The 55,246-nt window shown below is 64.5% G+C and carries 54 protein-coding genes (2 of these 54 cut by a window edge); 23 read left to right on the top strand and 31 right to left on the bottom strand.

Annotated elements, in window-relative coordinates; all coding sequences use genetic code 11:
* Positions 1–962, top strand: the 3' portion of a protein-coding gene (locus IAE34_RS09050; RefSeq protein WP_200138537.1) for a molecular chaperone HscC. Its footprint begins 745 nt before the window's first position; 962 of the gene's 1,707 nt are visible here — the last part of the coding sequence; its start codon lies beyond the left edge, outside the window; the stop codon is at positions 960–962.
* Here the strand turns inward: IAE34_RS09050 and IAE34_RS09055 are convergent.
* From IAE34_RS09055 to IAE34_RS09080, 6 genes are all read right to left on the bottom strand, one after another.
* On the bottom strand, positions 956–3,613 hold the full coding sequence (locus tag IAE34_RS09055) for a DUF805 domain-containing protein (RefSeq protein ID WP_200138538.1): 2,658 nt from the start codon (positions 3,611–3,613) through the stop codon (positions 956–958). The two genes, IAE34_RS09050 and IAE34_RS09055, sit on opposite strands and share 7 nt — an antisense overlap.
* Positions 3,610–4,302, bottom strand: a complete 693-nt coding sequence (locus IAE34_RS09060) for a DUF1266 domain-containing protein (protein WP_200138539.1) — start codon at positions 4,300–4,302, stop codon at positions 3,610–3,612. The genes IAE34_RS09055 and IAE34_RS09060 overlap by 4 nt, the downstream gene beginning before the upstream one ends.
* 73 nt (positions 4,303–4,375) lie before the next feature.
* The gene (gene map / locus IAE34_RS09065; RefSeq protein ID WP_200138540.1) at positions 4,376–5,152 is read right to left on the bottom strand and encodes a type I methionyl aminopeptidase; all 777 of its coding nucleotides are present in this window, start codon (positions 5,150–5,152) and stop codon (positions 4,376–4,378) included.
* Positions 5,149–5,352 carry a TA system antitoxin ParD family protein gene (locus IAE34_RS09070; RefSeq protein ID WP_200138541.1) on the bottom strand — a complete coding sequence of 68 codons (204 nt, stop codon included), beginning with the start codon at positions 5,350–5,352 and terminating at the stop codon, positions 5,149–5,151. The genes map and IAE34_RS09070 overlap by 4 nt, the downstream gene beginning before the upstream one ends.
* Before the next feature lie 151 nt (positions 5,353–5,503).
* Positions 5,504–5,947, bottom strand: coding sequence for a hypothetical protein (locus tag IAE34_RS09075; RefSeq protein WP_200138542.1), 444 nt, complete (start codon positions 5,945–5,947; stop codon positions 5,504–5,506).
* 131 nt (positions 5,948–6,078) lie between these two features.
* Entirely contained in the window at positions 6,079–6,513 is a 435-nt protein-coding gene (locus IAE34_RS09080) for a hypothetical protein (RefSeq protein ID WP_200138543.1), read from the bottom strand.
* A gap of 141 nt (positions 6,514–6,654) precedes the next feature.
* Between IAE34_RS09080 and pcaQ the strand changes: the two genes are divergently transcribed.
* The 5 genes from pcaQ (at position 6,655) to IAE34_RS09105 (ending at position 10,032) form a co-directional block, all read left to right on the top strand.
* On the top strand, positions 6,655–7,587 hold the full coding sequence (gene pcaQ / locus IAE34_RS09085; protein ID WP_200138544.1) for a pca operon transcription factor PcaQ: 933 nt from the start codon (positions 6,655–6,657) through the stop codon (positions 7,585–7,587).
* Between the two features lie 174 nt (positions 7,588–7,761).
* Positions 7,762–8,505, top strand: coding sequence for an FKBP-type peptidyl-prolyl cis-trans isomerase (locus IAE34_RS09090; RefSeq protein ID WP_200138545.1), 744 nt, complete (start codon positions 7,762–7,764; stop codon positions 8,503–8,505).
* A gap of 263 nt (positions 8,506–8,768) precedes the next feature.
* The gene (locus IAE34_RS09095) at positions 8,769–9,209 is read left to right on the top strand and encodes a YkvA family protein (protein ID WP_200138546.1); all 441 of its coding nucleotides are present in this window, start codon (positions 8,769–8,771) and stop codon (positions 9,207–9,209) included.
* Between the two features lie 95 nt (positions 9,210–9,304).
* Positions 9,305–9,652: a helix-turn-helix domain-containing protein gene (locus tag IAE34_RS09100; protein ID WP_200138547.1), complete on the top strand. Its 348-nt coding sequence runs from the start codon at positions 9,305–9,307 to the stop codon at positions 9,650–9,652.
* The gene (locus IAE34_RS09105; protein ID WP_200138548.1) at positions 9,649–10,032 is read left to right on the top strand and encodes a hypothetical protein; all 384 of its coding nucleotides are present in this window, start codon (positions 9,649–9,651) and stop codon (positions 10,030–10,032) included. Before IAE34_RS09100 ends, IAE34_RS09105 begins: the two co-directional genes overlap by 4 nt.
* On the opposite strand, the gene IAE34_RS09110 is transcribed toward IAE34_RS09105, so the two are convergent.
* A complete protein-coding gene (locus IAE34_RS09110) occupies positions 9,999–11,789 on the bottom strand; it encodes a bifunctional diguanylate cyclase/phosphodiesterase (protein WP_200138549.1) in 1,791 nt (596 codons plus the stop codon). The genes IAE34_RS09105 and IAE34_RS09110 overlap by 34 nt on opposite strands.
* 119 nt (positions 11,790–11,908) lie before the next feature.
* A complete protein-coding gene (locus IAE34_RS09115; RefSeq protein WP_200138550.1) occupies positions 11,909–13,990 on the bottom strand; it encodes a carboxy terminal-processing peptidase in 2,082 nt (693 codons plus the stop codon).
* Between the two features lie 141 nt (positions 13,991–14,131).
* Between IAE34_RS09115 and IAE34_RS09120 the strand changes: the two genes are divergently transcribed.
* The gene (locus tag IAE34_RS09120; protein WP_200138551.1) at positions 14,132–15,100 is read left to right on the top strand and encodes an NAD(P)H-quinone oxidoreductase; all 969 of its coding nucleotides are present in this window, start codon (positions 14,132–14,134) and stop codon (positions 15,098–15,100) included.
* A 32-nt stretch (positions 15,101–15,132) separates the two neighbouring features.
* Here IAE34_RS09120 and IAE34_RS09125 read toward each other — a convergent pair whose 3' ends face one another.
* From IAE34_RS09125 to IAE34_RS09150, 6 genes are all read right to left on the bottom strand, one after another.
* Positions 15,133–15,786, bottom strand: a complete 654-nt coding sequence (locus tag IAE34_RS09125; RefSeq protein WP_200138552.1) for an HAD family hydrolase — start codon at positions 15,784–15,786, stop codon at positions 15,133–15,135.
* A gap of 13 nt (positions 15,787–15,799) precedes the next feature.
* Positions 15,800–16,789, bottom strand: a complete 990-nt coding sequence (locus IAE34_RS09130; RefSeq protein ID WP_200138553.1) for an ABC transporter ATP-binding protein — start codon at positions 16,787–16,789, stop codon at positions 15,800–15,802.
* Positions 16,786–17,583: an ABC transporter permease gene (locus tag IAE34_RS09135; RefSeq protein ID WP_200138554.1), complete on the bottom strand. Its 798-nt coding sequence runs from the start codon at positions 17,581–17,583 to the stop codon at positions 16,786–16,788. Before IAE34_RS09135 ends, IAE34_RS09130 begins: the two co-directional genes overlap by 4 nt.
* Positions 17,573–18,412, bottom strand: coding sequence for an ABC transporter permease (locus IAE34_RS09140; RefSeq protein ID WP_200138555.1), 840 nt, complete (start codon positions 18,410–18,412; stop codon positions 17,573–17,575). Before IAE34_RS09140 ends, IAE34_RS09135 begins: the two co-directional genes overlap by 11 nt.
* The gene (locus tag IAE34_RS09145; RefSeq protein ID WP_200138556.1) at positions 18,409–19,215 is read right to left on the bottom strand and encodes an alkaline phosphatase family protein; all 807 of its coding nucleotides are present in this window, start codon (positions 19,213–19,215) and stop codon (positions 18,409–18,411) included. The genes IAE34_RS09140 and IAE34_RS09145 overlap by 4 nt, the downstream gene beginning before the upstream one ends.
* Positions 19,216–19,414: 199 nt before the next feature.
* On the bottom strand, positions 19,415–20,479 hold the full coding sequence (locus tag IAE34_RS09150) for an ABC transporter substrate-binding protein (protein ID WP_200138557.1): 1,065 nt from the start codon (positions 20,477–20,479) through the stop codon (positions 19,415–19,417).
* 354 nt (positions 20,480–20,833) lie between these two features.
* Here IAE34_RS09150 and IAE34_RS09155 point away from each other — a divergent pair, with 354 nt between their 5' ends.
* The gene (locus IAE34_RS09155; RefSeq protein WP_200138558.1) at positions 20,834–21,547 is read left to right on the top strand and encodes a UTRA domain-containing protein; all 714 of its coding nucleotides are present in this window, start codon (positions 20,834–20,836) and stop codon (positions 21,545–21,547) included.
* An 18-nt stretch (positions 21,548–21,565) separates the two neighbouring features.
* Here IAE34_RS09155 and IAE34_RS09160 read toward each other — a convergent pair whose 3' ends face one another.
* The 7 genes from IAE34_RS09160 to minC all read right to left on the bottom strand — a co-directional run bounded on the left by IAE34_RS09160 (position 21,566) and on the right by minC (position 28,114).
* On the bottom strand, positions 21,566–23,719 hold the full coding sequence (locus IAE34_RS09160; RefSeq protein WP_200138559.1) for a mechanosensitive ion channel family protein: 2,154 nt from the start codon (positions 23,717–23,719) through the stop codon (positions 21,566–21,568).
* A 44-nt stretch (positions 23,720–23,763) separates the two neighbouring features.
* Positions 23,764–23,931 carry a hypothetical protein gene (locus IAE34_RS09165; protein WP_200138560.1) on the bottom strand — a complete coding sequence of 56 codons (168 nt, stop codon included), beginning with the start codon at positions 23,929–23,931 and terminating at the stop codon, positions 23,764–23,766.
* A 117-nt stretch (positions 23,932–24,048) separates the two neighbouring features.
* On the bottom strand, positions 24,049–25,338 hold the full coding sequence (locus tag IAE34_RS09170; protein WP_200138561.1) for a M18 family aminopeptidase: 1,290 nt from the start codon (positions 25,336–25,338) through the stop codon (positions 24,049–24,051).
* A 103-nt stretch (positions 25,339–25,441) separates the two neighbouring features.
* Entirely contained in the window at positions 25,442–26,077 is a 636-nt protein-coding gene (locus IAE34_RS09175) for an RluA family pseudouridine synthase (RefSeq protein ID WP_200138562.1), read from the bottom strand.
* Between the two features lie 112 nt (positions 26,078–26,189).
* The gene (minE, locus tag IAE34_RS09180) at positions 26,190–26,444 is read right to left on the bottom strand and encodes a cell division topological specificity factor MinE (protein ID WP_200138563.1); all 255 of its coding nucleotides are present in this window, start codon (positions 26,442–26,444) and stop codon (positions 26,190–26,192) included.
* Positions 26,445–26,447: 3 nt separating this feature from the next.
* Complete coding sequence (gene minD, locus IAE34_RS09185) at positions 26,448–27,260, bottom strand: septum site-determining protein MinD (protein ID WP_200138564.1); 813 nt, start codon at positions 27,258–27,260, stop codon at positions 26,448–26,450.
* A 95-nt stretch (positions 27,261–27,355) separates the two neighbouring features.
* On the bottom strand, positions 27,356–28,114 hold the full coding sequence (gene minC, locus IAE34_RS09190) for a septum site-determining protein MinC (RefSeq protein WP_200138565.1): 759 nt from the start codon (positions 28,112–28,114) through the stop codon (positions 27,356–27,358).
* Between the two features lie 111 nt (positions 28,115–28,225).
* On the opposite strand from minC, the gene IAE34_RS09195 reads away from it, so the two are divergent.
* Entirely contained in the window at positions 28,226–29,158 is a 933-nt protein-coding gene (locus IAE34_RS09195; RefSeq protein WP_200138566.1) for a lipid A biosynthesis lauroyl acyltransferase, read from the top strand.
* A 185-nt stretch (positions 29,159–29,343) separates the two neighbouring features.
* Here the strand turns inward: IAE34_RS09195 and IAE34_RS09200 are convergent, their stop codons facing one another.
* Both IAE34_RS09200 and IAE34_RS09205 read right to left on the bottom strand, forming a co-directional pair.
* Positions 29,344–30,099, bottom strand: coding sequence for an MlaA family lipoprotein (locus IAE34_RS09200; RefSeq protein WP_233631051.1), 756 nt, complete (start codon positions 30,097–30,099; stop codon positions 29,344–29,346).
* A gap of 22 nt (positions 30,100–30,121) precedes the next feature.
* Positions 30,122–31,420 carry a serine/threonine protein kinase gene (locus IAE34_RS09205; RefSeq protein WP_200138568.1) on the bottom strand — a complete coding sequence of 433 codons (1,299 nt, stop codon included), beginning with the start codon at positions 31,418–31,420 and terminating at the stop codon, positions 30,122–30,124.
* A gap of 225 nt (positions 31,421–31,645) precedes the next feature.
* Here IAE34_RS09205 and IAE34_RS09210 point away from each other — a divergent pair, with 225 nt between their 5' ends.
* Complete coding sequence (locus IAE34_RS09210) at positions 31,646–32,026, top strand: hypothetical protein (protein ID WP_200138569.1); 381 nt, start codon at positions 31,646–31,648, stop codon at positions 32,024–32,026.
* Between the two features lie 12 nt (positions 32,027–32,038).
* On the opposite strand, the gene IAE34_RS09215 is transcribed toward IAE34_RS09210, so the two are convergent.
* Entirely contained in the window at positions 32,039–33,595 is a 1,557-nt protein-coding gene (locus IAE34_RS09215) for a glycoside hydrolase family 17 protein (protein ID WP_200138570.1), read from the bottom strand.
* Positions 33,596–33,804: 209 nt separating this feature from the next.
* Here IAE34_RS09215 and IAE34_RS09220 point away from each other — a divergent pair, with 209 nt between their 5' ends.
* The 3 genes from IAE34_RS09220 (at position 33,805) to IAE34_RS09230 (ending at position 36,848) form a co-directional block, all read left to right on the top strand.
* The gene (locus IAE34_RS09220; protein ID WP_200138571.1) at positions 33,805–34,668 is read left to right on the top strand and encodes a glycine betaine ABC transporter substrate-binding protein; all 864 of its coding nucleotides are present in this window, start codon (positions 33,805–33,807) and stop codon (positions 34,666–34,668) included.
* Positions 34,669–34,875: 207 nt separating this feature from the next.
* Complete coding sequence (locus tag IAE34_RS09225; RefSeq protein WP_200138572.1) at positions 34,876–35,187, top strand: DUF485 domain-containing protein; 312 nt, start codon at positions 34,876–34,878, stop codon at positions 35,185–35,187.
* Positions 35,184–36,848: a cation acetate symporter gene (locus IAE34_RS09230; protein WP_200138573.1), complete on the top strand. Its 1,665-nt coding sequence runs from the start codon at positions 35,184–35,186 to the stop codon at positions 36,846–36,848. The genes IAE34_RS09225 and IAE34_RS09230 overlap by 4 nt, the downstream gene beginning before the upstream one ends.
* 76 nt (positions 36,849–36,924) lie before the next feature.
* Here IAE34_RS09230 and IAE34_RS09235 read toward each other — a convergent pair whose 3' ends face one another.
* A complete protein-coding gene (locus tag IAE34_RS09235) occupies positions 36,925–37,077 on the bottom strand; it encodes a DUF3309 family protein (RefSeq protein WP_110736482.1) in 153 nt (50 codons plus the stop codon).
* A gap of 224 nt (positions 37,078–37,301) precedes the next feature.
* Here IAE34_RS09235 and IAE34_RS09240 point away from each other — a divergent pair, with 224 nt between their 5' ends.
* Complete coding sequence (locus IAE34_RS09240; RefSeq protein WP_200138574.1) at positions 37,302–38,114, top strand: SDR family oxidoreductase; 813 nt, start codon at positions 37,302–37,304, stop codon at positions 38,112–38,114.
* 132 nt (positions 38,115–38,246) lie between these two features.
* On the top strand, positions 38,247–38,447 hold the full coding sequence (gene csrA, locus IAE34_RS09245; protein WP_200138575.1) for a carbon storage regulator CsrA: 201 nt from the start codon (positions 38,247–38,249) through the stop codon (positions 38,445–38,447).
* On the opposite strand, the gene IAE34_RS09250 is transcribed toward csrA, so the two are convergent.
* From IAE34_RS09250 to mnmC, 5 genes are all read right to left on the bottom strand, one after another.
* Complete coding sequence (locus IAE34_RS09250) at positions 38,435–38,671, bottom strand: YheU family protein (protein ID WP_200138576.1); 237 nt, start codon at positions 38,669–38,671, stop codon at positions 38,435–38,437. The two genes, csrA and IAE34_RS09250, sit on opposite strands and share 13 nt — an antisense overlap.
* A gap of 121 nt (positions 38,672–38,792) precedes the next feature.
* Positions 38,793–39,977 (bottom strand): osmoprotectant NAGGN system M42 family peptidase, encoded by a 1,185-nt coding sequence (locus tag IAE34_RS09255; protein ID WP_200138577.1) that lies wholly within the window; start codon positions 39,975–39,977, stop codon positions 38,793–38,795.
* A 75-nt stretch (positions 39,978–40,052) separates the two neighbouring features.
* Complete coding sequence (ngg, locus tag IAE34_RS09260; RefSeq protein ID WP_200138578.1) at positions 40,053–41,795, bottom strand: N-acetylglutaminylglutamine synthetase; 1,743 nt, start codon at positions 41,793–41,795, stop codon at positions 40,053–40,055.
* A gap of 4 nt (positions 41,796–41,799) precedes the next feature.
* On the bottom strand, positions 41,800–43,587 hold the full coding sequence (locus IAE34_RS09265; protein WP_200138579.1) for an N-acetylglutaminylglutamine amidotransferase: 1,788 nt from the start codon (positions 43,585–43,587) through the stop codon (positions 41,800–41,802).
* A gap of 224 nt (positions 43,588–43,811) precedes the next feature.
* Entirely contained in the window at positions 43,812–45,797 is a 1,986-nt protein-coding gene (mnmC, locus tag IAE34_RS09270; protein WP_200138580.1) for a bifunctional tRNA (5-methylaminomethyl-2-thiouridine)(34)-methyltransferase MnmD/FAD-dependent 5-carboxymethylaminomethyl-2-thiouridine(34) oxidoreductase MnmC, read from the bottom strand.
* A 126-nt stretch (positions 45,798–45,923) separates the two neighbouring features.
* Between mnmC and pap the strand changes: the two genes are divergently transcribed.
* Together pap and IAE34_RS09280 are read left to right on the top strand one after the other, a co-directional pair.
* Positions 45,924–47,414 (top strand): polyphosphate:AMP phosphotransferase, encoded by a 1,491-nt coding sequence (gene pap / locus IAE34_RS09275; protein WP_200138581.1) that lies wholly within the window; start codon positions 45,924–45,926, stop codon positions 47,412–47,414.
* Between the two features lie 58 nt (positions 47,415–47,472).
* Positions 47,473–48,456 (top strand): DMT family transporter, encoded by a 984-nt coding sequence (locus tag IAE34_RS09280; RefSeq protein WP_200138582.1) that lies wholly within the window; start codon positions 47,473–47,475, stop codon positions 48,454–48,456.
* A gap of 18 nt (positions 48,457–48,474) precedes the next feature.
* Here IAE34_RS09280 and IAE34_RS09285 read toward each other — a convergent pair whose 3' ends face one another.
* Positions 48,475–49,869 (bottom strand): class II fumarate hydratase, encoded by a 1,395-nt coding sequence (locus IAE34_RS09285; RefSeq protein WP_200138583.1) that lies wholly within the window; start codon positions 49,867–49,869, stop codon positions 48,475–48,477.
* A 155-nt stretch (positions 49,870–50,024) separates the two neighbouring features.
* Here IAE34_RS09285 and IAE34_RS09290 point away from each other — a divergent pair, with 155 nt between their 5' ends.
* The 6 genes from IAE34_RS09290 to IAE34_RS09315 form a co-directional block, all read left to right on the top strand.
* The gene (locus tag IAE34_RS09290) at positions 50,025–50,549 is read left to right on the top strand and encodes a DUF2059 domain-containing protein (RefSeq protein ID WP_200138584.1); all 525 of its coding nucleotides are present in this window, start codon (positions 50,025–50,027) and stop codon (positions 50,547–50,549) included.
* A gap of 10 nt (positions 50,550–50,559) precedes the next feature.
* A complete protein-coding gene (locus IAE34_RS09295; protein WP_200138585.1) occupies positions 50,560–50,856 on the top strand; it encodes a BolA family protein in 297 nt (98 codons plus the stop codon).
* Between the two features lie 117 nt (positions 50,857–50,973).
* Complete coding sequence (gene trhO / locus IAE34_RS09300) at positions 50,974–51,906, top strand: oxygen-dependent tRNA uridine(34) hydroxylase TrhO (protein ID WP_200138586.1); 933 nt, start codon at positions 50,974–50,976, stop codon at positions 51,904–51,906.
* Between the two features lie 3 nt (positions 51,907–51,909).
* Positions 51,910–52,542, top strand: a complete 633-nt coding sequence (locus IAE34_RS09305) for a DsbA family protein (RefSeq protein ID WP_200138589.1) — start codon at positions 51,910–51,912, stop codon at positions 52,540–52,542.
* A complete protein-coding gene (locus tag IAE34_RS09310; protein WP_200138591.1) occupies positions 52,535–54,367 on the top strand; it encodes an ABC transporter ATP-binding protein in 1,833 nt (610 codons plus the stop codon). The genes IAE34_RS09305 and IAE34_RS09310 overlap by 8 nt, the downstream gene beginning before the upstream one ends.
* Before the next feature lie 129 nt (positions 54,368–54,496).
* Positions 54,497–55,246: the 5' end (the start) of an EAL domain-containing protein gene (locus tag IAE34_RS09315; protein ID WP_200138593.1), read on the top strand. It continues 1,707 nt past the right edge of the window; only the first 750 of its 2,457 coding nucleotides appear in the window; it begins with the start codon at positions 54,497–54,499; its stop codon lies off the right edge, out of view.

The raw sequence follows: 55,246 nt of genomic DNA on the forward strand, positions 1-55,246 counted from the left end.
TCAAGCGCGACATCGGCGAAGGCACGCGGACCTTGACCTGGAGCGGCGACGGCACGCCCCGTGAATGGGTGCTCGACCAGGCGCGCCTGCAAGCGATCTGGGCGCCGCTGCTGGCGCGGGTGCGGACCCCGATCGAGCAGGCCCTGCGCGATGCCCGGCTGAGTCCGCGAGAGCTGGACAGCCTGGTGCTGGTCGGTGGCGCGACGCGCATGCCACAGATCCAGCAACTGGTGGCCAAGCTGTTCGGTCGCCTGCCGTACCGCCATCTCGACCCCGATACCATCGTCGCCCTCGGCGCTGCCAGCCAGGCAGCGTGCAAGGCCCGCGATGCCGCGATCGACGAGCTGATCCTCACCGATGTCTGCCCCTACACGCTGGGGGTGGCCTCATCCCGTGGCGAGGAGGTCTCCGGGGCGTTCACCCCGATCATCGAACGCAACACGGTGATCCCTACCTCTCGCGTGCAGCGTTTCTACAGCACCCATCCCGACCAGAAAGTGGTGCGCATCGCGGTGTATCAGGGAGAGCGGCCGTGGGTGCGCGACAACATTCTGGTCGACAGCTTCGAGATTCCGCTGCAGTCCACCGGCGAGGTGCAGTCGCTGGACGTGCGCTTCAGCTATGACATCAATGGCCTGCTCGAAGTCGACGTGACCTTCCTGGAAACCGGCCACAAGCACAGTCACAGCATCGATCGCAGCCCCACGGGGCTCGACGGCGAAGCGCGCCAGGCCAGTCACGAGCGCCTGGCGCGGCTGAAGATCCACCCGCGCGATGCATTGCCCAATCGCACCCTGCTAGCCCGTCTGGAGCGGGCCTGGATGCAGAGCCTGGGCGATGAGCGCGACCTGATCGGCAGTTGGCTGGATGCGTTCAACGCGGTGCTCGCCGGCCAGCAGGCCAGTGAAATCAGCCGCCAGCGCCAGCAGTTGAGCCAGGCGCTGGACGAGCTGCGCTACTGAGCGTTGAGTCGGCGCAAGGCCACTTGCAGGCCCTGGGCCAGTTGCTCGGGGTCGTCGGGTGGCGGGCCATAACGGTTGGCCAGCTTGTCACCAGGGATGACCATCAGGGCCGCAAGCGAGAACAGCGCGAACAGGCTGATGGCCAGGGCGCCGAACAAGGCCAGCAGCCCCAAGCCGACATCGCGCAGGCGGCGCAGTGCCGAGCTCAACAGCGGCAGCACCATGAGCCCCTGCAGCGCCGGCACTTTGGTAACGCTGGCCAGCATGGCCGTGCCCATCAGCAGGACGAAGACATGGGCGACGAAATCGCCGCGGCTGATGCGACTGTCCAGTCGCCAGAACGCCCAGGACGGGGCCGCCGGTTTGCGCGCAGCGCGCTGCAGGTGGTACTCCGAGCGTGCCAGCAGCGCCATGGCGGCGCAGCGCAGGCCGGTATCCTGGTCGGCGTCGTCCTTGGCCTTCTGCAGCGCCTGCAGGTCGACGGTTCGCGGCGGCTTGTCCGATTTGACCAGCGTATTGAACGCATCCACGCATTTCTTCAGCAGTGCCCGGTCGAGCTGGTCCTCGCGATCGATCGCGCGGTAAGCAAGACTCGGCACGCGGCCGGCGAGCAAGCCGCTGCATAGCCTGGCCAACCAGGGCCTGCCGACCTGCAATGCGTCCATGCGTGCGCGCAGCCGCACCCGTTGCGTGCCGTCCAGTGCGGGGTCGTGGTAGAGCGTCGCGCACAACAGCACCTCACCCACCGGATGCTCTTCGAGCACATCGGTGCTGGCCTCGTAGCACTCGAACAGATGCACGGGGTCGGGTAACCGGGTGCTGGCGAAGACATAGGCCAGGTAGTGCAAGGGACCTGTCATCGTCGCCTGGACCGGATCCCGAGTGTCCAGATGACGCAGCAGGGCATTGTTTTCCTGGAACAGCGCAGGGGTGTTCAACAGCAACTGGTGAGTGCGGTGGAACGGGTGCTGGGTGGGGTAATGCAGTTGTGCTGGCAGTTGTGGCGTGATCAAGTCCAGCCAGCGCTGGGGCTGGGCAATGGTCGCCAGCATGAACAGGTGCTGACGGTGCCAGTCCCACAGGGCGTCGCCGTCGGGCAAGGCTGGCAGCTCGATACCCACCTGCGCCAGCTCGTTCATCAACCGCAGGCCAAAGGGCACGGTGAACATGCGGCGCATGTCGAACTGCTCGTTGAGTCGCTCCAGGGCGGCTGGCGAATACACGCGCATGCGCCGCAGCCATTCGCGGCAGACCGGGTGCAGCGTGCCCTCCTTGAGCGGCTCGGGCAACGGGGTGGCATGGGCACAGTGCTCCACCAGCGCCCGCACCACGGGGGAGTGCTGCAGCCAGTGCAATTGCTGCTGGGCCTGGCGTTGGAAACCTTCGAGGATCAGGCTGTCCAGGGGGTCGTGGCTGGGGGGGGAGGCCAGGATGCTGCGCAACAGGCCCGCTTCGCCGCGCTGCAAAGCCCAGGCTTGCCAGTAGCGGTGGCGCAGTTGCATGTCGGGCTGTTCGCCGAGCAACGCGGCCAGCAGCGGCAGCTCGTCGTCGCCGTCCAGTCGCCAGTCGACGAAGGTGGCCGCGAGGCCTTCCAAGCCCAGGCGAGAGGCTTCGTACCAGCGAGTCAGGGTCTGCGGGGATTGCGCCGGGCAGCCACACGCCTGGGCCGGATCGTCGAGGGCGTCTGGCCAGGCCTGCGGCACCGTCTGCTGATCCAGCGCCTGGATCAGCAGCGGCAGGCGATGAGGTTGGTACTGGGCGCACAGGTCGATCAGCCAGCGCTCGGCCTGGGGATGGCGATGCTCGCGCCACAGGCGCAGCCAGCAGTTGAGGGCCTGTTCTTCAGCGCCCAGAGCGCTGGACTGGCACGCGAGCAGGTACAGCGTGTCGACATCGTTCGGCGCCTGCTCATGCTGCTGTTGCAGGCGTGCATGCACGGTGCGGCTGCCCAGACCGGCCTGGCTGAACTGTACGACCAGGCGCTGCACCAGCTCTTCGTCGTCCGGAAAGCCTACGCAGGTGTGGGCCGTGGCGAACGGCACGTACTCGAACAGCGGTCGATCCCGATGGTAGTAGCTCAGGCTGCGGAAGTACCAGAGGGACTCCAGCTGCGCTGCGGCCGACCAGTCGCGCATCAGGCGGGTGTCGAAGGGGTCGGGCTGCTCGATGCGTTGCAGGAACCCGGCGATGTCCTGGGCCTCTTCCGGCGGCAGGCGCAACAGTTGCTCGGCCCAACCCAGGCGCACGGCCAGCAGGCGCACGCACTGGTGCGCGATAGGCCCGCACAGGCGCAACTGCTGCAACAGTTGCCAGCTCAGATCATCGAGTTGTTCGAGCGGCAGCTCGTCGAGCTGGCCGATGTAGTCCAGCCAGGCCTGGGGTTCGTAGCGGCGGGTGGAGTCCTCGAGCAGCGCCTGGAAAGCCTCCAGGCCTGGGTGGGCGACGGATGCCTGCTCCTCGGGCACCGAAGCCGGGGCCAGTTCGGCGTGCTCCCGGGCCAGGCGCTGAGCTTCCTCGTAGGCGGCACGCAGCGCCTGGAAACCTTCCGGATCGGTCTCCGGGTGGTGCGTCGGCAGGCGGCTGCGGTAGGCCAGGCGAATGGTGTCCAGGTCCTGGGTGGGCTCGATGCCCAGGCGTATCCAGCAACTCATGACCAGCAGTCCTCTTCCAGCGTCGAGGGGCGTTCCGGCTCGGGCAGCGGCAGCTCCCAGGGCAGCTCGGCGAGCAGTGCGTTGGCACCGGCGCGCAGGTTCAAGGCGATGCAACGGTTCCAGTGTTCGCTGCCCTGGCGCGCAAGGTCGGCGGCGAACGTGGCATCGCTGCTGTCGGAGGCGTTCCACAGCGCCTTGCCGATCAGGTAACCGGCGATGTAGGTGTCCCATCGGTTGTAGTAGTGACGCGCGCGCAAGGCCAGGCGATGGTGCAGGTAAAGGCTTTCCTCGCGGCTGATATGGCCTTTCTTCACCCCGGCGCGCAGCAGAAAACTCATGCGGCCGATATCCCAGGCGCGAGTACCGCCCGCGCCGCAGTCGGCGAAGGCGCGCGCGGCGTATTCGTACTTGACCCGATCACGGGCAGGCAGCGTTTCGAGCAGCGCCTGCCACTGGCTGGGCAGGCAGCGCTGGAACTGCCAGAAGGCATCGCTCAGCTCGCAGGCGTGGCCGTTGTCGGCCATGCCCAGCACGTCCAGCAATTGCGCCCGGGTGTGGATACCCCAGCCGCTTTCCAGGTCGGTCTGGTCATCGCCCTCGAAGTAGTCGGGGGCGGTGAAGCTGGCACCGTTGAGCGCTGCCATCGGCGCCGAAAGGGCATGCAGCCAGTGCTGTGCGGATTCGTCCATGAGCGGGTCCGAAGGGAAAAATGTAACGGCAATTGTAGGGAGAACCCGCAGGTCGCGGCAATCGCCAAGTCCTTCAGCGCGGGGTTTCTTCACCGCGCAGGGTCAGCACTTCGTAGCCGCTCTGCGTCACCGCCACGGTATGCTCCCACTGCGCCGACAGCGCGCCATCGCGGGTGATCACCGTCCAGCCGTCCTTGAGCGTGCGCGTGCCGCGCGCGCCCTGGTTGATCATCGGCTCGATGGTGAAGACCATGCCCGGTTGCAGCCGCATGCCCATTCCCCGCTGGCCGTAGTGCAGCACTTGCGGCGCCTCGTGCATTTGCTGGCCGATGCCGTGACCGCAGTATTCGCGCACCACGCTGTAGCCCGCAGCCTCGGCGAACTGCTGGATGGCGTGACCGACATCGCCCAGGGTAGCGCCAGGCCGCACCTGCTCGATGCCTTTCCACATGGCCTCGTACGTGGTGTCGACCAGGCGCCGTGCCTCTTCGCTCACGCTTGCGATGCAGTACATCTTCGAGGAATCCGCAATGTAGCCGCCCTGTTCCAGAGTGATGTCGACGTTGATGATCGAGCCTTCCTGCAGCACCTCGTCCTTAGCGGGCATGCCATGGCAGACGACGTGGTCCACCGAGGTGTTGAGCGCGTAGGGAAAGCCGTACTGGCCTTTGCTGGCCGGCCGCGCCTTGAGCGTCTCGACGATGAACGCCTCGGCATGGTCGTTGATCTGCAGAGTGGTCACGCCTGCGCGGATGAACCCGTCGAGCTCGGCGAACACCTGGGCCAGCAACTGCCCGGCGCGGCGCATCAGCGCCAGTTGCTCGGGATTCTTGAGGATGGGTTTGCTCATTGCAGCAATTCCTTGAGGGTGACCTGCTCCTGAGACAGCAGCGGGCGCATCAGTTCCGGGTGCATCGCTTCGGGGTGCAGCTCGGCCAGCCTGCCGACGCGGATCCAGCGCTGGGCCTGGGCATCGATCGACCGCGACATCGCGGCGCTGGCGATGCGCAGGTAAGGGAGGAGGGCGTCGCAGGTTTTGACGAGGCCCATGGAGCTCGATATGAAACATGTACGCGGCATCATATTTTACACGGCAGCGCTGTGTCACTTTGCTCGCTATGCAGGCACTTCAAGTGGCGGTCTCCTGCGGATTGAAGGAGAAAGTGACCTCTGCGCTCCTGCCTGATGCGGATTCTCCCGATCATCGGTCTTGATAGGCGTAAGTATAGGATCCTGCCAGCAACTCAACGTAACTGTCGTATCCTGCGATCAGGTAATGTTTCAGCTTGAGAAAGCGAGCGGGGTCGTAAATGGGAGTCTTTTCAATCAGCCAAGCGGAATCCAGCACCTGATAGATTTTTGGGTCGGGGTGATGGCCCGTGTTCTTCCAGTGTAGTAGGTCGCCCTGATCGGCTCCATGAATCTCATGGTTTCTATGATGGGACTCGTAAAAATTCAATGTGATACAGCGTAATTCGGCAACATTTCTGAAGTTTAGGTGGGTTTTTACGTAGGTACCGTTATCGTGGTTTTCCAGTCGTTGTGTGTCTACTGCGAGCAGTACGTTTCCACTCTCGTCGTAATGAGCGGACAATGAGGTCGTGCTGATGACGAACTCGGTCTTTTCAGGAGATAGCTTTATCAAGATTGGGTTGCTCCTCTGGGTCAAGAACATGGAGATATTCTGGTGATGAGCCCTCCTTGTTGTTCGCCATCCTTATTGTCCAGACGGCTGTGGGTCGCGAGTGGCATTGGTGACTTCGACGCGCCCATCGCTCACAGGGGGTAATCATCACTCGTTGATGCATCCACGAAATGTTCGAGGGAAAGCCCTCTGAGTTCTAGGATCTTCAGTAGTGAGTCCCATGATTCAATAGTCTGGTATGGGCCTACACGGTCATAGGATGGCTCCAATCCCTGTTCAATGTCTTGGGCGTTGAACGTGCTTTCTCGTATTCTGAATTGCGCGCGCTCGACACTGCATTTAATGAAATAGGGTGAGTGCCCTATTTTTGCATAGGGTTCAGTCCTGAACGGATAGTCAGGAACCAGGTCTTCCAGCAAGGAAAGCTCGAGCCAGACTCTATCTGCCGGAGTCGAGGCACGGAGTTCGCACAGCAAGATATTGCCTTTCATCAAGTTGTCCAGACTTTTACAGTTCATGATATCGCTCAGTCCGAGGTGCAGATCCTGAGTGCGATACAGGCTCATCGGCGAGCTCCTTGCCGGCGAAAGCTGCACCCTACAAAGTCGCCGCCCTTGCAGGCAAGTCTCGGCATCCGAAAATGCGATGGGATCGTTCCGAGCAGGCGGTGCCTTGCAGCCGGGCGCCGCAGGGTTAAACTGCCGCACATGAACCTCGATACCCGCATCAAGTACCGTCACCTGCTGTGCTTTCTCGAGATCGCTCGCCAGGGCAGTCTGGCCAGGGCCGCCGATGTCCTGGCGATCAGTCAGCCGGCCACCTCCAAGACCCTCAAGGAGCTGGAAGACCTGCTCGAAGCGCGCCTGTTCGAGCGGACCCGCCAGGGCGTAGAGCTGACGGCTGCGGGCGCTCGCTTCATGCGCCATGCCGGGCCCAGCGTACAGGCTCTTCGCGAGGGCATCGGCAGCGTGCGGGGCGAAGCACGGGCGCCTGCGCGGTTGCGCATCGGCGTGCTGTCCACGGTCGAGGGCCTGCTGATGCCGGAGGTTCTGTGCCGCCTGCATCAGCGGCACCAGGGTCTGGTGGTCGAGGTGATCACCGGCCCCGGCGCGCAGTTGCTGGGCCAGTTGCACCTGGGCGAGCTGGAGCTGGTGATCGGCCGCATGACCGACAGCCCGCAGATCCAGGGGCTTTCCTTCGAGCACCTGTACAGCGAGTCGATGAGCCTGGTGGTGCGTGCCGGTCACCCGCTGCTGGGGCGCCAGCCGCTGGACAGGGCAGGGCTGGGCGGCTACCCGCTGGTGCTGCCGCCGTCGGGCACGACCATTCGCCAGCACGCCGACAGCCTGTTCGTGCAGTGCGCCATCGACATGCCCGCGCAGCGGCTGGAGACCCTGTCGCTGGCCTTGAGCCGACGCTATGTGCTGGGCAGCGACGCGCTCTGGGTGGCGCCCCGCGATGCCGTGCTGATCGACCTGCGCAGCGGTGAACTGGTGACCCTCGACCTGGGACTGCGTGAGCCGGGCGGGTCGGTCGGTATCTGTCGAAATGCGGCCATGGCGCAAGGTCCACTGGCCCAAGCGCTGTGTCAGGTGTTGCGCGAAGTGGCGGGTGAGTACCGCGATGGCCACTATCCCTGACCGATCACCAGGGTGCCCCCTCTGACGAGCAGGTCGGCCCCTTTATGAACGTCCTGACATCCAGGAACTTCCCGCTACAAACCGGCTCCTATGCCGGTAGCCATCGGTCATGGCCGCCTGATAAGCTCGCGGCCTTACCCCAGTGCCCTCATGGCGCATGAACAAGGAAATAGCATGAAACAGCATCGTTTGGCGGCTGCGGTTGCCCTGGTCGGCCTGGTCCTCGCCGGTTGCGACGCTCAGACCAGCAGCGTCGAGCTGAAGACTCCGGCCCAGAAGGCCTCCTACGGCATCGGCCTGAACATGGGCAAGAGCCTGGCGCAGGAAGGCATGGACGACCTGGACTCCAAAGCGGTGGCCCTGGGCATCGAAGATGCCGTCGGCAAGAAAGACCCACGTCTGAAGGACCAGGAGCTGGTCGAGGCCTTCACCGCCCTGCAGAAACGCGCCGAGGAGCGCCTGGCCAAGGCCAGCGAGGAAGCGGTCGCCAAGGGCAAGAAGTTCCTCGAGGACAACGCCAAGAAGCCAGGCGTGGTCACCACCGCCTCGGGCCTGCAGTACGAAGTGATCAAGAAAGCCGACGGTCCTCAGCCCAAGCCGACCGATGTGGTCACCGTCCACTACGAAGGCAAGCTCATCGACGGCACGGTCTTCGACAGCTCCATCGAGCGCGGCAGCCCTATCGACCTGCCGGTCAGCGGCGTGATCCCGGGTTGGGTCGAAGGCCTGCAGCTGATGCATGTGGGCGAGGAGTACAAGCTGTACATCCCGGCCGACCTGGCCTATGGCGCCCAGAGCCCGAGCCCGTTGATTCCAGCCAACTCGGTGCTGGTGTTCAAACTCGAACTGCTGGGCATCAAGGATCCGAGCAAGCTCGACGCCGAGCCGGCCGCCCCTGCCGAAGCGCCTGCCCAGTAATCGGGTAAAGGCTGATCGTAACGCCCCGTCTATACGGGGCGTTTGCGTTTCTGGGGCCGAGTAGAACACTGCGCCTGCGTGAGGGTCAGACGTAGAGGCTCAGGCAAGCGTCAGGCCGTCGCTCGTTGAAACAGTTGTGTAAAAAACGCCCGATCCGAGTGGGAACCTTGTCCTGCGGGGCTGCGGTCCCGCTTAACGGCCCCCTGTTCACAAGGTTATCCACAAATAATGTGGATAACCTTGTGCCGATCACTGGAGGTTCCATGAGTGCACCCTGGAGTTTCGCCCGTTTCCTGCCATTGGCCGAGCGCCTGCTCAGCCGCGGACGTTTACCTGCGCTGCTGTTCGCGGTGGCGCGCAAGGGGCCCAAGCTGGGCAAGCTGCGCGATGACCTGCGCCTGATGCAGGGCCTGTGCCTGGCGTGGTGGCGAGGCGAATACCGCGCCGTCAGCAAGAAAGCGCTGGTGACCATCGTGGCGGGCTTGCTGTATTTCGTCAGCCCGCTGGATGCCATCCCCGACTGGATCGTCGGCGTGGGCTTTCTCGACGACATCGCCGTGCTGGGTTGGGTGATCAAGACCGTCGGCGATGAGCTGGCGCGTTTCAAGGCCTGGCGTGACAGCCAGGCGCCCGAACGCCTGCGCGTGGTCGAGCGCTTGCCTGACACGGTCGAAGCGCTGCGCCTCGAACGGCCCCGTCGCTGAAATCGAGGTGTTGTACACACGGACCTGCTGTCGGTCATATAATTGACGGATTGGCATCGTCATCATGCCGTCCAGTCACTGCAGTAGGGGGTCGTATGGGTGTGCAGGTCATCAGTCGTGACGGTCGGGCCGAATATGCGGTCATTCCCTGGAGCGAGTACCAGGCCCTGCTCGAAGCGGCCGGGCAGGTCGTTGCGCCAGCGCCGGCCGAATCCGCTGAGGCGCCGGCTACCGCGACCGCCAGCGCATCTCTGCCAGAGCTGCGCGAGCTGGCCCAGTTGCGCGACGCCAAGGGCCTGGCTGCTGAACAGCTGGCCCGCAGCGTCGGCATCAGCCCGTCCTACCTGGCCACGATCGAGGCGGGCGAGCGCGTGCCGGATGCCGCCATTCGGCGCAGCCTGGCCTGGCACCTGGGCATAGCCGGTTGGAGCGAGCCGGCATGAGTCAGGTCAGGATCAGCCGCCAGCAGTGGCAGAGCCTGCTGGCCGAGCTCGATCTGGCCAGGCGCCAGCGGCACCTGCTAACCTACCGGGCGCTGCTCGAGCGCCTGCAATTGCCCACTCCGGCCATGCAGACCCTCACGGCCGCCCTGGAGTACCTGGCGCTGCTGGACGCGCGGGCCGAGCAGCCGCTCAGAAGCTCGCTGGTGATCAGCCAGGGGGCCAGCCGCCTGCCGCGGACCGGCTTCTTCGAGTGTGTCGAGCGACTGGGCCGTTTCTGCGGCCCGGTGGATGGCATGGAGGCGGCATCCTGGCATGCCGCCGAAGTGGTGCGGGTGTTCGAGTTCAGCTACCCGGCCGAGACCGTTGTCGCGCAGGAGTGAGCCTGCAGCTTCTCGGTATCGATCAGGCTCAGGCTCGGCCCCGACGTTTCCTTGGCCTGGCGCTTGGCTTGCGAGGCCAGCTCGGCAAGCTGCGCCGCGTCCAGTTCATCGCAACGCTCGGGCCTCAGCCATACCACGCCGATCGATAGCGACAGCAATGCGAAGGTTTCTCGCTGCCCCTGGCGGTTATGGGCCACGAAGCATCCCGCCTGCAGATGCTCATCGCGATAGAAGCGCCTGCACTCTCCCAGAAAGCGTTCGATCAGTTGCTCCAGGCGTAACTGCCACTCTGGCGTGCCGAGCACCAGCATGAAGTCGTCTCCCCCGATGTGGCCAACGAAATCCTGATGGGGGTCGACGCAGTCGTTCAGGCATTGCGCCAGGCACAGCAGGACTTCATCGCCACGCGCATAGCCATAGATGTCGTTGAAGGGCTTGAAGCTGTCGATGTCCACATAGCACACCGCCGCTGCACGGCGTTGCTCCAGCAGCCGCGCAAGGCACTGATGGATCGGTACGTTGCCCGGCAGCAGGGTCAGCGGATTGGCGTAGCGCGCCTGCTGGATCTTCTGCTCGGTGATCAGCTTGAGCACATCGATCACTCGCCCCAGGCCTTGATAACGCCCGCCGTGGGTGATGATGAAGTCTTCCTCGATACGCTGACGCGCGCGGCTGGTGAGCAGTCGGCTGACCTGCTGCAAGGACTGGTTGCGTTCCACCGCGAGGAAGTCATCGCTCATCAGGCGGCTGATGGGCTTGCGTGCGAACAGGTCGGTACCATAGGGCTTGAGCAAGGCATCGGCCAGCGAATGACGGTGCACGATGCCCCGCGGCTGCCCCTGAGCATCGAGCACGGCCAGCGAGTTGAGATTGGCCTGGCGGCGAAAGGCTTCCAGCACCTGCTGGGTCGGTGTATCGAGGGCCACTGCGGATTGGGCGATCAGCAGCGTAGCCAGGTCGGTACTCTCCTCGCTGCTGGCCAGCGCCTGGCTGCGTTGCGCGGGCAGCAGACTCAACGCATCCCTCGGCGGATATTCCTGCGGCCGGCCAAGCAGATAGCCTTGCAGCAGATCGACACCCATCTCCGCCAGCACCGTCAGTTCTTCGGCCAGCTCGATGCCTTCGGCGATCACCTGCGCCCGTGACGCGCGGGCGATCTGTAGGATGGAGCCGACGAACTCGCGCTTGAGCGGGTCCTGGTGAATGCCATCGATGAAGTGGCGATCGATCTTGACGTAGTCAGGACGCAGCTCCGACCACAGGCGCAGGCTCGAATACCCCGCACCCAGATCATCCAGGGCTATGGAAAAGCCCATGTCCCGATAGTGATGCAAGGCGTTGAACAGCAGCTGGAAATCTTCCGTGGGCGTCTGTTCGGTCAGCTCGATCACCACCTGGCTGGGCTTGAGGCCCACCTGTTCGAGCATCTCCAGGGTACGACCGGAAGGGTGGTCGGGTTCGAGCAGCGACTCGGGCGAGACGTTGAGAAAGAGCTTCCCTTCCAGGTCCAATTCGCGAAAACGGCGGCAGGCAGTGGCTCGGCACAGCACCTCTAGCTCGCTCAGGCGGCCCGCCTGGCGGGCAATGGCGAACAGGTTCAAGGGCGAGTGCAGCGGACTGTTCGAGGGGCCGCGGCTGAGGGCTTCATAACCCAGGACACGTCGTTCGGAAAGGCAGATGATCGGCTGGAACAGGCTGTGGATACTGCGTTGAGCCAGGATGGCACTCAAGGCACTGAGCTGTTCGGTGACGGTCATGGCGGCTTCCTGAAAATGAAAGGGCCGGACGTCCCAGGCGTCCGGCCCCGTCATTTCACGACAGTGCGATGACTGTTTGATGACAGATCAAGTCAATCTGCCATCATTTCTTCAGTCGATCATTTCTTCGCCACTTGTGCGCTCAGGCGCAGGTAGTCCAGCAGGATTCGACCGGTCTCGGCCAGGTAAGCGTCGTCTTCAGGCTTGGCGTCGTCCTTGTCCTCGGGCAGGGCGTCCTCGTCCACCTTCTTCAGTTCCTTGAGCGGTTCCTCGCCCTTGGCCTTGCGCCGGGTGTTCTCCAGCGCCAGTTGCTTGGCCTCGATGGCGTCATGCTGGGCACGGCGGTCCTGCTCGTTGAGGCTGACGGTCTTCTCGTTCATCAACTGCTGGGTCAACGCCAGACGATCGCGGATATAGGTGAACTCGGCATCCTTGGCACTGCGTGCATCATGCTGGGCCTTGAGCTGGGCCAGGAACGGCTTGAACGGGTCCGCAGCCGGCTTGACCACGGGACGGATGGTGTCCCATGGCATCGCCTCAGGCAGCGCGCTCTCGCCGATTTCCTTGGTGTCGATGATCGATGGATAGTCGATGTCCGGCAGTACACCCTGATGCTGCGTGCTCTGCCCGGACACCCGGTAGAACTTGGCCAGGGTGAGCTTGAGTTCACCATGGTTCAGCGGTTGGATGGTCTGCACGGTGCCCTTGCCGAAGGTCTGGCCACCGATGATCAGTGCGCGGTGATAGTCCTGCATGGCACCGGCGAAGATCTCCGAGGCCGAGGCCGAGAGGCGGTTGACCAGCAAGGCCAGCGGGCCTTTGTAGAAGGCACCGGGGTTCTCGTCTTCGAGTACGTCGACGCGGCCGTCGCTGTTGCGCACGAGCACCGTCGGGCCTTTTTCGATGAACAGGCTGGTCAGCTCGGTGGCTTCCTGCAGCGAACCGCCACCGTTGTTGCGCAGGTCGATGACCACGCCGTCGACCTTCTCCTTCTGCAGCTCGGTGAGCAGCTTCTTGACGTCACGCGTGGTGCTCTTGTAGTTCGGGTCGCCGGCACGGTAAGCCTTGAAGTCCAGGTAGAACGCCGGGATCTCGATGATGCCCAGCTTGTAGTCGCGGCCATCCTGCTTGAGCTTGAGCACCGATTTCTTCGCGGCCTGCTCTTCGAGCTTGACCGCCTCGCGGGTGATGGACACGATCTTGGTGCTCTGATCGTTTGGCGCATTGCTCGCCGGAATGATCTCGAGGCGCACCACCGAACCTTTCGGCCCACGGATCAGCTTGACCACTTCGTCCAGCCGCCAGCCGACCACGTCGACCATTTCCTTGTTGCCCTGGGCCACGCCGATGATCTTGTCGGCAGGGGCGACCTGCTTGGTCTTGGCGGCAGGGCCGGCCGGCACCAGGCGCACGATCTTGACCTGGTCGTTGTCACTTTGCAGCACGGCGCCGATGCCTTCGAGCGACAGGCTCATGTTGATGTCGAAGTTCTCGGCACTGTCCGGCGACAGGTAATTGGTGTGCGGGTCGTAGGACTGGGCAAAGGTGTTGATGTAGGCCTGGAAGATGTCTTCGGCACGGGTCTGGTCCAGGCGCGCCAGCTGGTTCTTGTAGCGCTTGATCAGGGTTTCCTGGATCTGCTTCGGATCCTTGCCGGCCAGCTTCTGGCGCAGCACCTCATCCTTCACGCGCTTGCGCCACAGGTCGTCGAGTTCGGCCTCGGACTTGGGCCATGGCGCGTCCTTGCGGTCGACCAGCAGGTCTCCCTTGACGGTGAAATCGATCTTGTCGACGCCCTTGTCGAGCATCGCCAGGGCGTAGTCCAGGCGAGATTTGACCCGATCGAGGTAGCGCTTGTAGATGGTGAAGCCAGGATCGAGGTTGCCGTTCTTGAGGAAGTCGTCGAACTGCGTCTTCCATTTGTCGAACTCGGCGATGTCGCTGGCCATGAAATAGCTGCGCGACGGATCGAGCAGCTTGAGGTAGCTGTCGTAGATGATCACCGAACGGGCATCGTCCAGCGGTGGCTTGCTGTAATGATGGCGCTTGAGCAACTCGACCACATTGAGGCTGGCGACGACTTCGTCACGGTCCGGCTGCAAGCTGTCCCATTTGTTGGCGGCGGCCGCATTGCCACCGAGCGTGAGGCTGCCCAGACCGATGACGAGGGCGAGTGCGCTGCTGGGGAGGAAATGCTTCATGCTGATTCGACGTGGGGGCAATTGATCACGCATAGTAGGCCGTCTTTTCCTTTCGCCGGTTCCATGAAACCGGTTCGATACTGCAAAAAACCCGGGACGTGATGATCCCGGGTTCAGTCATGACTCAACTATGGAGGCACTGTGAAGGCATTGCAAGGCGTTGACGGGCATGTAGCCTGGGTCCAGGCGCAGCGTCCCGTGTGTGATGCGGGGCAGGTTCGCATTCGTGTCGCGGCGGCGGGATTGAACCGCGCCGACGTACTGCAGAAGGCCGGCCACTACCCGCCGCCCCCTGGCGCCAGCCCGTACATGGGGCTGGAGTGCGCGGGCGTGATCGAGGAAGTGGGTGCCGGTGCGGGCGCCGACTGGCGGGTGGGCGATCGCGTCTGCGCATTGCTGGCCAGTGGTGCCATGGCCGAGCAGGTGGTGGTCGATGCCCGCCATGTGCTGCCCGTGCCCGAGGGGCTGAGTCTGCACGAGGCGGCCGCCACTCCCGAGGTGTACGCCACCGCGTGGCTGAACATCTTCCAGCTCGGCGCGGTGAAGGCCGGGGAAAAGGTGCTGGTGCACGCCGGTGCCAGTGGCGTGGGTTCGGCGGCCATCCAGCTGTGCAAGGCCTTCGGCAATTCGGTGTGGGTCAGCGTCGGCTCCCAGGAGCGACTGGACTACTGCCTGGCGCTGGGCGCGGCGGGAGGTGTGGTGCGCAACCAGAACCTCGAGCAGCTCGAGGCGCTCGGGCCGTTCGACGTGGTGCTCGATCCGGTCGGCGCCAGCTATGGCGCGCTCAACCTCAAGGTGCTGGCCAGGGACGGACGCTGGGTGATCATCGGCCTGATGGGCGGCCGGCAGGTCGAACTGGACCTTGCACAAGTGCTGGGCAAGCGCCTGCAAATCACCGGCTCGACCCTGCGCAACCGCGATGACGCCTTCAAGGGCGAACTGTTGCGCGACCTTCGCCAGCAGGTCTGGCCACTGTTCAGCGAAGGCCGTCTGTCGCCGCAACTGGTCGACACCTATCCGGTCGAGTTCGCCGAGGCGGCGTACCAGGCGCTGGAGGGCAATCAGGTGTCGGGCAAGCTGGTGATGGTCATCGACCCCACCCTTGTCTGAACGCTTCGGGGGCGCATGTGCCCCCACGGCTTTCACGACCAGTTCAGAATGGGCCAGCCATGGCGCTGGGCATGTTCGCGCAGCGCAGCGTCCGGATTCACCGCGCAGGGATGGTCGACCTTGGAGAGTAAGGGCAGGTCGTTGCGCGAATCGGAGTAGAAGCTGGCGCCTTCGAGGTTTTCCTGCTCCTGGTCGAGCCACTCCAGCAGACGGGTGATCTTGCCTTCGCGGTAAGTCAGCACGCCGTGTGTGCGCCCGGTGTACACGCCGTTGACCGCCTCCAGGTCGATGGCCAGGTACTCCTCCACGCCCAGTCGCGCGGCGATGGGGCCGACCAGATGAGTACCCGATGCGGAGATGATCAGCACTCGGTCGCCGCGCTTGCGGTGCTCGGCGATGCAGCGACAGGCGTCGCCATGGATGATCGGCTCGATCACGTCCTCGACCCAGGGTTCGACCAGATGCTCGACTTCCTCCAGCGTTCGCCCGGCGATGGGCTCCAGGCTGAAAGCCATGTAGTCCTCCATCTGCAGATCGCCCCTGCCGTAGGCTTGCATCAACTCATGGTCACGGCGCAGGAACTCCTGGCCGTCGACCCAGCCCAGCCGGGCCATCTGTTCGCTCCACAGCGACGCGCAGTCACCGTCGATCAGGGTGTCGTCCAGATCGAAAATCGCCAATGCCATTGCCTGAATCTCCTTAAGCCACTTCCCGCAGTGCGGCGGGGTCAATCGACAGCGATACCCGCTGTCCGTCGGCGTACAGGTCGGCGGATGAGCGATTGAGCACATCCACCACCACTTCCACGCCGCGCGCCTGCACACGATACCGTATGACGTTGCCCAGCAGACTGTGACTGCGAATGCAGCCGTCCAGTTCGCCTTCCAGGCTCAGGCCGATGGATTCCGGGCGAATGGCCAGGCGAGCGCCTATCGGCCGTTGCAGCAGACGGCTGGCGCTGTCGGCGTCGAGCAGGTTGTAGTTGCCGATGAAACCGGCGGCGAACAGGTCCACGGGGGCGGTATAGAGGGTCTCGGCGTCGCCGCTCTGGACGATGCGCCCCTGGTTCATCAGGACGATGCGGTCCGACAACGTCAGGGCTTCCTCCTGGTCGTGGGTGACGAACAGGGTGGTCAGGCCGAGCTCACGCTGGATCGCGCGAATCTGTTCGCGCAGATGCTTGCGGATGCGCGCATCGAGGGCCGACAGGGGTTCATCGAGCAGCAGCAGGCGCGGCCGGGTGACCAGCGAGCGGGCCAGCGCCACCCGTTGACACTGACCGCCGGACAACTGCTGCGGATAGCGCCCGGTGAACTGGCTGAGCTCCACGAGCTCCAGCACCTCGCGTACGCGCGCCTGGCGCTCGTCGGCCTGGACCTTCTGCATGCGCAGGCCGAACGCGACATTCTGTTCGACGGTCATGTTGGGGAACAGCGCGTAGCTTTGGAACACCATGCCGATGCCGCGCTTCTGCGGGCTGAGCGGCACGATGTCCTGGCCGTCGAGCAGGATTCGACCGCCATCGACGGGCGTAAGGCCGGCGATGCACCGCAGCAGGGTGGACTTGCCGCACCCCGAAGGGCCGAGCAGGGTGACGAATTCGCCGCGCTCGACGTTGCAGTCGATGTTCTCGAATACCGTGCTGCCGGCGTAGCGCTTGTGCAGTTGCTGGACGCTGACGAAGCTCATCGGGTTTTGTCCTTGTTCAGGCGGTTGGCGACCCAGGTCACGACCAGGATGAAGATGAAGTAGGAAATCACCAGGGCGCTGTTGAAATGACCGCTGCTGTTGCGCATGTTGTTCAGATAGACCTGCAGGGTTTCGTAACGGGTGCCCACCAGCAGGTTGGCGAAGACGAACTCGCCGAACAGGAACGAGAACGACAGCAGCAAGGCCACCATCAGCCCCTTGCGCAGGTTGGGCAGTATCACCACCAGGGCCGCACGCAACGGGCTGGCGCCCAGCAGTTGGGCGGCGTCCATCAGGTCACGCAGGTTGATGGCCTGAAGGTTGTTGGTGATGGCCCGGTACATGAACGGCAGCGCGATGGTGAAGTAGCAGCCGATGAGTATCCAGGGCGTGCCGACCATGGCCATCGGCCCGCTGCCGTACAGTTGCAGCAGCCCCACCGACGACACCACCGGTGGCACCGCGAAGGGCAGCAGGATGAGGATGTTCATCAGCCCGTCGAGGCGGGGGAAGTGGTAGTGCACCACGAACAGCAGCGGCAGGATCAGCAGCACCGACAGCACCAGCGCGCCGACGCAGACCAGCAGCGACTGGCCGAAGGCGAGCAGGAAGCGCGGTTCGCTCCACAGCTGCGCATACCACTTGAGCGTCAGCCCGCTGGGCAGCAAGGTCGCCGACCAGCTGCTGGCCAGCGAATAGAGCAGGGTGCCGGCCAGCGGCAGCAGCAGGATCAGGAACAGCAGGTACACCACCGTGCGGTGATACCAGCCGCCGGAGGGAGATTCAGCGCGCATGGTAGCTCCTCTTCAGTAACCACTGATGGACCAGCGTGACCAGGGTCATGAGCCCCACCAGCACCATGGCCAGGGCGCTGCCCAGATGCGGATCGAGGGTGATGTCGCCGGCCACCAGGGCCGCGATGCGAATGGGCAGCACGTTGAAGTTGCCGGTGGTCAAGGCGTAGACCGTGGCGTAGGCGCCGAGCGCATTGGCCAGCAGGATGACGAAGGTGCCCAGCAGCGCCGGTGTCAGCACCGGCAGACCGATGTGGCGCCAGAACTGCCAGTGACTGGCGCCCAGCAGGGCCGCGGACTCGCGCCAGTCTTCACGCAGGGCGTCGAAGGCCGGATACAGCAGCAGCACCCCGAGCGGAATCTGGAAGTAGGTATAGACGATGATCAGGCCAGTACTGGAATAGATACTGAAATCGCCCAGTAGGCCGACCTCCTTCAGGGCCAGGGTGAGCGCACCGTTGAATCCGAGCAGGATGATGAAGGCGAAGGCCAGGGGCACGCCGGCGAAGTTGCTGGTCATGTTGGCGAAGGCACTGACGAAGTCGCGCAGCCGCGAGTCGACCTGGCGCAAGGAGTAGGCGCCCAGGGTCGCGATGACGATACCGAACAGGCTCGACCAGAAACTGATCTGCAGGCTGCGTTCGATGGCTTGCAGGTAGAATTTCGAGGCGAAGATCTTGCTGAAGTTGTCCAGGCCCCAGCCACTCTCGCCTTGCAGGCTGGCCGCGGCCACCCAGACCAGCGGCGCGATCTGGAAGATCACGAAGAACACGGCGAAGGGCAGCAGGCACAGCAGGGCCAGGTAGCGACCACGATGAGCAGTGTTCACGAGAGCAGCTCCCTGCACAGCGGTTTGTCGTGGGGGGCGCCGAGCAGTTCGCACAGGGTGCCGCACAGCTCGGTCTGCAAGGGCGAGGCGCCAGGGTCGAGGCTGAAGGCCTCGCCGAAAACGAACAATGGAACCTCGCGCTCTTCTGGAAGCAGGCCATTGTGCGAGCGATCGTCGTTCATGCCATGGTCGGCAGTGACGAGTACCTGGTGACCCTCGGCGAGCCAGCGGGGCAGGTAGTCCGCCAGCAGCACGTCGGCGCTGCGCGCCGCGTTGCGATACTGGCTGCTGTCCAGGCCATGACGATGGCCGGCGTCATCGATGTTCATCGGATGCACCAGCAGGAAATCGGGCGCATGTCGGCGACGCAGGAACTCGGCGTCGGCCAGCAGGTGCGAGTCGGGATAGTGGTCGGCGTAGTAGAACAGCCCGTGCTGGATGGGCAGCTCGGGCGCCTCGGTATGGCGGTCGCGCAGCGGATCGAACGGCGAGCGGTTGTACAGTTCGCTGACCCAGTGGTACGCCGCCGCCGCGCTGCTCAGCCCGGCGTCACGGGCGTAGTGGAACACGCTGCGCTGATTCGACAGGCGGGCGACCTGATTGTGCACGATGCCGCTGTCGATGGGGGCGACACCGGTGAGGATGCATTCATACAGAGGCCGGGACAACGAAGGCAGCTCGCATCGCAGGCGATACAGCGCGGCCCGTTCGGCCTCGACGTAGGCCTGCAGATGACCCATGGCGTGTGCGGCGACCTGGTAACTGAGGCCGTCGAGCAGGACCAGGATGACATGGTGGTTCATTCGCGACTCCGCAGGCGAAGGTGAAAGCTGCGCCCGGAGCCGGTCCGAGGCGCTGCGCGAGTGGGTTGTGGCGTGCGGGAGCGGATCCACTCGATGCCCGGCGCTGCGCCAGGCCGGTGTCGCTCGGCAGCTCGGCGCAACCGAGCGCGCTGGCATAGCACCGGCGGCTATAGGCCTGCCGTTCCCGGCACTTCGCGCCTCACTGCATTTCGATGATGACCTGCTCCTGCCATTTCTGCGGCAGGGCCTTGGACGTTCTTTCCCAGGCTTCGGCGTTTTCGATCGGCTTGGCCGCGCGGTACTGCTCATTGGGCAGCAACTTGGCCTGCACCTCATCGGGCAGCTTCAGATGGTCGGCACGAATCGGTCGCGCATGACCCTTCGCCAGGTTGATCTGCCCGGCGTCGCTGAAGATGTACTCGCGCGTCAGCTTGGCGGCGTTCGGGTGCTTGGCGTATTTGTTGATCACGGTGGTGTAGCCGGAAATCACCGAGCCGTCCTGCGGGATCAGGACCTCGAAGCGCTTGGGATCGATCTGCTCGCGATAGCTCAGGCCGTTGAAGTCCCACACCACGCCGACTTCGACTTCGCCTCTCTCCAGTGTCTGGATGGTCGGGTTGGCCAGCGACAGCCGCCCTTGCTGGGCCAGCTTGGTGAACAGCTGCAGGCCCGGTTCGATATTGGACTCGTCGCCCTTGTAGGCGATGGCAGCCGCCAGCACGCCATTGGCCGCCTGGGCCGCAGTGCCGACGTCGCCGATGGCCACCTTGTACGTGCCTTTTTCCAGGTCGTGCCAGGTCTTCGGTCGCTGGTCTTCCTTGACCAGGTCCTTGTTGATGATGAAGGCGATGGTGCCGGTATAGGCCAGGGCCCAGTGGCCGTCCTTGTCCCTTGCCCATTCCGGCACCTGGTCCCAGGTGCTGGGCTTGTAGGGCTGGGTCACGCCCTTGCTCGCGGCGATGGGGCCGAAGGCTGCACCCACGTCACCGATATCGGCGCTGGCGTTGTCTTTCTCGGCCTCGAACTTGGCGATTTCCTGGGCCGAACTCATGTCGGTATCGCTGTGCTTGAGGCCGTATTTGCTGGCCAGGTCGTCCCAGGTGCCTTTCCAGTTGGCCCAGGCATCGGGCATGCCCACGCTGTTGACCGTGCCCTCCTTGCGCGCCGCCTCTTCCAGGCTCTTGAGGTCGGTATCGGCGGCCATGGCCGTGGTGCACAGGGCGATGGCCGAGCCAAGCAATGACGCCATGAAGAACTTTTTCATCCGAAGCTCCTGGGTGGGTTGCCTTGAGGTCGTTGTGAGAACCGGGTGGTGAGTGAGCGGCCGAAGGCCGGGTTCGGGACTTGCCAGGCGATGTGGTCTAGGTCAGCAAACCTTGCGCCAAGGTAGGCCTTGCGCGTGACAATTTTATGTAGGGGGGAGCCCCTTCCTGGGTCAGCAATGCCTGAAAGCCAAGCGTAGACCACTGGTTGGCCCTTGCCTGGCACGCGTTGGGAGGGTCGGCCGGCGCCGGGCGCCAGCAGTGTCACGGGATGTTCATGGGCGCTGCCTAGGCTGGTCGGCAGTGTCCGAGCGCCCCCTGACAGGGCCTGGACTAGTCCACACAGGTAACTTTCGATGCAGTCGACCCCGGCCCGCGCGGTCACGACCATTTGCCAGGCCTTGCAGGAGCAGATCGAGCACGGTTTGCTGGTGCCCGGTGGCAAGTTGCCGGCCGAACGCACGCTCAGCGAGGTCTTCGCCACCACGCGCATCACCTTGCGCGAAGCACTGGTGCAACTGGAGGCCCAGGGCCTGATCTACCGGGAAGAGCGCCGCGGCTGGTTCGTCGCCCCCGAGCGCCTGACCTACGACCTGATCGAGCGCAGTCATTTCCATGCCATGGTCCTGGATCAGGGGCGTGCGCCGGCCACCGAGCTACTGTCTGCCCGGTTGCAGCCGGCCTCGGCCGTCATCTGCGCGCGCTTGCGTCTGCCGGCGCTGTCCAGCGTGGTGCGCATCTGTCGGTTGCGGCGGATCGATGGGCGAGGGGTGCTGTACGCCGAACACTACCTCAATCCCCGCTATTTCCCAGGCATCCTGGAGCTTGACCTGGGCCAGTCGCTGACCGAAACGTATGCCCGCGACTATGGCATTCGCTACGGCCAGGTGGGTTTCGAGATCGTCCCGACCGCGTTACCCCAGGCGGCGGCCAATGCGCTGCGGGTCTCGACCGGCAGCCCGGGACTGCACATCACCCGGGTCAATAGCGATCAGCATGGGCACCTGATCGACTGCGACCTGGAGTACTGGCGACACGATGCGATTCGCATCCGTGCGTGCGCGGGATGAGGCACACCGCCCGGCTGTTCAGCCGGAGGTCTGCGCCGGCGTGACCGCACCGCCACCGGCCGTCACCACCTGCACCGACAACCGTGGCGTCGCCAGATCCAGGCCTGCTTCGTCGAGCTGGCGCTTGAGTGCCAGGTTGAACGCCCGGGACACCTCCCACTGCTTGATCGGCGCGGTCTTGAAGCGCGCCCGCAGGATCGCCGAGCCGGACTCGAAACTCTCGACGCCCTGCAGCTCCAGCGGCGACCAGATGTTGCGGCGCATCAGCGGGTCGCTGCGCAGCTTCTGGCCCACTTCACGGATCAGGGTGATGGCCTGGTCGATGTTCATGTTGTGGGGGATCGCCACGCGGAAGATGGCGTAACCGAACTCCCGCGAGTAGTTCTTGATGCTCTTGATCTCGCTGAAGGGAATGGTATGCACGATGCCATCGATGTCGCGCAGGCGCACGGTGCGGATGGTCAGGCCCTCGACCGTACCCAGGTGGCCACCCAGGTCCACATAGTCGTCGATGGCCAGGCTGTCCTCGATGATGATGAACAGACCAGTGATCAGGTCCGCCACCAGCGATTGCGCACCGAAGCCGATCGCCAGGCCGATGACACCGGCACCGGCCAGCAGCGGCGTGACGTTCATGCCCATGTTGGCCAGGGCGACGATCACCGCGATGATGAAGATCGCCACGAACAGCACGTTGCGGATCAGCGGCATCATGGTCTGCGCACGGGCGTTGGCCATCCCGCGACGGGAGCGGATCAGGGCATGATGCACCGCGGTATCGGCGAGGATCCACACCAGCCAGGCGGCGATGAGTGTCCCGCCCAGGCCCATCAGGCGCACGCTGACGTCATGGCCTTCGCCCTCGGCGAAGCTGATCATCGACAGCCCCCACACGCGCAGGCCCAGCTCGATGAACAGCAGCCAGATGAACAAGTGCACCAGCGCATAGCCGAAGTTCTGCAAGCGCTCGGCGTACACCGCATGCCGCTTGTTGGCGTGCGCCGGCTTGGCGGCGTGGCGCCGCACCAGGCCGTTGAGCACCATGCACACCACGACCAGCACGGTGCACATCAGCGACTGGCGCAGGGCGGTGCTGGTGTCCCCGGCGGACACGAAGGTGGCGAACAGCGAGATGCCGACCAGAATGAGCGCCGGCACGTACCAGAAGCTGCCGAGCAGTTCGATGGTGTCGCTCAGGGTGCGGCGGGTAAGGCGTCGCGACAGCGGCTGGTTGCGAATCAGATGGGCGATCGGGCGGCGGAAACGCAGGATGAACAGGCCCGTGCACAGGGCTGCCAGCACGTTGGTGACCGTGGCGATGGCATGGGCCAGGTGGATGCCCAGGGCACTGGTCAGGCGTGGGTCGCTCATCGCCTCGCCGAACGCGGCGAAGCTGCCGATCAGCCACAGCGGGTTGAATGCCCGATGTCGCAGGATGTGCAAGGCACGGTGGCGGTGCGGGCCGTCGAGCAGTGAGAAGGCGATCACGCAGATCGCCGAGAAGCAGGTGCCGATGACCAGCGCATAGGCCAGTACCATGGCCAGGGACTTGCCCAGCGACGGCGGCAGGGCGAAGCTCAGGTACACGGTGAAGATCAGCGCCACCAGCCAGGGCCCGAGCTTGCGCAGGGCGAAGCGCACCAGGTCCCAGGTGCGCGGATGCTGGGGTAGCTCTTCGGTGAGGCCGAAACGAATCCGCACCCGGTGGCCGATCCAGTTGAAGGCATAGGCCAGCAGGCTCCACACCAGGATCACCGCGGCGAAGCCGAACAGGATCGCCGGCCACTGGTGCACCGGCACCACCAGCGCGGCCAGCTCGGCCTTGGCCTGCTCCAGCTCCTGGGACCAGCGCACGAACGGGCTGGCGTCGCCGCTGAACTGCTGTTCGAAGTCGTGCAAGGCGCCGCCGATCAGGCCAAGCACACCTTGCTCGACACTGGGCTGGGACTGCTTGCTGGCATCGCGCAGCTTCTTCAGGTCGGCCAGCAGCTTGGCCCGCTGCTGGTCGTTCTCAAGGTTCTTGATCACCTCGTCGAGCGATTTGCTCAAGGGTTCGCTGGCCTGGGGCTGCGCCGGCGCGCTGCTGCCCAGCAGACCGGGCAGGCCCGCCGCGTGGACTGGAGCGACGAAGATCAACAGCAGCAGGGCAAGGCAACGCAGGAAGGCTGGCACCGGGAAATCTACCTCAGGTCAATCGATCGACCGAGTGTAATGAGTTATGCGGGAAGTTTCTCCAGGATCGTCCAGCACGTGATGGCGAAGATGCCCAACGTACCGATCCACATCATCACCACGCCGACGTTGCGTGCGCGCAGGGTGAAACCGACGGTGAGCAGGAACAGGAACAGCAGCACGGGCAGGAACAGGGAGAAGAATGGCGACATGAACAGGATCCTTCTGTTGTCGTGGAAATGGCCCAGGATTCATCGCGGGCCAATCGCTCTGGCGAACCGCCGCTCCCTGGCGGGCGCGGCAGCTGGCCGAAGGCGTGGATCGCGTGGTCAGGGCAGTTCGCGGCTGCGATAGAACGCCGTCAGCACCTTCACCAGGTGCGCCAGGTCTTCGCTGCCGCACAGCTCGCGGATCGAGTGCATGGCGAACGTGGGCAGGCCGATGTCCACGGTGCGCACGCCCAGGTGGCTGGCGGTGATCGGACCGATGGTCGAGCCACAGCCCATGTCGCTGCGCACCACGAAACTCTGCACCGGCACTTCCTCGGCCATGCACAGGTGGCGGAAGAACCCGGCAGTCTCGCTGTTGGTGGCATAGCGCTGGTTGCTGTTGACCTTGATCACCGGACCGGCATTGAGCTTGGGGCCGTGGTTGCCATCGTGCTTGTCGGCGTAATTGGGGTGCACCCCATGGGCGTTGTCGGCCGAGACCAGCAGCGAGCGCTGGATGCTGCGCACGTACTCGTCGCCGTCGGGCAGCAGCCGCTGCAGGGTCTGCTCCAGCATCGGGCCGTCGGCGCCGCAGGCCGAACAGGAGCCGATTTCCTCGTGGTCGGTGCATACCAGCACGCAGGTCTCGTCGCTGTCGGCCTCGATCAGCGCCTGCAGGCCGGCATAGCACGACAGCAGGTTGTCCAGGCGCGCGCCGGCGATGAAGTCACCGTGCAGGCCGATCACCGCCGCGTCCTGGGTATCGTAGAAACTCAGCTCGTAGTCGAGCACCACGTCGGCGATCAGGCCATGCTCGCGTGCCAGTTGCTCGGTGAGCAGGGCGCGGAAGTCGACGCGCTCATCGCCGGCCACCTGGGCCAGAATCGGCGGCAGTTCGTTCTGCGGGTTGATCGCCCAGCCGTCGTTGGCGCCGCGGTTGAGGTGGATGGCCAGGTTGGGAATGATGGCGATCGGCAGCTTGAAGTCCACCAGCTGACTCTCCACCTTGCCATCGCGGCGGAAGGTGACCCGGCCGGCCAGCGACAGGTCGCGGTCGAACCAGGGGGCGAGCAGGGCACCGCCGTACACCTCCACGCCCAGTTGCATGAAGCCGTGGCGCTGCAGCTCGGGCTGCGGCTTGACCCGCAGGCACGGGCTGTCGGTATGGGCACCGACCAGGCGCATGCCGCCGATCAGTGGCGAGTGTCTGCCCAGGCGGATGGCGATGATCGAGGAGTCGTTGCGGGTGACAAAGTAGCGTCCGCCGGGAACCGTCGCCCAGCTGTCGCGCTCGTCCAGGCGCTGGTAGCCCGCTGCCTCCAGGCGCTTGGCCAGGCTAGCGGTGGCGTGGAAGGGCGTCGGGGAGGCCTTGAGGAATTCGATCAGGCCGGTGTTCAGTGCTTCGCGCATAACTCACTCCAGGTTCGAGCTTCAAGCGGCAAGCTGCAAGCTTCAGGCAAAGACCGCGCCTGGGCAAGCGCTCTGGCGCGGTTCTTGGCGATTGCCTGCACGTTCAGAAGGGGGCAGGGCACTCGAACTTCAGGCGCTGCCCGCTGACCGGGTGGGTGAAACTGAGCATCGAGGCATGCAGGCACAGTCGATCATGGGCGGCCAAGGCCTCCGGGTTGGCATAGAGACGATCGCCCAGCAAGGGATGGCCGATGGACAGCATGTGCACGCGCAACTGGTGCGAGCGCCCGGTGATCGGCGTGAGTTCCACCCGGCAATGATCGGTATGACGTGCCAGGACCCGCCAGAAGGTGAGGGCGTGCTTGCCTTGCTGGTGATCGACCACGTGGCGCGGCTTGGTCGGTGGGTCGTAGCGCAGGGGCAGGTCGATGCTGCCGCTGTCCAGTGCCGGCTGGCCCCAGCACAGGGCTGTGTAGGCCTTTTCGGTTTCCCGGTCGTGGAACTGGCGGGACAGCTCGCGGTGGCTGTCGGCATCGCGGGCCAGCAGGATGATGCCAGACGTTTCCCAATCCAGGCGGTGGACGATCAACGCCTCCGGGTAGCCATTTTCCTGCAAGCGGGTGATCAGGCAGTCCTTGTTGTCTTCGGCACGTCCTGGCACCGACAGCAGCAGCGTCGGTTTGTTGATCACCAGGACAGCAGCGTCCTGATGGAGGATCTGGATGTTCGACAGCGGCATTACGGGGTCTCTGCATGAAACACCGGGGCTGCTGCACAACCCTTTCGCAGCGCCAGGCCCAGGCCTCGCTTCACGAAAGGGCTGCACAGCAGCCCCGGTGTTCAACGCCGAATCAACGATCCGGCAGGGTGATGTTCAGTTCGAGGATCGAGCAGCTGCCCTGGCTTTCCAGTTCGATATGCACGTCATCGTTGCCGATGTTCACATATTTGCGGATGACTTCGACCAGCTCCTGCTGCAAGGCCGGCAGGTAGTCAGGGGTGCTGCGCTGGCCACGCTCGTGCGCCACGATGATCTGTAGACGCTCTTTCGCTACCGACGCTGTCGTCTGTTTTTGTCTGCCACGAAAGAAGTCAAGAAGGTTCATGTTTTATTTGCCTCCAAACAAGCGCGCGAAGAATCCTTGCTTTGGCACTTCGATGAAGCGCAGCGGCTTGGGCTTGCCCAGCAGGCGCTCGACCGTGTCGCTGTAGGCCTGGCCGGCATCGCTTTCCTCGTCGAGAATGACCGGCACGCCCTGGTTGGAGGCCTTGAGTACGGCCTGAGACTCGGGGATCACGCCCAGCAGCTCGACCGAAAGGATCTCCTTGACGTCCTCGACGCCGAGCATCTCGCCTTTCTCGACGCGCTGGGGATGGTAACGGGTGATCAGCAGGTGTTCCTTGATCGGGTCCTCGCCCAGTTCGGCGCGGCGGGACTTGCTCGACAGCAGGCCGATCATGCGGTCCGAGTCGCGTACCGACGACACTTCCGGGTTGGTCACCACGATCGCTTCATCGGCGAAGTACATCGCCAGGTGCGCGCCTTTCTCGATACCGGCGGGAGAGTCGCAAACCACGAAGTCGAACTGCTCCTTGAGCTCCATCAGCACCCGTTCCACGCCTTCCTGGGTCAGCGCATCCTTGTCGCGGGTCTGGCTGGCGGCCAGCACGTACAGGTTCTCGATCCGCTTGTCCTTGATCAACGCCTGCTGCAGGTTGGCCTCGCCATTGACCACGTTGACGAAGTCGTACACCACGCGGCGTTCGCAGCCCATGATCAGGTCCAGGTTACGCAGGCCGACGTCGAAGTCGACGATCACCGTCTTGTGCCCACGCAGTGCGAGACCGGTACCGATGGCGGCGCTGGTGGTGGTCTTGCCCACACCCCCTTTGCCGGAAGTAACCACGAGAATCTTGGCCAAGGTGTTTCACCCCTAAATAAATGGGACCTGAGGTCCCAGCAAATGCAAAGAAGGCAACGTAGGAAATGTTGCACTTAAAATGTCGGCAGTATCCGTTAAAGGCGGGTGATGTTCAACACGTCGCCGACCAGGCTGACCTGCACGCCCGAGCCCCACAGCGGGTCGCGGCGCAGGTCTTCGCACACCTTGTACTGGCCGGCGATGGAGACCATTTCGGCGGTCATCTGCTGACAGAAGATCCTCGCCCGGGTGTTGCCCTTGATACCGGCCAACGCGCGGCCACGCATTGCGCCGTACACATGGATGTTGCCATCGGCGAGAAGTTCCGCACCTGGGCTGACCGACGCGGTCACCACCAGGTCGCCGCCCTGGGCGTAGACCTGCTGACCGCCGCGCACGGGGCTGGTGATGATCCGGGTGGGACGTACCTCGGGTTCGGCCGGTGGCGGCGGGGGCGCGGGCGGCTCGGCCTTCTTCACCTCAGGCTCGGGCTCCAGCGGCCGCTCGCGAGCGCCGGAGGGCGGCAGCACGGGCAGGTCGATGGCAATGGCGGCAGCGATGTCCTCGATGCGGCTGGCGCGAATGGCCAGGGTGCGCAGGCCGTGGTGACGGCAGATGCGCATCAATCCAGGCAGGTCGATCGCGCCTTCGCCGGGCGGCAGCTTGTCCAGCGCCAGCACCAGCGGAGTGTTGCTGAAGAAATTCGGGGCCTGCGCGACCTTCGCCGCCAGTTGGCGGTCGAGGGCCTGGAGGTCGTTGTGCGCCAGTTCGAGCACCGTGATCGCGAGCATGCTGCCCTTGAGCTGGAACACGTTGGCGGAATCGGGGGTCTGATGGGGGCTCATGGTCTGCATAGACGACTTGTAGGCGAAAAAGTGCCCTGACTTATAGCGATAAGACCGATTGCCCGCAACCTGTGGCCAAAGGTTGTAGAATGCCGGGCCCTCGTTCTGTCGGAAGCTTCAATGGATCGCCCGCGTTTTCGTCCCTCTTTCCTCCATCCAAGATTCTGGGCCCTCTGGGTGGGCCTGGGCCTGCTGTGGCTGGTGGTGCAGTTGCCCTACCGGGTCCTGCTGCGCCTGGGCAGCGCCCTGGGCGCGCTGATGTACCGGGTGGCCGGGGAGCGCCGACGCATCGCGGCGCGCAACCTGGAACTGTGCTTTCCGGAACGTTCCTTCGACGAGCGACAACGCCTGTTGAAGGCGAACTTCGCCTCGACCGGGATCGCCTTCTTCGAAATGGCCATGAGCTGGTGGTGGCCGAAGGCTCGACTCGCCCGGCTCGCGCACATCGAAGGCCTGGAGCATTTGCAGACCGCGCAGCAGCAGGGTCAGGGCGCCATTCTCATGGCGGTGCATTTCACCACGCTGGAAATCGGCGCAGCGTTGCTGGGTCAGGCGCACACCATCGACGGCATGTACCGCGAGCACGGCAACCCGGTCTTCGATTTCATCCAGCGCCGGGGTCGCGAGCGGCACAACCTCGACTCGCTGGCCGTGGAGCGTGACGACGTGCGCGGCATGCTCAAGCTGCTGCGCGGCGGGCGGGCGATCTGGTATGCGCCGGATCAGGACTACGGCACCAAGCAAAGCCTGTTCGTGCCGCTGTTCGGCATTCCCGCGGCCACCGTCACGGCGACCACCAAGTTCGCCCGGCTGGGCAAGGCTCAGGTGATTCCGTTCACCCAGGAGCGGCTGGCGGATGGCAGCGGCTACCGACTGGTCGTTCACCCCGCGCTGGAGCACTTCCCCGGCGAAACCGAGGAGGCCGACTGCCTGCGCATCAATCAGTGGGTCGAAGGCGTGCTGCGTGCGTGTCCTGAGCAGTACCTGTGGGCGCATCGACGCTTCAAGTCCCGCCCTGAAGGGGCGCCACGGCTTTATGAGAAGAAGCGCTGAGCGCCGCGTGATCAGTGGGCGTCCAGCCCATTTCGGTCGATATCGGTGCTGTGACAGGAGCGGGGCGCCCGGCGCGAGGCCGCCGCCAATGGCCTTGAGCCTGGTCACATCGACCAGGTCGTGGCGCCACGCTCATTCGACCCGATTATCGGCCTCATCGTCTCGAGCGAGCGTGGCCAGCTTGCCTACTCGGCGACCTGCAGCTTGCGCGCCTGGGTATACACGTAGCGGATCTTCTCGTACTCGAACGGCGAGTTGGTCTGGCCGTAGCGGAAGTTGGTGGTGTAGCGGCGGTCGATGGCTTTCAGCAGGGTGATCTCAGGGTGGTCGCTACTGGTTTGCGCGACGTCCAGGAAGTTGGCCTCCCGCTCGCCCACGTAGTCCACCACCAGGCCGGTGGTGTCGCGCAGGTTGGACGGGCCGAAGATCGGCAGCATCAGGTACGGACCTTCCGGCACGCCGTAATAGCCCAGGGTCTGGCCGAAGTCTTCGCTCTGGCGCGGCAGCCCCATCTTGGTGGCCGGATCCCACAGCCCGCCGACGCCGATCAGGGTGTTGAACATCAGCCGTGCCGTAATTTCCGCCGAACGCTTGCCCTTGAGCTGCAGCAGGCTGTTGAACAGGTTGGGTACGTCGCCGAGGTTGTTGAAGAAGTTGCTCACGCCGGTGCGCACGAACTGTGGCGTGACGTAGCGGTAGCCGTCCACCGCCGGGATGAACACCCATTGGTCGAAGCGATAGTTGAAATGGTAGATGCGCCGGTTCAGCGACTCGAGCGGGTCGTAGACGTTCAGCGCGGCCAGGGTCGAGCGCTCGAACTCGCGTTGGTCTAGGCCGGGGTTGAATTTGAGCTCGCGCATCGGGTCGAGAAAACCGTCGGCCTCGACGACACTGGTCCGCGGCGCGGTTTCCGCCGCCAGGGCGCTGGTGCTGATGAGCAGGGCGAGGGCAAGTACGAGTCTGTCAGCCACGGAAGAACTCCAGCATGTCATTGGCGTTGACACGGTAGTTGAGGTTGCCGCAATGGCCGCCGTGTGGGTAAAGGGTCAGCCTGTCGCCGAACACCTTGCGCAGGAAACCGATGTCGCCCGGGCCGAGGATGACGTCGTCGGCGTTGTGCATCACGGCGATCTTCGGGCTGTTGCGCAGGTAGTCGGCGAGCGAGTACAGGCTGACCTGATCGATCAGTTGCAGCAGGTTGTTGCCATCGGTGCGCGCCCGCCACATGGGGATCACCTGCTCGGTCAAGTAGCAGTCGAAGTCGCACTGCAAGGCGCGCTTGAAGAAGGGCGTGAGGCTGGTGCTTTCGGTGATCGGGTACTTGGGCGGAATGATCAGCCCGCGGCGGTTGATCAGGTCGGAGGTGAAGGCGATGTCGGCGGCCGAGAACCGGAACGAGGTGCCGATCAGCATGGCCATCTGCTCGTTGGAGAGGTGCTCGCGCGACTGCTGGAAGTCGTACAGCAGCGCGTCGTTGAGGTCGACGAAGCCCTTGTCCTGGAAGTAGCGGGTGAGCTTCTCCAGCATCAACTCATAGAAGGTGGTGCTGTGGTCGATGCCCTTGACCTGGGTCTGCACCATCTTGTCCAGGTTGTTGATCGAGGTGTACAGGTTCACCGGCGGGTTGAGCAGCAGTACGCGCTTGAAGTTGAAGCTGCGACGGGTCTCGTCCAGGTGGCTGACGAAGGCTGCGTCGAGCGCGCCCAGGCTGTAGCCGGTGAGGTAGAAGTCGCTGACCGGCAGGCGCGGATGTTGAGCACGGACCGATTGCATGACCCGGTACAGGTCCTCGGCGTCTTCGCGGCTGATGCCGGGGGTGGCGAAGCGCGAGGCGGCGCTCATGAAGTCCCAGCTGGTGGGCGAGGACAACTGCACCACGTGGTAGCCGGCCTGGTAGAACAGTTTCTTCAGGTATTCGTTGATGGTGCTGCTGTAGGGCGCGCCGGTGCCGGCGATGATGAACACCAGGGGTGCCTTGTGATCCTGGCGTGCCAGGCGGTAGCGCAGTTTCTTCACCGACCAGAAGTTGTCCGGCAGGGTGAACTCGCGCTCCGGACGCAGCCTGAGGCTGTAGTCGGACTGGTCGATGTCGTCATCGCTGGGCAGCGTGGGCCGCTGGTCGGGCGGCGTGGTGGCGATGGTCGCTTCGAACGGGTTGGTCAATGGGTAGCCATAGGTGGCTGGATCAACGTCCCGGGCGGAGGCGGCCGAAGCCAGAAGCAGGCCGCACAGCAGGGCGACGAAGCGCAACGGTCGAAGCATGGAGAGTCCCCCAGGAGACGGCAAAGGCAGTGTGGAGCTAGGACCACTGCGATGATGGCAAAGTTGCCTGTCGCGCAGTCGTTTGTCGTGGCAGATGTTGCCGCGAAGTTGGCTGGCGCGGCAATGGTCGTTATCGCGATCCTGCCAGCGTCCTGTCAAGGGCACTTGCGCGGCCACCGGGGAGGATTATCCTGAACGCCGATGACATTTGTTCTGGAGCCTTGGATGAACCGTTCGTTGCCCGTGATCGCCCTGTTGCTGCTGGTGGCGATGGGGCTTGCCGCCAGTTATAGCGTGCGTTATGGCCTGATGGAGGACGGTCAGTGGGTGGGCCTGTGTGCGGTGCCGACCGAGCATTGGCAGTGTCAGGTGCGCGCCACTCTGGGTCTGTGGATCCATTTCCAGTGGATCGGTTGGTCGGCATTGACGCTGGCCGTGATCAGTCAATTCGTATCAGGCCGCGTCGGCAAGTGGCTGGCGGTGCTGGCACTGCTGGCCGGGCTACCGGCGCTGGTGCTCTACACCGCCAGCCTGGCGGTGTTCGCGGTGGTGCTGGCGGGGTTGCGCCTGGTCAGGTCCCACGGTGCAGCGCACTTGCCCGGCTGAAGGGCGCGTCGCTCAGACCCTGCGCAGGCTGCGCCACAGCGCGGCGACCATCAGCCCGCTGACGGCGGCCCAGATCCACGCCTGCGGGTTGTACAGGCCCTCCTGGTACAGTTGTGGCGCAATACCCAGCCCGACGATGCTGGCCAGCAGCGTCGCTTCGGCTCGACGCACGGGCACCGGGCGCAGCAGGTAGACCAGCGCCGGCATCAGCAGGGCCGCGCTGGGGAAACTGCGGTAGCGGGGGTCGAACACCATCGCCAGCATGCTCACCGCCGCGACGAAGCCTGCAGCCAGCAGCCAGGTGCCCGCGCGCGCCTGAAGCCAGGCGAACAGACGCTGGCGCCAGCCATCGCGGCGGGCCAGCGCCAGTGCGCCATGCAGCACGATGATGCCATTGAGCAGGGCCAGCAGTAAGGCCCAGGCCCACTCCGCGGCAAAGCGCGCCGTGGTCCATGTCAGCTCGCCCCACAGGCCCAGGCTGGCGCTGCCGAGCGCCACCAGCAACGGCATCCCCAGAGCCGCGCGCCGGTTCGCCGCAGGGCCTGTCAGCAGCAGGATCAGCGCCCCCAATCCGGCGCTGGCCATCCACCACCGCGGCCAGTCGGGCAGATTGCTGACCGGTCCTTCGAGCACGCTCTTGTCTTGCCGGTCGGCGTCGTAAAGCCCCCAGTAGCCGCCCACTGCACCCTCGTTGGCACGCTTCCAGGGCTGGTCGAAGGCCTCGATCAGGTTGTAGTGCCAGCCGTAGGTCTCGGCGAGCGCGACGAAGCCTCGGATGAAGCGCGCCTCGTTGACTCGGCTCGGCTTGGCCGTTTCCCGCTGGCGTCCGTCGCTCGGCCAGCCGGTTTCGCCGATCAGAATGTCTTTGGGCGCAAAGCGCTCGCCGAACGTCCTGCGCACATCGGCCACGTGCGCAAGGGCCGCGTCGATGCCGCGCGGGTCGTCCTCCCAATACGGCAGCAAGTGAATGGTGAGAAAGTCCACGGCCGGTGCCACCTGCGGATGTTGCAGCCAGAACTCCCAGACATCGGCGTAAGTGACCGGCACCTTCACCTGAGCCTTCACGCGGGCGATCAGCTCGGCCAGACGCGAACCGGTGACTTCCTTGCGCAGCAGCGCCTCGTTGCCGACGATGACCGCGCTGACCACGTCCGGGTTGGCGTTGGCCGCCTCGATCAGCAAGGCCAGCTCGCGGTCGGTATCGGCCGGATTGGCGTTGACCCAGGCGCCGAGCATCACCTTCAATCCATGCTTGCGCGCCAGCGCCGGGATCGCCTCCAGCCCGCTCATGGAATAGGTGCGAATGCACTGGAAACGTTGCGCCAGCAGTGCCAGGTCGGCGTCCATGCGCGCCGGACGCAGGCGAAACGGCTGGTCGTAGGGTGACTGGTCCTTGTCGAAGGGGGTGTAGGAAGCGCACTGCAATTTGTGCGTCGGGCTTGCCGCATCGGCAAGCGGCACCGGCCTGCCCAGCCCGTACCAGAGTGCACCCAGACCGAGCAGGGCGACCAGGCAGGCGATCGAGTAAACGAGGGTGGTGCGGCGTGTGCTGGGCATCGAGCGGTCCATCGTCTGGGCGGGTCATCGGAGGCGAGCCGCTGATAGTAGCCCGGCGCAGCGGCTTTTGGCATGCAAGGATCGCGCAGGGCGCCTGGCCGCCATGCCGTTAATGGCCAAGTGCTGTCGCTGATCGTTTCGTGGGGGTCGCTGGCGGAGCAGGTCGCGCTGGCCGGCAGGTCGATGATGCATTCTCCAAGACCTGACGAGGGGACGCTTTGATGGCGACTACTACTAAAAGAATGCGACGTTTCCTGGGCGCTGCCGGCGCCCTGGTCCTGGCCATGGGGGCGACACAGGCCATGGCCAAGGAAGTGAGCATCGGCTACGTGGATGGTTGGTCGGACAGCGTGGCGACCAGCAACGTGGCGGCTGAAGTGATCAAGCAGAAACTCGGATACGACGTGAAGTTGCAGGCCGTGGCCACCGGAATCATGTGGCAGGGTGTGGCGACCGGCAAGCTCGACGCCATGCTGTCGGCCTGGCTGCCGGTGACCCATGGCGAGTACTGGGCCAAGAACAAGGACAACGTGGTCGACTACGGTCCCAATTTCAAGGACGCCAAGATCGGTCTGATCGTGCCGGAGTACGTGACGGTCAGCAGCATCGCCGATCTCAAGGGTAGCAAGGACTTCAAGCAGAAGATCGTCGGCATCGATGCAGGTTCCGGCGTCATGCTCAAGACCGAACAGGCGATCAAGGATTACGATCTGACCGGTTACAAGCTCACCGCAAGTTCCGGCGCCGCGATGACCTCCGAGCTGGGCCGCGCCGAAGCCAAGAAGCAGCCGATCGTGGTGACCGGCTGGGTACCGCACTGGATGTTCGCCAAATGGAAACTGAAGTTTCTCGAAGACCCCAAAGGCGTATTCGGGGCTTCTGAAACGGTCAATAGCATCGGTAGCAAGGAACTGGCGAGCAAGGCCCCGGAAGTGGCGGAGTTCCTCAAGAAGTTCCAGTGGCAGTCCAAGGACGAGATCGGCGAAGTCATGCTGGCGATCCAGGAGGGTGCCAAGCCCGAAGCGGCGGCCAGGGACTGGGTGGCGAAACATCCAGAGCGCGTGAAAGAGTGGACGGGTAAGTAAGTTCGACGCACCCCTCTGAATGCGTACCGACCCGCTCGCGCCTGCAATGGCCTTGCAGGGGCGAGTGGGTCGGCACGTAATCATGACGTTTGTTGCGTGAACGGTAAAACACCGTTGCATCTAAGACTAAGGTCGTCTGGTTGACGTCCACCGGCAGCATACAGTTAACACGGGTACTCCCCTTACTGTGCTGCTAGGACAAAAACAATGAACGACAGCATCTACCGATCGATACAAGACAGTCCGCGTTTCAAGGAACTGGTCAGCAAGCGCGAGCGCTTCGCCTGGATCCTCTCGGCGATCATGCTTGGCCTGTACTGCGCCTTCATCCTCCTCATCGCCTATGGCCCGCATATCCTCGGCGCCAAGCTGAGCCCCGGCTCGTCGATCACCTGGGGCATTCCCATCGGTGTCGGCCTGATCCTCAGCGCCTTCGTGCTCACGGCGATCTACGTGCGCCGCGCCAACGGCGAGTTCGACGAGCTGAACAAGGCGATCCTCAAGGAGGTGCAGCCATGATCCGTCCTGCCAAAGCCCTGGGCGCCCTGGCCTGCGGTGTCTTCGCCCCCGCCCTGTGGGCGGCCGATGCGATCACCGGCGAGGTGCAGAAGCAGCCCTTGAACGTCTCGGCCATCGTCATGTTCCTGGCCTTCGTCTGCTTCACCCTCGGCATCACCTACTGGGCCTCCAAGCGCAACAAGTCGGCTTCGGACTACTACGCGGCCGGTGGGCGTATCACCGGCTTTCAGAACGGCCTGGCGATTGCTGGCGACTACATGTCGGCGGCCTCGTTCCTGGGGATTTCAGCCCTGGTGTTCACTTCCGGCTACGATGGCCTGATCTACTCGATCGGCTTTCTGGTCGGCTGGCCGATCATCCTGTTCCTGATCGCCGAGCGCTTGCGCAACCTGGGCAAGTACACCTTCGCCGACGTGGCCTCCTATCGCTTGGGTCAGAAGGAAATCCGCACCTTGTCCGCCTCCGGCTCGCTGGTGGTGGTGGCGTTCTACCTGATCGCGCAGATGGTCGGCGCGGGCAAGCTGATCGAGCTGCTGTTCGGCCTGGACTACCACGTGGCCGTCGTTCTGGTGGGTATCCTGATGTGCCTGTACGTGCTGTTTGGCGGCATGCTGGCGACCACCTGGGTACAGATCATCAAGGCGGTGCTGCTGCTCTCCGGCGCCAGCTTCATGGCGCTGATGGTGATGAAGCACGTCGGCTTCGATTTCAACACGCTGTTCTCCGAAGCCATCAAGGTTCACGCCAAGGGCGAGGCGATCATGAGCCCGGGCGGCCTGGTCAAGGACCCCATCTCGGCCTTCTCCCTGGGCCTGGCGCTGATGTTCGGCACCGCCGGCCTGCCGCACATCCTGATGCGCTTCTTCACCGTCAGTGACGCCAAGGAAGCGCGCAAGAGCGTGCTCTACGCCACCGGTTTCATCGGCTATTTCTACATCCTCACGTTCATCATCGGCTTCGGCGCCATCCTGCTGGTCAGCACCAATCCAGACTTCAAGGATGCGGCTGGCGCACTGCTGGGCGGCAACAACATGGCTGCGGTGCATCTGGCCAACGCCGTGGGCGGCAGCGTGTTCCTGGGCTTCATCTCGGCAGTGGCGTTCGCCACCATCCTGGCGGTGGTCGCAGGTCTCACCCTGGCCGGTGCTTCTGCGGTGTCCCACGACCTCTACGCCAGCGTCTGGCGCAAGGGCAAGGCCAACGACCGCGACGAGATCCGCGTGTCGAAGATCACCACGGTCGCCCTGGGCGTGCTGGCCATCGGGCTGGGCATCCTGTTCGAGAAGCAGAACATCGCCTTCATGGTAGGCCTGGCGTTCTCCATCGCCGCGAGCTGCAATTTCCCCGTACTGCTGCTCTCGATGTACTGGAAGAAGCTGACCACCCGTGGGGCGATGATCGGTGGCTGGCTGGGGCTGATCAGCGCCGTGGGCCTGATGATCCTCGGCCCGACCATCTGGGTGCAGATCCTGGGTCATGAGAAAGCCATCTACCCGTACGAGTATCCGGCGCTGTTCTCGATGATCATCGCCTTCGTCGGCATCTGGTTCTTCTCGATCACCGACAAGTCCAAGGCGGCCGATGAGGAGCGCGCGCTGTTCTACCCGCAATTCGTTCGTTCGCAGACCGGTCTTGGGGCGTCCGGCGCGGTGTCTCACTGACACGCTTCGTGCAGGACTTACCATGAAAAACGCCCCGGGATGCGGGGCGTTTTTCATGGGCAGGCGCAGGGACGCGTCAGATCCTGCCGAGCAGCAACAGGATCAGCAGCACCACCAGCACGACACCGACGATACCGGACGGGCCGTAGCCCCAGCTGCGCGAGTGCGGGAAGACCGGCAGGCCGCCGATCAGCAGCAGGATCAGGATGATGATGAGGATGGTGGTCATGGCGAAGTCCTTGCGTGGTTTGGGGGTAAAGGGCCATGAACCGCTGGCCTCTTGTAACGTCGGACTGGTGCCGCTTGCGAAAGATTCCATCGGCTGCGCGAGGCGCTGCCAACGCGACCGACTGCCCGGTCATGCCCCTGCATTCACTGCCCTGATGGATCCTGCCCCGCACGCGGCCCTTGATTAGACTCCAGTGCACTTCAATCAGCACAAGGCCTGCCACCATGCAAGACCGCATCATGATCACCGGCGCCGGTTCCGGTCTGGGCCGCGAGATCGCCCTGCGTTGGGCGAGAGAGGGATGGCGCGTGGCGCTGGCCGACATCAACGAGAGCGGGTTGCGCGAGACCCTCGAACAGGTGCGTCAAGCCGGTGGCGAAGGCTTCGTGCAGCGTTGCGACGTGCGCGACTACAGTCAGCTCACCGCGCTGGCCCAGGCCTGCGAGGCGCAATTCGGCGGTATCGATGTGATCGTCAACAACGCCGGCGTGGCCTCGGGCGGTTTTTTCGCCGAGCTGTCGCTGGAAGACTGGGACTGGCAGATCGCCGTGAATCTGATGGGCGTCGTCAAGGGCTGTAAGGCCTTCCTGCCATTGCTCGAGCGCAGCAAGGGGCGCATCGTCAACATCGCCTCCATGGCGGCGCTGATGCAGGGGCCTGGCATGAGCAACTACAACGTGGCCAAGGCCGGCGTGCTGGCGCTGTCCGAGAGCCTGCTGGTGGAATTGCGGCAACTGGAGGTCGGCGTGCACGTGGTCTGCCCGTCGTTCTTCCAGACCAACCTGCTGGACTCGTTCCGCGGTCCGAACCCGGCCATGAAGGCGCAGGTCGGCAAGTTGCTCGAAGGCTCACCGATCAATGCCGCACAGATCGCCGATTACATCCATGCCCAGGTGATGGCGGGCGAATTCCTCATCTTGCCGCACGAGGCCGGGCGCGATGCCTGGCGCGTGAAATGCGAGACCCCGCAGAGGCTTTACGATGAAATGGCGGGCATGGCCGTGAAGATGCGGGCCAAGGCACGCCCTGCCCAATAGCTCCTATCGAGGACGTGTCTGTAGGCGTTTTTACCGAGATATGTAGGCTGGGTCTATTTTACCGACGCATGATTGATAACCGTCCAAGCCCAGAGCAGGCTCGGATTTTCCGTCGTTCTGGAGGATCCGAGCATGCTGGTTATGGGACGAGAGATCGGTGAGGTCATCACCATCGGCGATGATATCCGAATCAAGGTGATGGCCGTCGAGGGTGGGGTGGTGCGCTTTGGCATCAGTGCTCCGCGTCAGGTGACGGTTCACCGGGCGGAGATCCACAAGCGCATCAAGGAGCAAGAGAGCGAGCCGCTGCCGCCGCGCAGTCACTCGGCCTGATCGAGCAGCTCCACCGGCACCTGGTGCCGCGCCAGCAACTGGCATTGCTGGCTTTCGAGATCGAACAGGATGAAGGCCTGACCCTTGGCCAACGCCTGGCGCACGCGCAGCACGCGGGTTTCCAGGGGCGTGTCGTCGCCGTTGTCGGTGCCTTCGCGGGTCACGAAGTCCTCGATCAGGCGGGTCAGGGTCTCGGCTTCGAGTTGGTCGTAGGGAATGAGCATAAGGCCGTCGATTGAGAAGGGGTTGGCGGCATGCTACTGCAAATTCGCCAGGCGCAGGGATCGAAAGGTCAGTCGGCGGTAGAAGGCCGCCCCCGCAGGGGCGGCTCCCGGTCGTGACGGATCAGGGCTTGTTGCCAACCAGGCTGTCGACGGCAGGCACTCGGGTATCGCTTTCCATCTGCGCATCGTGTTCGAGCTGATGGCTGAAGCGCTCCAGCGACGGGTTGGCCGGCTGCGAGTCGCTGGCGAAGACCGGCGGGCTCAGCAGATAGGCCGACAGTAGCCGACTCAGGGCCACCAGGCTGTCGATGTGCGTGCGCTCGTAGCCATGGGTGGCATCGCAGCCGAAGGCGACCAGTGCCGTGCGGATGTCGTGTCCGGCGGTGACCGCCGAGTGGGCGTCGCTGAAGTAATAGCGGAACAGGTCGCGGCGCACGGGCAGTTCATGGTCGCCGGCCAGTTTGAGCAAGTGCCGAGACAAGTGGTAGTCGTACGGGCCGGAAGAATCCTGCATGGCCACGCTCACCGCATGCTCGCTGGACGCCTGGCCCGGCGCCACCGGCGCGATGTCGATCCCGACGAACTCGCTGACATCCCAGGGCAGGGCGCCCGCAGCGCCCGAGCCGGTCTCCTCGGTGATGGTGAACAACGGATGGCAGTCGATCAGCGGCTGCCGACCGCTCTCCACCACCGCCTTGAGCGCCGCGAGCAGTGCGGCGACCCCAGCCTTGTCGTCCAGGTGACGGGCGCTGATGTGCCCGCTGTCGGTGAACTCGGGGAGTGGGTCGAAGGCCACGAAGTCGCCGATGCCGACACCCAGCGCCTCGCAGTCGGCCCGTGTGGCGCAATAGGCGTCCAGGCGCACCTCGATGTGTTCCCAACTGATCGGCATCTGGTCGATGGCGGTGTTGAACGCGTGACCACTGGCCATCAGCGGTAGCACGCTGCCACGAAACACGCCGGTGTCGGTGAACACGCTGACCCGGCTGCCTTCGGCGAAGCGACTGGACCAGTGGCCTACCGCCGACAAGGCCAGGCGACCGTTATCCTGAATCTGCCTCACGCTGGCACCGATGGTGTCCAGATGGGCCGACACGGCGCGGTCGGGTGAGGTCTGCCGGCCCTTGAGCGTGGCGCGGATCGTCCCGCGACGGGTCAATTCGAAAGGAATGCCCAGCTCGTCCAGCCGTTCGGCCACGTAGCGTACGATGGTGTCGGTGAAGCCGGTCGGGCTGGGAATGGCGAGCATCTCCAGCAAGACCCGCTTGAGATAGTCCAGATCAGGTTCGGGGAGTTTTTCGGACATACAGACTCCTTGAGGTGTGGATCGCTGCATCGGTCAATCGTCGGCAAGCCCACGACTGGCCGATGCAGCCACCGCTCAAGCCAGGGGCCGGCTATGGGGAAACAGCAGGTCGACGAAACGTTCGGCGGTCGGCCGTGGCTCATGGTTGGCCAACCCCGCGCGCTCGTTCGCCTCGATGATGACGTACTGCGGCTGCTGCGGATCGTCGACCATGAAGTCCAGCCCCACCACCGGAATTTCCAGCGCTCGGGCGGCACGCACGGCCGCTTCGGCGAGCACCGGGTGCAGCCGGTCGGTCACATCCTCCAGCGTCCCGCCGGTGTGCAGGTTGGCCGTACGGCGCACGGCCAGGCGTTGGCCGGCTGGCAGCACGTCGCCCAGGCCCAGGCCGGCGCAGCGGACGGTGCGCTCGGTCTCGTCATCCATGGGAATGCGGCTTTCGCCGCCCGTGGCAGCCTGGCGACGACGGCTTTGCGCCTCGATCAGCGTCTGGATGTCGTGACGGCCATCGCCGACAATCTCGGCGGGGTGACGGATAGCGGCGGCGACCACCTCGAAGCCGATCACCACGATGCGCAGGTCGAGCCCTGGGTGACAGCTCTCCAGCAACACCCGGCTGTCGAACTGGCGGGCATGCGACACGGCCTGGCTCACCTCGTCGAATTCGCGCAGGTCCACCGCCACTCCCTGGCCCTGTTCACCGTCCACGGGCTTGACCACGATCGAGCCGTGTTCTTCGAGAAACGCCAAGTTGTCGTCCGCATTGCCGGCCAGTTGCTGTGCCGGAACCTGCAAGCCAGCTTCGTGCAGCACCTTGCGGGTCAGGCGCTTGTCCTGGCAGAGGGTCATGGTCACGGCGCTGGTCAGGTCGCTCAGCGATTCTCGGCAGCGTACACGGCGTCCGCCCAGGCTCAAGGTGTACAGGCCGGCGGCCGCGTCATCCACCTGGACCTCGATACCGCGGCGCAGGGCTTCATTGACGATGATCCGGGCATAGGGATTGAGCGCCGCCTCCGGGCCCGGGCCCAGGAACAGCGATTGGTTGATGCCGTTGCGGCGCTTGACGGCGAAGGTCGGCAGGTTGCGAAAGCCGAGCTTTTCATAGAGCCGTATGGCCTGGCGATTGTCGTGCATCACCGACAGGTCCAGGTACGCCAGGCCGCGACTCATGAAGTGCTCGACCAGGTGACGCACCAGCACTTCGCCCACGCCTGGGCGACTGCATTGCGGCGAGACCGCCAGGCACCACAGGCTGCTGCCATGCTCCGGGTCGTCGAACGCCTTGCTGTGGTTCAGGCCCATGACGCTGCCGATGACCGCGCCGGAGTCCTCGTCCTCGGCCATCCAGTAGACTGGGCCGCCTTCGTGGCGTGGCGTCAGCAGTTCGGGAGTGACCGGCATCATGCCGCGCGACTGGTACAGCGCGTTGATCGCCTGCCAGTCGCCTTCGCTCTGCGCCCGGCGAATGCGGAAGCCGCGAAACACGCGCTGGGCCGGGCGATAGTCGGAGAACCACAGGCGCAGGGTATCGGAGGGGTCGAGGAACAACTGCTGCGGCGCTTGGGCGAGCAGTTGATGCGGGGCGGCTACATACAGCGCGATATCACGCTCGCCCGCCTGCTCTTGCAGCAGGGCGTCGGCCAACTGCGCGGGAGCGGGGTAGGTATGGCCGATCAGCAGCCTGCCCCAACCGCAGTGCACCGCGCGAGGCTGGTCGTGCGGCTCGCTAGCATCGGCGGCCAGGCGAGCCTGAAGGCGCTCGTAGGACGGCGCCTGACCGCGCAGCAGGCGCTGTTCATAGGCACTATGGGGTTTCATCGAATCAGATTCCTTGTTCGCTGAGCCACAGGTTCAGGGCGGCCAGCTGCCAGAGCTTGGAGCCACGCAGCGGCGTGAGCTGACCCTGCGGATTGCTCAGCAGCCGATCGAGCATCGCCGGGTTGAACAGGCCGCGATCCTGGCTGGGATCGGTCAGCAGTTCACGCACCCAATCCAGGGTCGCGCCTTCCAGGTGCTTGAGACCCGGCACCGGGAAATAGCCTTTCTTGCGGTCGATCACCTCGTGGGGAATCACGCGTCGAGCGGCCTGCTTGAGCACCTGTTTGCCGCCGTCGGGCAGCTTGAAGCGGGCGGGGATGCGCGCCGACAATTCCACCAGGCGATAGTCGAGAAACGGTGTGCGCGCCTCCAGGCCCCAGGCCATGGTCATGTTGTCGACGCGCTTGACCGGGTCGTCGACCAGCATCACCGTGCTGTCCAGGCGCAGGGCCTTGTCGACCGCATCCGCTGCGCCCGGTCGGGCGAAATGCTCGCGGACGAAATCGCCGGCTGCGTCGTGGTCCAGCAGCCAGGGTGCCTGAACCGTGTCCCGGTACTCGGCGTGGCTGCGGTCGAAGAACGCGTCGCGATAGGCGGCGTAGGCGTCGTTGGCGCCGTCGACCTGCGGGTACCAGTGATAGCCGGCGAACAACTCGTCGGCACCCTGGCCGCTTTGCACCACCTTGCAGTGCTTGGCCACTTCCCGCGAAAGCAGGTAGAAGGCGATGCAGTCGTGGCTGACCATCGGCTCGCTCATGGCGCGGAAGGCCGCTGGCAACTGGTCGATGATCTCGTGCTCGGCAATGCGTAGTTGGTGGTGACGCGTGCCGTAGTGACGCGCGATCAGATCCGAGTACTGGAACTCGTCGCCACGTTCCCCGCCGGCATCCTCGAAACCGATGGAGAACGTCGACAGATCGTCCACGCCCACCTCGCGCAGCAGACCGACCAGCAGACTGGAATCGACGCCGCCGGAAAGCAGCACGCCAACATCAACTGCCGCACGTTGACGGATGGCCACGGCCTCGCGGGTCGCGTCCAGCACCCGAGTAGTCCAGCCTTCGAGGTCCAGTTCACGTTCGTCGGGGTTCGGCCCGTAGGTGAGCTGCCACCAGGTCTGACGCTCGACTTCGCCGTGGCGATCCACCCGCATCCAGGTGCCGGGCTCCAGTTTCTGGACATTGGCCAGCAGGGTCCGGGGGGCTGGGACCACCGCGTGGAAATTCAGGTAGTGATTGAGTGCCACCGGGTCGATCATCGGATCGATGTCGCCGCCCTTGAGCAACGCTGGCAAGGTGGAAGCGAAGCGCAGGCGCTCGCCGTTGCGCGACAGATACAGCGGCTTCACGCCCAGGCGGTCGCGGGCCAGGAACAGGCGCTGTTTGTCGCGCTCCCAGATGGCCAGCGCGAACATGCCGTTGAGCTTGGGCAGCAGCGCAGCGCCCCAGGCGTGGTAGCCCTTGAGCAGCACCTCGGTATCGCCGTCGGACCAGAAGCTGTAGCCCAGGTCCTGAAGTTCCTGGCGCAATTCGGGGAAGTTATAGATGGCGCCGTTGAAGGCCAGCGACAGACCCAGGGTGTTGTCGGCCATCGGCTGGGCCGAGCCGTCGGACAGGTCCATGATTTTCAGTCGGCGGTGACCTAGGGCGATCGGGCCGTGGCTGTGGAAGCCCCAGGCATCCGGGCCGCGCGGCGCCAGATGATGGGTGATTCGCTCTACCGCAGCGAGGTCCGCTGGGCGAGGGGCTTGGCCGAGGGGGGTGAAACGCAACTCTCCTGCTAATCCGCACATAAGTCCTTACCGGTTTTGCCGTTGGGGAAAAGTGCCCTCCCATGGGGCACCTTAAGGAACTGACCCAAGTGATTTGTGAGAGTTTTAGATCGATCGGTTATAAGTGACCGACGGTGAATCGTGAGCCATCAGCGATGGCTCATGATCGTGGCGCGCCAGCGCCCCTGGCCTGGAAAGCGAGTCGCTGGAATGTGCGCCTGGCAGCGAGCAGGCATAGACGAGGCTCAGTGCCCGCGGATCAACCGACGCAAGGCGAAACGGTTGGGATGGCAGGCCTCGGCCACCGCCCGAGGCAGCGGCAGAGGCTCGCCATTGACCCAGGCTGCAATCAGCTCGCCACTCAATGGCGCCGTAATCAATCCGCGCGATCCATGCCCGGTATTGACGTACAAGCCTGGCAGCCAGGGGCACGCCACCTCCGGTACCTGCCGCGCATCCTTGCCCAAGGATGCGTACACCTGGGCGAAAGCGCCGTGCTCGGCGATCGGGCCGACGATCGGCAGGTAGTCGGGGCTGGTACAGCGCAGCGCAGCACGTCCTTGCAAGTGTTGCGGGTCCAGCTCAGATGCACCCAGGCGCTCGCTGAGGTCCGCAGAGATGGCCTGCAGCAAGTCGAGGTTGCTGGCATGCTCGGCCGCCGTGGGGGTCAGGTCCTGGTTGTGGAAGTCGAAGCTGGCGCCGAGCGTGTGCTCGCCTTCTCTACCTGGAGCGATGTAGCCTTCGGCGCACACCACCGTGTTCAGCGACTGGCTGCGGGCGGTGCAGGGCAACCGGGTGATCTGCCCGCGAATGCCCTTGAGCGGGAGTTCGGCGCAGGGTGGGAAGTGGCGAACCTCGGCGGCGCCGGCCAGCACCACCACGGGTGCGCTGGCCAGCAGGCGATCGCCCTCCCAGGCCTGCCAGCCATCGTCCACTCGCCGCAGTTGCAACACCTGGTGATGGGGCAGCAGTTGGATGCGCGGGTGCTGCAATTGCGCCTGGCATAGTGCAGGGGGATGCACCCAGCCACCTTCGGGATAGAACAGTCCGCCGCAGGGCAGGCCGACGCCTGCGATGGCCTCGGCCTGCTCGCGCTCGACGCAGTGCAGCAGGTCGGGCGAAAAAGCATTGGCCAGCTTGGCCTGGCGCGCGCGCTCCTTGTCATCGAACGCCAGTTGCAGCACGCCGCAGCCGTCCCAATCACGTCCGCGCTGCAAGCCTTGCAGCCAGCGACGGGTGTAGCCGAAGCCCGAGAGGATCATCTGAGACAGGGCCGTGCCGTGGGCCGAGAGTTTCAGGTACAGCACCCCTTGGGGGTTGCCGGAGGCCTCGCGGGCCGGCGCGTCGTGCCGTTCCAGCACCTGCACCTGCCAGCCTCGCGCGGCCAGGGCCCAAGCGCTGGCGCAGCCAGCCAGCCCCGCGCCGATCACCAGAGCCTGGCGTGGCCCTGGGGGCACGGGCGGGCGCGCATACCAGGGCGCCGGGCATGGCGGCGCGGGCCGGTCTTCATTCCAGCCGACGAATTCGCCGCCCATCACCTCCCACTTCTTGCCCAGCCCGGGCACCTTGCGCATGGCGAACCCGGCCTCCGCCAGCGCCCGACGTACCCAACCCGTGGTGGTGAAGGTGCCGAGGGTGGTGCCCGGTCGCGACAGGCGCGCCAGCTGCACGAACAGCTCGGGAGTCCACATGTCCGGGTTCTTCGCCGGGGCGAAGCCATCGAGAAACCAGGCGTCGACGCTCGCATCCAGTAGCGGCAGCTGGGTCAGGGCGTCGCCGATCAGCAGGGTCAGGGTCACTCGCCCACCTTCGAAAGCGATCTGCTGGAACCCCGGGTGAATGGCCACGTATCGATCCAGCAGCGCCTGGCTGAACGCTGCCAGCTCCGGCCAGAGCGCCGCCGCGCGCGCCAGATCCGCCTGGCTCAGCGGATACTTCTCCACACTGATGAAATGCAGGCGCGCTTCGGGGTGCGCCGTTCGCTGGAACAGTTGCCAGGCGCAGAAGAAATTCATCCCGGTGCCGAAGCCGGTCTCGCCGATCACCAGGCAGGCATTGGCTTCGAGTTCGGCAAAGCGCTGGGCCAGGTGATTGCGTTCCAGGAACACGTACACCGTTTCATGTACGCCTTCGTTCTTGGAAAAGTAGACGTCGTCGTACTGCCGCGAATGGGGGCGGCCTTGGTCGTCCCAGTCGATCTGGGCATGCTGGAGGGGAGAGCTATCGGACATGAGGGTCGGCGCCGCGAGTGGCCGGCAGGAAGCCGTGCAAAACGCCAATAGTGGCACGCTGCGCTTTTTCTTGCAGCCTGCCGCTCGCAGCTTGTAGCTTAGGCCGATCCATTGAAGGAGCCCTCCATGTTCGAATCCGCGCAGATCGGCCACAGCATCGACAAGCACACCTACGACGCCGAGGTGCCAGCTTTGCGCCAGGCCCTGCTGGAGGCGCAGTTCGAACTCAAGCAGCAGGCACGGCTGTCGGTCATCGTGCTGATCAACGGCATCGAGGGCGCCGGCAAGGGCGAAACCGTCAAGCTGCTCAACGAGTGGATGGATCCGCGCATGATCGAGGTTCGCACCTTCGACCAGCAGACCGACGAGGAACTGGCGCGCCCGCCGGCCTGGCGCTACTGGCGTGCCCTGCCGCCCAAAGGGCGCATGGGCGTGTTCTTCGGCAACTGGTACAGCCAGATGATCCAGGGCCGGGTGCATGGCCAGTTCAAGGATGCGGTACTGGACCAGGCCATCAACGGCGCCGAGCGGCTGGAGCAGATGCTGTGCGACGAGGGCACGGTGATCATCAAGTTCTGGTTCCACCTGTCCAAGAAGCAGATGAAGGCGCGGCTCAAGACCCTGCGCGACGACCCGTTGCACAGCTGGCGCATCAGCCCCCTGGACTGGCAACAGTCGCACACCTACGACCGCTTCGTGCGCTTCGGCGAACGCGTGCTGCGCCGTACCAGCCGCGACTACGCGCCCTGGCACGTGATCGAAGGGGTCGATCCCAACTACCGTGCCCTGGCGGTCGGGCGCATCCTGCTGGAAAGCCTGCAGGCAGCGCTGGCCAATGCCAAGGACAAGCGCCAGGCCAACGTCGCGCCGCTGGGCCGCAGTATCGATGGCCTGAGCCTGCTCGGTGCGCTGGACCTGACCCGGCGCCTGGACAAGCACGATTACCAGGAGCAACTGGTGGCCGAGCAGGCTCGCCTGGCCGGTCTGCTGCGCCACAAGCGCATGCGCGAACACGCCCTGGTCGCGGTGTTCGAGGGTAATGACGCTGCGGGCAAGGGCGGCGCCATCCGCCGCGTGGCCGCCGCCCTGGACCCGCGCCAGTACCGCATCGTGCCGATTGCCGCGCCGACCGAGGAAGAACGTGCCCAGCCGTACCTCTGGCGTTTCTGGCGACATGTGCCGGCGCGCGGCAAGTTCACAGTCTTCGACCGTTCCTGGTATGGCCGTGTGCTGGTGGAGCGGGTCGAGGGGTTCTGTACCCCGGTCGACTGGATGCGCGCCTACGGCGAGATCAACGATTTCGAGGAGCAGTTGAGCAACGCCGGCGTGGTGGTGGTCAAGTTCTGGCTGGCGATCGATCAGCAGACCCAGCTGGAGCGCTTCGAGGAACGCGAGCAGATCCCGTTCAAGCGCTACAAGATCACCGAAGAAGACTGGCGCAATCGCGACAAGTGGGATGTCTACGCCGAGGCGGTCGGCGACATGGTGGATCGCACCAGCACCGAGATCGCGCCCTGGACCCTGGTCGAATCCAATGACAAGCGCTGGGCCAGGGTGAAGGTGCTGCGTACGCTCAACGAGGCATTGGAAGCGGCCTTCGCCAAGCATAAGAAGTAGGCACAACTCATCCGCCTGAGGTGAGCGGCTACCTGCCGCCACCGATTCGAGGACTTCAATGCACATCTCATCCGGACGCTGGGTGCGAGGCCTGGGCCTGGCCCTGCTGACCGCGTTCCTCTGGGGCATCCTGCCGATCAAACTCAAGCAGGTGCTGCAGGTCGTGGATCCCATCACAGTCACCTGGTATCGACTGCTGGTGTCCGGAGGGCTGCTGTTCGCCTGGCTGGCCGCCAACGCCCGGTTACCGTCGTTCCGCGGGCTGGGACGCAAGCGCCTAGGGCTGGTCGCGGTGGCCGTGTGCGGGCTGATGGGCAACTACGTGCTGTATCTGGTGGGGCTCAACCTGCTGAGCCCCGGCACCGCGCAACTGGTGGTGCAATTGGGTCCGGTGTTGCTGCTGGTGGCCAGCGTGTTCGTGTTCAAGGAGCGCTTCAGTCTCGGCCAGGGGCTGGGGCTGCTGGTGCTGCTGGCAGGGTTCGGGCTGTTCTTCAACGAGCGGCTCGCAGAGCTGCTGACCTCGCTCGGCGCCTACACCACCGGCGTACTGACGATTCTGCTGGCCACCAGCATCTGGGTGTTCTATGCCCTGAGCCAGAAGCAGTTGCTCACGGTGTGGCATTCACAGCAGGTGATGATGGTCATCTACCTGTGTTGCGCGGTCCTGCTCACACCCTGGGTGCACCCGCTGCAGGTCTTGCGGTTGACGCCGCTGCAAGGTTGGCTGCTGCTGGCCTGCTGCCTGAACACATTGGTCGCCTACGGGGCCTTCGCCGAGGCCCTGGCCCACTGGGAGGCGTCACGGGTGAGCGCCACCCTGGCACTCACGCCTCTGGTGACCTTCGTCGCGGTAGCCGCCGCCGCCTGGCTCTGGCCGGATTATGTGCATACCGAAGACATCAACGCCCTGGGGTACGCCGGTGCGGTGACGGTAGTGCTCGGTTCCGCCCTGGTCGCGCTGGGACCGTCGTTGATGGCCAGTTGGAGAAAGCGGCGCGGCGCAGCAAGCCGCCCCACCCATGGACCCCGGCATTCGCCGTGATCCACAGGGGGCGGCCGATCAGCCCTTGCCGCCTGGCGCCAGCATGGTCTGCGGCCGTACCCACTGGTCGAACTCGTCGTTGGTCAGGTACTGCAACTCGAGGGCCGCTTCGCGCAGGGTCTTGCCTTCGCTGTAGGCTTTCTTGGCAATTTCTGCCGCCTTGTCGTAGCCGATGTGCGGGTTGAGCGCCGTCACCAGCATCAGACCACGCTCCAGGTGAGCGGCCATCTGCTCGGCATCCGGCTCGATGCCGGCCACGCAGTGCTGCTGGAAGTTGCGGCAGCCATCGGCCAGCAGCTCGATCGACTGCAGCAGATTGTGGATGATCACCGGCTTGAACACGTTGAGCTGCAGGTGTCCCTGGCTGGCGGCGAAGCCGATGGTCGCGTCGTTGCCCAGCACCTGGCAGGCCAGCATGGACAGTGCCTCGCACTGGGTCGGGTTGACCTTGCCCGGCATGATCGAGCTGCCTGGTTCGTTGGCCGGCAGGCGCACCTCGGCGAGACCGGCACGGGGGCCTGAACCGAGCAGGCGCAGGTCGTTGGCGATTTTCATGAGGGCCACGGCCAGGGTCTTCAGTGCCCCGGCCAGGCTGGTCAGGGGTTCGTGGCCGGCGAGGGCGGCGAACTTGTTCGGCGCGGTGACGAAAGGCAATCCGCACAGCGCTGCCAATTCCGCCGCGATGGCTTCGGCGAAGCCCTGCGGCGCGTTCAGTCCGGTCCCCACCGCCGTGCCGCCCTGGGCCAGCTCGCACACCGCCGGCAAGGTCGCGCGAATGGCCCGTTGCGCGTAGTCCAGCTGGGCGACGAAGGCGGAGACCTCCTGGCCGAAGGTGATGGGCGTGGCGTCCATCATATGTGTGCGGCCGGTCTTGACCAGCTGCGAGTGGCGCGCCGACAGCTCGGCCAAGCCCGAGGACAGCTCGGTGATCGCTGGTAGCAACTGCTCCTGCACGGCCTGGGCGGCGGCGATGCTCATGGCGGTGGGGAAGCAGTCGTTGGAGCTCTGCGAGCGGTTGACGTGATCGTTCGGATGCACCGGCAGCTTGCCACCGCGACCTTTGCCGGCCAGTTCGTTGGCTCGTCCGGCGATCACTTCGTTGACGTTCATGTTGCTCTGGGTACCGCTGCCGGTCTGCCAGACCACCAGGGGGAACTGGTCGTCGTGCTTGCCGGCCAGCACCTCGTCGGCGGCCTGTTCGATCAGGCGCGCGAGGTCGGCGGGCAGGTCGCCATTGCGGTCGTTGACCCGCGCTGCCGCTTTCTTGATCAGCGCCAGGGCGTGCAGCACCGGCAGCGGCATGCGCTGCTGACCGATGGCGAAGTTGACCAGCGAGCGCTGGGTCTGCGCGCCCCAGTAGGCCTGTTCAGGAACTTCGACGGGCCCCAGGCTGTCTGTCTCGATACGGCTCATGCTGCGATCACTCCTTTGTAGAACGACATCGCAGTTTAGGTCCTGATTCGTCCGAGCGGTTCAATCGCTCGTCCTGCCACTTGAGCGCAGCGCCCCTGCGGCGCAGAATGCTCGACTCCGAGGTGTTCGCCTCACCCTCTCATGAAGGAATTGCAATGACCCGTCTTCGTGTCCTCTTTGCCGCCGTCGCCCTGGCCTGTGCCAGCGGCCAGGTCCTCGCCGCCACCCCAAGCCACAACGCCGCCGCCGAGAAGTTCCTGACCCTGGCCAATGCCGACAAGCTGGGCACCCCGGTGTACATGCAAGTGCAGCAGATGTTCGCCCAGCGCTTCGCTCAGACCAAGGCGCCAGAGTCCAAGAAGCAGGTACTGGCCAGCTACCAGGCCAAGGCCAACGCCGCGCTGGACAGCGCCATTGGCTGGAAGAAGCTCAAGCCGCAGATGGTCAACCTGTACACCACCACCTTCTCCGAGCAGGAGCTCAAGGACCTGGTCAAGTTCTACGAGTCGCCGTTGGGCAAGAAAGTCCTGCAGGAAATGCCCAAGGTCACCCAGCAGTCGGCCCAGCTGACTCAGCAGAGCCTCGAGCCTGCGGTGCCTGTGGTCAACAAGCTGCTCGAAGACATGACCAAGGAACTGGACCCGAACGCCGGCAAGGCCGCCGCGCCGGCCAAGAAGTGAGCCAGGCACGATGAGCATGCAGCAGCGCATCGAGCGGCAGCTGGCAGGGCTGGGCGACCAGCACCTGCAGGTGCTCGACGAGAGCCACATGCACAGCCGTGGCCAGCAGACGCACTACAAGGCGGTGCTGGTCAGCGAGCAGTTCTCTGGCCTGAACAGCGTCAAGCGTCACCAGAAGGTCTACGCTACCATGGGTGAACTGATGGGCGAGATTCACGCCCTGGCCATCCACACCTACACGCCCGAGGAATGGGCGCAGGTGGGCGCCGCGCCGGCCTCGCCGGTGTGTGCCGGCGGCGGGCACTGAAACTCGCCTGCCATTCTGGTAGAATCCGCGTCATCCGGGGGCCGCTTTTGCGGCCCCCAGCTTTTTGTCAAACCCGGTCCGCCCCTTACGAGGGCGACCACCAGGAGAAATCGATCCATGTCTGAACCCATCGTCGTGGCGGCGCTGTACAAGTTCGTCTCCCTGCCGGACTACCTCGAACTGCGTGAGCCGCTGTTGCAGACCATGCTCGACAACGGCGTCAAAGGCACCTTGCTGCTGGCCCAGGAGGGTATCAACGGCACCGTCTCGGCCACCCGCGAAGGTATCGATGGCTTGCTGGCCTGGCTGCGCAACGATGCACGCCTGGCCGACGTCGATCACAAGGAGTCGTACTGCGACGAGCAGCCGTTCTACCGCACCAAGGTCAAGCTCAAGAAAGAGATCGTCACCCTCGGCGTGCCGGGTGTCGATCCCAACCAGCGGGTGGGCACCTACGTCGAAGCCAAGGACTGGAACGCGCTGATCAGCGACCCTGAAGTACTGTTGATCGACACGCGCAACGATTACGAAGTGGCCATCGGCACCTTCAAGGGCGCCGTCGACCCGAAGACCGAGGCCTTCCGCGAGTTTCCCGCGTACGTGAAAGCCAACTTCGATCCCGGCAAGCACAAGAAAGTGGCGATGTTCTGCACGGGTGGCATCCGCTGCGAGAAGGCGTCCAGCTACATGCTCGGCGAGGGTTTCGAGGAGGTCTATCATCTCAAAGGCGGCATCCTCAAGTATTTCGAGGAAGTGCCACAGGAGCAGAGCCTCTGGGATGGCGACTGTTTCGTGTTCGACAATCGGGTCACCGTGCGCCACGACCTGTCCGAGGGCGAGTATGACCAATGCCATGCCTGCCGCCATCCCATCGATGCCAAGGACCGCGAGTCCGAGCACTATTCGCCCGGTGTCAGCTGCCCGCATTGCTGGAACACCCTGAGCGAGAAGACCCGGCGCAGTGCCATGGATCGCCAGAAGCAGATCGAGCTGGCCAAGGCACGCAACCTGCCGCACCCGATCGGTCACAACTACAAAGCCGAGGCCTGAGGCATGAGTGCTCGCCTGCTCTACGTGATGGACCCGATGTGTTCCTGGTGCTGGGGGTTCGCACCCGTGGCTGCGGCGCTGATCGCCCAGGCTGGCGAGGCCGGAGTCGCCACGCAATTGGTACTCGGCGGGCTGCGCAGCGGTAGCAGCGCGCTGGACGCCTCGACGCGCAAGTACATACTCGAGCATTGGCAGGCGGTGGCTCAAAGCACCGGCCAGGCCTTTCGCTTCGAGGGTGCGCTGCCCGACGGCTTCGTCTACGACACCGAGCCCGCCTGCCGCGCATTGGTCGCTGCGCGCAACCTCGACGAGCCACGAAGCTGGGCACTGCTCGCATCGATCCAGAGCGCGTTCTACGAGCAGGGCGTGGACATCACCCGGGCGCCCCGACTGGTGGAGCTGGCCGGTCAGGTCGGCTTCCAGCGCGAGGCCTTCGCGGCGGCCTTCTCCAGCGCCGATACCCATACGCGCACGGCGGCGGATTTCACCTGGGTACAGGATCTGGGTATCGCCGGTTTCCCGACCCTGCTGGCCGAACGCAACGGCCAGCTGGCGCTGCTGACCAACGGCTATCAGCCCCTCGAAACGCTGCAGCCGTTGCTCGCCCGCTGGCTGCAGCAGGCCGCCTGTGCTTGATCTGCCAGGCTCGTGCGACCCTGCGTCCAGTACGCCGGTGCCAACGCCCGAACGCCTGAGCTGGGCCCATGTCCGCCGCCTGGCCCTGCAGCATCGCAAGGCGCTGTGGACGGCCAATCTGGTGGCGGTGCTCGCCGCGTGCTGCAGTGTGCCGATCCCCTTGCTGCTGCCGCTGCTGGTCGATGAGGTCTTGCTCGGCCATGGCGATGCGGCCCTCAGGTGGATGAACCAGCTGCTGCCCAGCCAGTGGCAGTCCGCGCCCGGCTACATCGGCCTGATGTTGCTGGCGACCTTCAGCCTGCGCCTCGCGTCGCTGGCGCTCGGAGTGATCCAGGCTCGTCAGTTCGCCACCCTGGCCAAAGACATCGTCTATCGCCTGCGCATTCGCTTGATCGAGCGGCTCAAGCGTATTTCCCTCAAGGAATACGAAAGCCTGGGCAGTGGCACGGTGACCACGCACCTGGTCACGGACCTGGACACCCTGGACAAGTTCGTCGGCGAGACCCTCAGCCGTTTTCTGGTCGCCATGCTCACCCTCGCGGGCACTTCGGCGATCCTGTTGTGGATGCACTGGAAGCTGGCGCTGCTGATCCTGCTGTTCAATCCGCTGGTGATCTACTTCACCGTGCAATTGGGCAAGCGGGTCAAGCACTTGAAGAAGCTGGAGAACGACAGCACCGGGCGTTTCACTCAGGCGTTGAGCGAGACCCTGGACGCCATTCAGGAAATCCGCGCCAGCAACCGCCAGGGCTATTTCCTCGGCCGCCTCGGTCTGCGCGCTCGCGAAGTGCGGGACTATGCCGTGGCCTCGCAGTGGAAGAGCGACGCCAGCGGCCGGGCCAGTGGCCTGCTGTTCCAGTTCGGCATCGATATCTTCCGTGCCGCCGCGATGCTCACCGTGCTGTTTTCCGACCTGTCGATCGGCCAGATGCTGGCGGTGTTCAGCTACCTGTGGTTCATGATCGGGCCGGTCGAGCAGCTGCTCAACCTGCAATACGCCTATTACGCCGCAGGGGGTGCCCTGAGTCGCCTCAATGAGCTGCTGTCGCGCGAGGACGAACCTTTCTACCCCAGTACCTGCAATCCGTTCGACGGCCAGCGAACGGTCGGCATCGAGGTGCGCAACCTGCGCTTCGCCTATGCCGATGAGCCGGTGCTCGAACACCTGAACCTGAGTATCGCACCGGGAGAAAAGGTCGCCATAGTCGGGGCCAGTGGCGGCGGCAAGAGTACCTTGGTGCAGTTGTTGCTGGGACTCTACAGCGCCCAGGCCGGTACCGTCCGCTACGGTGGGGCGAGCCTGCAGGACATCGGCCTCGAGACGGTGCGCGAGCACGTCGCCGTGGTGTTGCAGCACCCGGCGCTGTTCAACGACAGCATTCGCGCCAACCTGAGCATGGGACGCGAATGCAGCGACCAGGCCTGTTGGCAGGCGCTGCGCATCGCCCAGCTCGATGCCACCATCCAGGCCCTGCCCCAGGGGCTGGACGCGGTAGTCGGTCGCTCGGGCGTGCGCCTGTCCGGCGGCCAGCGCCAGCGTCTGGCGATCGCGCGAATGGTATTGGCCGAGCCTAAGGTGGTCATCCTCGACGAAGCCACCTCGGCGCTGGACGCTGCCACCGAATACAACCTGCACCAGGCCCTGGCGCGCTTCCTCAGCGGTCGCACGACAGTGATCATTGCCCACCGCCTTTCAGCGGTGAAACAGGCCGATCGTGTGCTGGTGTTCGATGGCGGTCACGTGGCAGAGGAGGGCGATCACCAGCAATTGATTGCCGAGGGCGGGCTGTACGCCAAGCTCTACGGTCACCTGCAGCAGACCTGAAGCCAGCGCCGATCGAACGAGCCTCGCAACCGGGTTGTCCTACGTCTTGTGTGGCTGTTAGCTGGCCAATGGCCTACGCTGTGCTGGTCTGGGGCTATTAGCGCCATCTTCGCGGTGGACAGGGACGACATGAAGGGAAATCGGACGCTCCAAGCGCCAAGGTTGCTGGGAATCATCTGGCCCTTCGTCGCAGTAGTGGTTTTCCAGGTACTGCTGGGCAGCCTCAGCTTGTATTCGCTTTCGGCCATGCGCGCCTATGTGGCCGGCGAAAGTCTCTGGTCCAAAGCGCAGAAGGACGCCATCTACTTTCTCAGCCTGTACGCCCAGACCCAAGACGAGCAGGTCTTTCAGCGTTATCACCAAGCCATTGCCATTCCACTGGGCGACCGTCAGTTGCGGGTGGCGCTCGACCAGCGCACTCCCGATCTCGAAGCGGCGCGGGCCGGCATTCTGCAGGGTGGCAATCACCCGGACGACGTCAACCGGATCATCTGGTTCTACCGCAATTTCCGCCACATCAGCTACATGGAACGCGCCATCGACTACTGGAACACCGGCGACGATTACCTGCGCCAGCTGGATGTGGTCGCGCGGGAAATGCATGCCGGCTTCACCCGCGGCACGGCCAGTGATCGTGATGTGAACAGGTGGAAGAGTCGTATCGTGGCCATCAACGAGAGCGTGACCCCGGCGGCCAAGGCGTTCAGCAACGCCCTGGGCGAAGGGTCGCGGATGCTGTTGCGAGTGCTGATGTTCACCAACCTGCTGACTGCCCTGTTTCTCATCACCCTGGCGTGGCGTCGCTCGGCTCGCCTGCTGTCCCAGCGCCAAGCCTTCGCCAGTGCCCTGCAGATCGAGCGAGAGCGGGCGCAGACCACC

This window comes from Pseudomonas sp. S30, from assembly GCF_016518545.1.
Taxonomy (GTDB): Bacteria; Pseudomonadota; Gammaproteobacteria; order Pseudomonadales; family Pseudomonadaceae; genus Aquipseudomonas.

What these genes read in the sequence shown, in the direction of transcription:
- IAE34_RS09055 (WP_200138538.1), bottom strand. Translation starts at nt 3,613, where the DNA reads ATGAGTTGCTGGATACGCCTGGGCATCGAGCCCACCCAGGACCTGGAC.
- ngg (WP_200138578.1), bottom strand. Translation starts at nt 41,795, where the DNA reads ATGAAACCCCATAGTGCCTATGAACAGCGCCTGCTGCGCGGTCAGGCG.
- IAE34_RS09165 (WP_200138560.1), bottom strand. Translation starts at nt 23,931, where the DNA reads ATGTCGCCATTCTTCTCCCTGTTCCTGCCCGTGCTGCTGTTCCTGTTC.
- IAE34_RS09250 (WP_200138576.1), bottom strand. Translation starts at nt 38,671, where the DNA reads ATGCTCATTCCCTACGACCAACTCGAAGCCGAGACCCTGACCCGCCTG.
- IAE34_RS09170 (WP_200138561.1), bottom strand. Translation starts at nt 25,338, where the DNA reads ATGCGCGAAGCACTGAACACCGGCCTGATCGAATTCCTCAAGGCCTCC.
- IAE34_RS09060 (WP_200138539.1), bottom strand. Translation starts at nt 4,302, where the DNA reads ATGGACGAATCCGCACAGCACTGGCTGCATGCCCTTTCGGCGCCGATG.
- map (WP_200138540.1), bottom strand. Translation starts at nt 5,152, where the DNA reads ATGAGCAAACCCATCCTCAAGAATCCCGAGCAACTGGCGCTGATGCGC.
- IAE34_RS09080 (WP_200138543.1), bottom strand. Translation starts at nt 6,513, where the DNA reads ATGAGCCTGTATCGCACTCAGGATCTGCACCTCGGACTGAGCGATATC.
- IAE34_RS09070 (WP_200138541.1), bottom strand. Translation starts at nt 5,352, where the DNA reads ATGGGCCTCGTCAAAACCTGCGACGCCCTCCTCCCTTACCTGCGCATC.
- IAE34_RS09130 (WP_200138553.1), bottom strand. Translation starts at nt 16,789, where the DNA reads ATGAGCTTCGTCAGCGTCCAGCAACTGCACAAGCGCTACGCCGGCAGC.
- IAE34_RS09295 (WP_200138585.1), top strand. Translation starts at nt 50,560, where the DNA reads ATGAGCATGCAGCAGCGCATCGAGCGGCAGCTGGCAGGGCTGGGCGAC.
- IAE34_RS09150 (WP_200138557.1), bottom strand. Translation starts at nt 20,479, where the DNA reads ATGAAAAAGTTCTTCATGGCGTCATTGCTTGGCTCGGCCATCGCCCTG.
- IAE34_RS09155 (WP_200138558.1), top strand. Translation starts at nt 20,834, where the DNA reads ATGCAGTCGACCCCGGCCCGCGCGGTCACGACCATTTGCCAGGCCTTG.
- minE (WP_200138563.1), bottom strand. Translation starts at nt 26,444, where the DNA reads ATGAACCTTCTTGACTTCTTTCGTGGCAGACAAAAACAGACGACAGCG.
- IAE34_RS09235 (WP_110736482.1), bottom strand. Translation starts at nt 37,077, where the DNA reads ATGACCACCATCCTCATCATCATCCTGATCCTGCTGCTGATCGGCGGC.
- IAE34_RS09135 (WP_200138554.1), bottom strand. Translation starts at nt 17,583, where the DNA reads ATGCGCGCTGAATCTCCCTCCGGCGGCTGGTATCACCGCACGGTGGTG.
- minC (WP_200138565.1), bottom strand. Translation starts at nt 28,114, where the DNA reads ATGCAGACCATGAGCCCCCATCAGACCCCCGATTCCGCCAACGTGTTC.
- IAE34_RS09240 (WP_200138574.1), top strand. Translation starts at nt 37,302, where the DNA reads ATGCAAGACCGCATCATGATCACCGGCGCCGGTTCCGGTCTGGGCCGC.
- IAE34_RS09285 (WP_200138583.1), bottom strand. Translation starts at nt 49,869, where the DNA reads ATGAGCCGTATCGAGACAGACAGCCTGGGGCCCGTCGAAGTTCCTGAA.
- IAE34_RS09305 (WP_200138589.1), top strand. Translation starts at nt 51,910, where the DNA reads ATGAGTGCTCGCCTGCTCTACGTGATGGACCCGATGTGTTCCTGGTGC.
- IAE34_RS09090 (WP_200138545.1), top strand. Translation starts at nt 7,762, where the DNA reads ATGAAACAGCATCGTTTGGCGGCTGCGGTTGCCCTGGTCGGCCTGGTC.
- IAE34_RS09110 (WP_200138549.1), bottom strand. Translation starts at nt 11,789, where the DNA reads ATGACCGTCACCGAACAGCTCAGTGCCTTGAGTGCCATCCTGGCTCAA.
- IAE34_RS09255 (WP_200138577.1), bottom strand. Translation starts at nt 39,977, where the DNA reads ATGTCCGAAAAACTCCCCGAACCTGATCTGGACTATCTCAAGCGGGTC.
- IAE34_RS09145 (WP_200138556.1), bottom strand. Translation starts at nt 19,215, where the DNA reads ATGAACCACCATGTCATCCTGGTCCTGCTCGACGGCCTCAGTTACCAG.
- IAE34_RS09220 (WP_200138571.1), top strand. Translation starts at nt 33,805, where the DNA reads ATGGCGACTACTACTAAAAGAATGCGACGTTTCCTGGGCGCTGCCGGC.
- IAE34_RS09215 (WP_200138570.1), bottom strand. Translation starts at nt 33,595, where the DNA reads ATGGACCGCTCGATGCCCAGCACACGCCGCACCACCCTCGTTTACTCG.
- IAE34_RS09095 (WP_200138546.1), top strand. Translation starts at nt 8,769, where the DNA reads ATGAGTGCACCCTGGAGTTTCGCCCGTTTCCTGCCATTGGCCGAGCGC.
- IAE34_RS09115 (WP_200138550.1), bottom strand. Translation starts at nt 13,990, where the DNA reads ATGAAGCATTTCCTCCCCAGCAGCGCACTCGCCCTCGTCATCGGTCTG.
- IAE34_RS09205 (WP_200138568.1), bottom strand. Translation starts at nt 31,420, where the DNA reads ATGCTTCGACCGTTGCGCTTCGTCGCCCTGCTGTGCGGCCTGCTTCTG.
- IAE34_RS09175 (WP_200138562.1), bottom strand. Translation starts at nt 26,077, where the DNA reads ATGCCGCTGTCGAACATCCAGATCCTCCATCAGGACGCTGCTGTCCTG.
- pap (WP_200138581.1), top strand. Translation starts at nt 45,924, where the DNA reads ATGTTCGAATCCGCGCAGATCGGCCACAGCATCGACAAGCACACCTAC.
- IAE34_RS09125 (WP_200138552.1), bottom strand. Translation starts at nt 15,786, where the DNA reads ATGGCATTGGCGATTTTCGATCTGGACGACACCCTGATCGACGGTGAC.
- IAE34_RS09265 (WP_200138579.1), bottom strand. Translation starts at nt 43,587, where the DNA reads ATGTGCGGATTAGCAGGAGAGTTGCGTTTCACCCCCCTCGGCCAAGCC.
- trhO (WP_200138586.1), top strand. Translation starts at nt 50,974, where the DNA reads ATGTCTGAACCCATCGTCGTGGCGGCGCTGTACAAGTTCGTCTCCCTG.
- IAE34_RS09225 (WP_200138572.1), top strand. Translation starts at nt 34,876, where the DNA reads ATGAACGACAGCATCTACCGATCGATACAAGACAGTCCGCGTTTCAAG.
- csrA (WP_200138575.1), top strand. Translation starts at nt 38,247, where the DNA reads ATGCTGGTTATGGGACGAGAGATCGGTGAGGTCATCACCATCGGCGAT.
- IAE34_RS09195 (WP_200138566.1), top strand. Translation starts at nt 28,226, where the DNA reads ATGGATCGCCCGCGTTTTCGTCCCTCTTTCCTCCATCCAAGATTCTGG.
- pcaQ (WP_200138544.1), top strand. Translation starts at nt 6,655, where the DNA reads ATGAACCTCGATACCCGCATCAAGTACCGTCACCTGCTGTGCTTTCTC.
- IAE34_RS09105 (WP_200138548.1), top strand. Translation starts at nt 9,649, where the DNA reads ATGAGTCAGGTCAGGATCAGCCGCCAGCAGTGGCAGAGCCTGCTGGCC.
- IAE34_RS09230 (WP_200138573.1), top strand. Translation starts at nt 35,184, where the DNA reads ATGATCCGTCCTGCCAAAGCCCTGGGCGCCCTGGCCTGCGGTGTCTTC.
- mnmC (WP_200138580.1), bottom strand. Translation starts at nt 45,797, where the DNA reads ATGTCCGATAGCTCTCCCCTCCAGCATGCCCAGATCGACTGGGACGAC.
- IAE34_RS09280 (WP_200138582.1), top strand. Translation starts at nt 47,473, where the DNA reads ATGCACATCTCATCCGGACGCTGGGTGCGAGGCCTGGGCCTGGCCCTG.
- IAE34_RS09290 (WP_200138584.1), top strand. Translation starts at nt 50,025, where the DNA reads ATGACCCGTCTTCGTGTCCTCTTTGCCGCCGTCGCCCTGGCCTGTGCC.
- IAE34_RS09100 (WP_200138547.1), top strand. Translation starts at nt 9,305, where the DNA reads ATGGGTGTGCAGGTCATCAGTCGTGACGGTCGGGCCGAATATGCGGTC.
- IAE34_RS09210 (WP_200138569.1), top strand. Translation starts at nt 31,646, where the DNA reads ATGAACCGTTCGTTGCCCGTGATCGCCCTGTTGCTGCTGGTGGCGATG.